At 67.9% G+C, this 56665-nt stretch carries 51 protein-coding genes (1 of these 51 running past the window's edge); 27 read left to right on the forward strand and 24 right to left on the reverse strand.

The features are described from left to right. Positions 1–64, reverse strand: partial view of an EamA family transporter gene (locus AC07NC_RS09290; protein WP_494569359.1) — the 5' end (the start) only. Its footprint begins 848 nt before the window's first position; the window shows 64 of its 912 coding nt (coding positions 1–64); it begins with the start codon at positions 62–64; its stop codon lies off the left edge, out of view. 85 nt (positions 65–149) lie between these two features. On the opposite strand from AC07NC_RS09290, the gene AC07NC_RS09295 reads away from it, so the two are divergent. Then, complete coding sequence (locus tag AC07NC_RS09295; RefSeq protein ID WP_494569360.1) at positions 150–632, forward strand: Lrp/AsnC family transcriptional regulator; 483 nt, start codon at positions 150–152, stop codon at positions 630–632. 4 nt (positions 633–636) lie between these two features. Here the strand turns inward: AC07NC_RS09295 and AC07NC_RS09300 are convergent, their stop codons facing one another. Next, positions 637–1881 carry a carbohydrate porin gene (locus AC07NC_RS09300; protein ID WP_494569361.1) on the reverse strand — a complete coding sequence of 415 codons (1245 nt, stop codon included), beginning with the start codon at positions 1879–1881 and terminating at the stop codon, positions 637–639. A 159-nt stretch (positions 1882–2040) separates the two neighbouring features. Here AC07NC_RS09300 and AC07NC_RS09305 point away from each other — a divergent pair, with 159 nt between their 5' ends. From AC07NC_RS09305 to AC07NC_RS09320, 4 genes are all read left to right on the forward strand, one after another. Then, positions 2041–3972, forward strand: a complete 1932-nt coding sequence (locus tag AC07NC_RS09305; protein WP_494569362.1) for a HAMP domain-containing methyl-accepting chemotaxis protein — start codon at positions 2041–2043, stop codon at positions 3970–3972. Positions 3973–4273: 301 nt separating this feature from the next. Then, the gene (gene cysK, locus AC07NC_RS09310; RefSeq protein ID WP_494569363.1) at positions 4274–5254 is read left to right on the forward strand and encodes a cysteine synthase A; all 981 of its coding nucleotides are present in this window, start codon (positions 4274–4276) and stop codon (positions 5252–5254) included. A gap of 53 nt (positions 5255–5307) precedes the next feature. Continuing rightward, complete coding sequence (locus tag AC07NC_RS09315) at positions 5308–6525, forward strand: DUF2336 domain-containing protein (protein ID WP_035311058.1); 1218 nt, start codon at positions 5308–5310, stop codon at positions 6523–6525. Positions 6526–6675: 150 nt separating this feature from the next. Continuing rightward, positions 6676–7104 (forward strand): Ros/MucR family transcriptional regulator, encoded by a 429-nt coding sequence (locus AC07NC_RS09320; RefSeq protein ID WP_008260928.1) that lies wholly within the window; start codon positions 6676–6678, stop codon positions 7102–7104. Positions 7105–7335: 231 nt separating this feature from the next. On the opposite strand, the gene AC07NC_RS09325 is transcribed toward AC07NC_RS09320, so the two are convergent. The 8 genes from AC07NC_RS09325 to AC07NC_RS09360 all read right to left on the reverse strand — a co-directional run bounded on the left by AC07NC_RS09325 (position 7336) and on the right by AC07NC_RS09360 (position 15945). Further along, entirely contained in the window at positions 7336–8451 is a 1116-nt protein-coding gene (locus AC07NC_RS09325; protein WP_426026600.1) for a DUF2336 domain-containing protein, read from the reverse strand. Continuing rightward, a complete protein-coding gene (locus tag AC07NC_RS09330; RefSeq protein ID WP_494569364.1) occupies positions 8448–9341 on the reverse strand; it encodes a hypothetical protein in 894 nt (297 codons plus the stop codon). The genes AC07NC_RS09325 and AC07NC_RS09330 overlap by 4 nt, the downstream gene beginning before the upstream one ends. A gap of 64 nt (positions 9342–9405) precedes the next feature. Continuing rightward, complete coding sequence (locus tag AC07NC_RS09335) at positions 9406–10161, reverse strand: ABC transporter permease (protein WP_494569365.1); 756 nt, start codon at positions 10159–10161, stop codon at positions 9406–9408. Beyond that, on the reverse strand, positions 10158–10952 hold the full coding sequence (locus AC07NC_RS09340; RefSeq protein WP_494569366.1) for an ABC transporter ATP-binding protein: 795 nt from the start codon (positions 10950–10952) through the stop codon (positions 10158–10160). The genes AC07NC_RS09335 and AC07NC_RS09340 overlap by 4 nt, the downstream gene beginning before the upstream one ends. Continuing rightward, a complete protein-coding gene (locus AC07NC_RS09345) occupies positions 10945–11988 on the reverse strand; it encodes an ABC transporter substrate-binding protein (RefSeq protein ID WP_494569367.1) in 1044 nt (347 codons plus the stop codon). Before AC07NC_RS09345 ends, AC07NC_RS09340 begins: the two co-directional genes overlap by 8 nt. A 44-nt stretch (positions 11989–12032) precedes the next feature. Beyond that, on the reverse strand, positions 12033–13289 hold the full coding sequence (locus AC07NC_RS09350) for an energy transducer TonB (protein WP_494569368.1): 1257 nt from the start codon (positions 13287–13289) through the stop codon (positions 12033–12035). A gap of 609 nt (positions 13290–13898) precedes the next feature. After that, a complete protein-coding gene (locus tag AC07NC_RS09355; RefSeq protein WP_492072814.1) occupies positions 13899–14879 on the reverse strand; it encodes a sensor histidine kinase in 981 nt (326 codons plus the stop codon). Between the two features lie 91 nt (positions 14880–14970). Continuing rightward, positions 14971–15945, reverse strand: coding sequence for an alpha/beta hydrolase (locus tag AC07NC_RS09360; RefSeq protein ID WP_494569369.1), 975 nt, complete (start codon positions 15943–15945; stop codon positions 14971–14973). 124 nt (positions 15946–16069) lie between these two features. Between AC07NC_RS09360 and AC07NC_RS09365 the strand changes: the two genes are divergently transcribed. Next, complete coding sequence (locus AC07NC_RS09365) at positions 16070–16225, forward strand: hypothetical protein (protein WP_494569370.1); 156 nt, start codon at positions 16070–16072, stop codon at positions 16223–16225. Positions 16226–16245: 20 nt separating this feature from the next. Here the strand turns inward: AC07NC_RS09365 and AC07NC_RS09370 are convergent, their stop codons facing one another. Beyond that, the gene (locus AC07NC_RS09370; protein ID WP_494569371.1) at positions 16246–17079 is read right to left on the reverse strand and encodes a hypothetical protein; all 834 of its coding nucleotides are present in this window, start codon (positions 17077–17079) and stop codon (positions 16246–16248) included. Next, complete coding sequence (locus AC07NC_RS09375; RefSeq protein WP_494569372.1) at positions 17076–18893, reverse strand: ABC-F family ATP-binding cassette domain-containing protein; 1818 nt, start codon at positions 18891–18893, stop codon at positions 17076–17078. Before AC07NC_RS09375 ends, AC07NC_RS09370 begins: the two co-directional genes overlap by 4 nt. Before the next feature lie 83 nt (positions 18894–18976). Here AC07NC_RS09375 and AC07NC_RS09380 point away from each other — a divergent pair, with 83 nt between their 5' ends. The 8 genes from AC07NC_RS09380 to AC07NC_RS09415 all read left to right on the forward strand — a co-directional run bounded on the left by AC07NC_RS09380 (position 18977) and on the right by AC07NC_RS09415 (position 26001). Beyond that, on the forward strand, positions 18977–19555 hold the full coding sequence (locus tag AC07NC_RS09380; RefSeq protein ID WP_494569373.1) for a TetR/AcrR family transcriptional regulator: 579 nt from the start codon (positions 18977–18979) through the stop codon (positions 19553–19555). After that, positions 19552–19890 carry a DMT family transporter gene (locus AC07NC_RS09385; protein ID WP_035310086.1) on the forward strand — a complete coding sequence of 113 codons (339 nt, stop codon included), beginning with the start codon at positions 19552–19554 and terminating at the stop codon, positions 19888–19890. Before AC07NC_RS09380 ends, AC07NC_RS09385 begins: the two co-directional genes overlap by 4 nt. A gap of 110 nt (positions 19891–20000) precedes the next feature. Further along, on the forward strand, positions 20001–20474 hold the full coding sequence (locus AC07NC_RS09390) for a YcgN family cysteine cluster protein (RefSeq protein ID WP_494569374.1): 474 nt from the start codon (positions 20001–20003) through the stop codon (positions 20472–20474). Positions 20475–20670: 196 nt separating this feature from the next. Further along, positions 20671–21480, forward strand: coding sequence for a GTA baseplate fiber-binding domain-containing protein (locus AC07NC_RS09395; protein ID WP_494569375.1), 810 nt, complete (start codon positions 20671–20673; stop codon positions 21478–21480). A gap of 89 nt (positions 21481–21569) precedes the next feature. Continuing rightward, entirely contained in the window at positions 21570–22490 is a 921-nt protein-coding gene (locus AC07NC_RS09400; protein ID WP_008264337.1) for a DnaJ C-terminal domain-containing protein, read from the forward strand. A gap of 45 nt (positions 22491–22535) precedes the next feature. Then, a complete protein-coding gene (locus AC07NC_RS09405) occupies positions 22536–23693 on the forward strand; it encodes a phosphoserine transaminase (protein ID WP_494569376.1) in 1158 nt (385 codons plus the stop codon). A 134-nt stretch (positions 23694–23827) separates the two neighbouring features. Next, positions 23828–25123 carry an adenylosuccinate synthase gene (locus tag AC07NC_RS09410; RefSeq protein ID WP_035310453.1) on the forward strand — a complete coding sequence of 432 codons (1296 nt, stop codon included), beginning with the start codon at positions 23828–23830 and terminating at the stop codon, positions 25121–25123. Between the two features lie 74 nt (positions 25124–25197). Next, positions 25198–26001: a response regulator gene (locus AC07NC_RS09415; RefSeq protein WP_494569377.1), complete on the forward strand. Its 804-nt coding sequence runs from the start codon at positions 25198–25200 to the stop codon at positions 25999–26001. 52 nt (positions 26002–26053) lie between these two features. On the opposite strand, the gene rpoH is transcribed toward AC07NC_RS09415, so the two are convergent. From rpoH to AC07NC_RS09435, 4 genes are all read right to left on the reverse strand, one after another. After that, positions 26054–26941, reverse strand: a complete 888-nt coding sequence (rpoH, locus tag AC07NC_RS09420; protein ID WP_081836252.1) for an RNA polymerase sigma factor RpoH — start codon at positions 26939–26941, stop codon at positions 26054–26056. Positions 26942–27546: 605 nt separating this feature from the next. Further along, the gene (locus AC07NC_RS09425; RefSeq protein ID WP_494569378.1) at positions 27547–27885 is read right to left on the reverse strand and encodes a hypothetical protein; all 339 of its coding nucleotides are present in this window, start codon (positions 27883–27885) and stop codon (positions 27547–27549) included. 85 nt (positions 27886–27970) lie between these two features. Then, positions 27971–28276 (reverse strand): GNAT family N-acetyltransferase, encoded by a 306-nt coding sequence (locus tag AC07NC_RS09430; RefSeq protein ID WP_008260449.1) that lies wholly within the window; start codon positions 28274–28276, stop codon positions 27971–27973. Between the two features lie 7 nt (positions 28277–28283). Continuing rightward, complete coding sequence (locus AC07NC_RS09435; protein WP_494569379.1) at positions 28284–29303, reverse strand: RluA family pseudouridine synthase; 1020 nt, start codon at positions 29301–29303, stop codon at positions 28284–28286. Between the two features lie 82 nt (positions 29304–29385). On the opposite strand from AC07NC_RS09435, the gene AC07NC_RS09440 reads away from it, so the two are divergent. Further along, positions 29386–30024: a DUF2799 domain-containing protein gene (locus AC07NC_RS09440; RefSeq protein WP_494569380.1), complete on the forward strand. Its 639-nt coding sequence runs from the start codon at positions 29386–29388 to the stop codon at positions 30022–30024. Positions 30025–30028: 4 nt separating this feature from the next. On the opposite strand, the gene fba is transcribed toward AC07NC_RS09440, so the two are convergent. From fba to gap, 3 genes are all read right to left on the reverse strand, one after another. Next, entirely contained in the window at positions 30029–31114 is a 1086-nt protein-coding gene (fba, locus tag AC07NC_RS09445; protein ID WP_008259251.1) for a class II fructose-bisphosphate aldolase, read from the reverse strand. 144 nt (positions 31115–31258) lie between these two features. Beyond that, positions 31259–32455 (reverse strand): phosphoglycerate kinase, encoded by a 1197-nt coding sequence (locus AC07NC_RS09450; RefSeq protein ID WP_494569381.1) that lies wholly within the window; start codon positions 32453–32455, stop codon positions 31259–31261. A gap of 344 nt (positions 32456–32799) precedes the next feature. Then, positions 32800–33807 (reverse strand): type I glyceraldehyde-3-phosphate dehydrogenase, encoded by a 1008-nt coding sequence (gene gap / locus AC07NC_RS09455; RefSeq protein WP_492026330.1) that lies wholly within the window; start codon positions 33805–33807, stop codon positions 32800–32802. 251 nt (positions 33808–34058) lie between these two features. Here gap and AC07NC_RS09460 point away from each other — a divergent pair, with 251 nt between their 5' ends. The 11 genes from AC07NC_RS09460 (at position 34059) to AC07NC_RS09510 (ending at position 45739) form a co-directional block, all read left to right on the forward strand. Beyond that, a complete protein-coding gene (locus tag AC07NC_RS09460) occupies positions 34059–34211 on the forward strand; it encodes a hypothetical protein (RefSeq protein WP_494569382.1) in 153 nt (50 codons plus the stop codon). A 90-nt stretch (positions 34212–34301) separates the two neighbouring features. Continuing rightward, entirely contained in the window at positions 34302–36041 is a 1740-nt protein-coding gene (gene ilvD / locus AC07NC_RS09465) for a dihydroxy-acid dehydratase (RefSeq protein ID WP_372705235.1), read from the forward strand. A gap of 6 nt (positions 36042–36047) precedes the next feature. Further along, entirely contained in the window at positions 36048–37061 is a 1014-nt protein-coding gene (ilvC, locus tag AC07NC_RS09470; protein ID WP_183196084.1) for a ketol-acid reductoisomerase, read from the forward strand. A gap of 19 nt (positions 37062–37080) precedes the next feature. Continuing rightward, positions 37081–38793, forward strand: a complete 1713-nt coding sequence (ilvG, locus tag AC07NC_RS09475; protein WP_494569383.1) for an acetolactate synthase 2 catalytic subunit — start codon at positions 37081–37083, stop codon at positions 38791–38793. 1 nt (position 38794) lies between these two features. Then, complete coding sequence (locus AC07NC_RS09480) at positions 38795–39046, forward strand: ACT domain-containing protein (protein WP_008261070.1); 252 nt, start codon at positions 38795–38797, stop codon at positions 39044–39046. Further along, positions 39046–40293, forward strand: a complete 1248-nt coding sequence (locus tag AC07NC_RS09485) for a 2-isopropylmalate synthase (RefSeq protein ID WP_494569384.1) — start codon at positions 39046–39048, stop codon at positions 40291–40293. Before AC07NC_RS09480 ends, AC07NC_RS09485 begins: the two co-directional genes overlap by 1 nt. Next, positions 40286–41698 carry a 3-isopropylmalate dehydratase large subunit gene (gene leuC, locus AC07NC_RS09490; RefSeq protein WP_494569385.1) on the forward strand — a complete coding sequence of 471 codons (1413 nt, stop codon included), beginning with the start codon at positions 40286–40288 and terminating at the stop codon, positions 41696–41698. The genes AC07NC_RS09485 and leuC overlap by 8 nt, the downstream gene beginning before the upstream one ends. Beyond that, complete coding sequence (gene leuD / locus AC07NC_RS09495) at positions 41691–42275, forward strand: 3-isopropylmalate dehydratase small subunit (RefSeq protein WP_494569386.1); 585 nt, start codon at positions 41691–41693, stop codon at positions 42273–42275. Before leuC ends, leuD begins: the two co-directional genes overlap by 8 nt. After that, entirely contained in the window at positions 42275–43381 is a 1107-nt protein-coding gene (gene leuB / locus AC07NC_RS09500; RefSeq protein WP_154725848.1) for a 3-isopropylmalate dehydrogenase, read from the forward strand. Before leuD ends, leuB begins: the two co-directional genes overlap by 1 nt. Before the next feature lie 215 nt (positions 43382–43596). Beyond that, positions 43597–44946 (forward strand): ammonium transporter, encoded by a 1350-nt coding sequence (locus tag AC07NC_RS09505; protein WP_292148622.1) that lies wholly within the window; start codon positions 43597–43599, stop codon positions 44944–44946. A 97-nt stretch (positions 44947–45043) separates the two neighbouring features. Beyond that, positions 45044–45739 (forward strand): TorF family putative porin, encoded by a 696-nt coding sequence (locus tag AC07NC_RS09510; RefSeq protein WP_494569387.1) that lies wholly within the window; start codon positions 45044–45046, stop codon positions 45737–45739. A 55-nt stretch (positions 45740–45794) separates the two neighbouring features. Here AC07NC_RS09510 and AC07NC_RS09515 read toward each other — a convergent pair whose 3' ends face one another. From AC07NC_RS09515 to AC07NC_RS09525, 3 genes are all read right to left on the reverse strand, one after another. Continuing rightward, positions 45795–48164 (reverse strand): glucan 1,4-alpha-glucosidase, encoded by a 2370-nt coding sequence (locus AC07NC_RS09515; RefSeq protein WP_494569388.1) that lies wholly within the window; start codon positions 48162–48164, stop codon positions 45795–45797. A 9-nt stretch (positions 48165–48173) separates the two neighbouring features. Continuing rightward, positions 48174–49709, reverse strand: coding sequence for an MFS transporter (locus tag AC07NC_RS09520; RefSeq protein WP_494569389.1), 1536 nt, complete (start codon positions 49707–49709; stop codon positions 48174–48176). A 166-nt stretch (positions 49710–49875) separates the two neighbouring features. Beyond that, positions 49876–51942 carry a glycoside hydrolase family 97 protein gene (locus tag AC07NC_RS09525; protein ID WP_494569390.1) on the reverse strand — a complete coding sequence of 689 codons (2067 nt, stop codon included), beginning with the start codon at positions 51940–51942 and terminating at the stop codon, positions 49876–49878. Positions 51943–52006: 64 nt separating this feature from the next. On the opposite strand from AC07NC_RS09525, the gene AC07NC_RS09530 reads away from it, so the two are divergent. Continuing rightward, the gene (locus AC07NC_RS09530; protein WP_232216275.1) at positions 52007–53059 is read left to right on the forward strand and encodes a LacI family DNA-binding transcriptional regulator; all 1053 of its coding nucleotides are present in this window, start codon (positions 52007–52009) and stop codon (positions 53057–53059) included. Between the two features lie 5 nt (positions 53060–53064). Here the strand turns inward: AC07NC_RS09530 and AC07NC_RS09535 are convergent, their stop codons facing one another. Beyond that, on the reverse strand, positions 53065–54705 hold the full coding sequence (locus tag AC07NC_RS09535; protein WP_494569391.1) for an alpha-amylase family glycosyl hydrolase: 1641 nt from the start codon (positions 54703–54705) through the stop codon (positions 53065–53067). Beyond that, positions 54702–56522: an alpha-amylase family glycosyl hydrolase gene (locus AC07NC_RS09540; RefSeq protein WP_494569392.1), complete on the reverse strand. Its 1821-nt coding sequence runs from the start codon at positions 56520–56522 to the stop codon at positions 54702–54704. The genes AC07NC_RS09535 and AC07NC_RS09540 overlap by 4 nt, the downstream gene beginning before the upstream one ends. Positions 56523–56665: the final 143 nt, after the last annotated feature.

Here is a 56665-nt window from a genome sequence, read left to right on the forward strand (position 1 = left end):
CGTAGGGGATCAGCCGCGCGATCAGCGGGGATTGCAGGCTCGGGCTCAGGCTGGGCGCGGTCATGGGACGAGAGATAGCCCAAAGCCGCTTGCGTATCTCGCCGATTTCCGGCCCTCTTGCGCCGAAAATCGGCGTTAAGGAGCGTGATATGACGAATTTCGTCACCCTGGATGAGTTCGACCGGCGGCTGCTGGCGCGGGCGCGGCGCAACAATCAGGAGCCGGCGCGGGTCACGGCCGCGGCGGTGGGCCTGTCGGAATCGGCGGTGCTGCGGCGGATGCGGCGCCTCCGGGCCGAAGGGGTCATCGTCGCCGACGTCGCCGTGATCGATCCCGCTCGCGTCGAGCCGCGCATCGTCCTCCATGTCCAGGTCGAGATGAACACCCAGGACCGCAAGGTGATGGAGGCCTTCCAGCACGCCATGAGGGCCAGTCCCGAGGTCCTGGGCGCCTGGGACGTCACGGGCGAGACCGACTATCTGCTGACCGTCGCCGTCCGCTCGATGCAGGATTACGAGGCCTTCGGCATCCGCGAACTGATCCCCGAAAAGGGCGTGCGCGGCTTCAAGAGCATGATCGTGATCCGCGAGGTCGTCGGCTTCGATCCCGCCCGCGTGGTGCTGCAACGCTAGAGGTTCAGAACAGCGGCGTGATCACCCGCAGCGACACCACCACCACGTCGTCGGCATCCTTCAGGCCGCCGGGATCGCGGATCAGCTGGATGTCCGGCTGGATCGTGAAACGGCCGATGCGGTCGGCGTAGGTCAGCTCCAGTCCCTCTTCATACCGGTCGGGGGCGGCGCCCGTGTCGGCCAGGTTGGCGCGGGCCTTGGAGGACAGCCAGCCCTGGTGGACGCCGAAGGACAGCTGGCTGTCCGGGCGGGCGGCGAAGACCTGGCGCACCAGAACGCCGGCCTGCCAGCCGCCCTTGAAGTCTGTGGTGTCGCCGTCCGACACGCCCAGGCGGGCGAAGGCGTCGATCTGGGGGCCGTCGGGGGCGGCGGCGCCCCAGACCGGTCCCTCGGCCAGGGCGTAGGCGCCCTGGGCGATGCTGCGGGCCGGGTCGCCATCGGGCGTCAGGTCACGGATGTCGTCCTGACGCTGGTTGTAGCGCCAGACGCCGAAGGCGTAGCGGACGGGGCCGGAGGGGAGTGGGGCGTGGCCGCCGAACTCGGCGATGGCCAGGACGCCGTGGTCCAGGTCCGTGTCCACCCCGCCGTGATCGCCGAAGGTGCGGGCGTCGGCGTTGACGACGGCGAACTGGACATAGGTCTTGTCCGTCTCGCCGACCCGCAGGCGCGCCGCCAGGGACGAGGAGGGGAAGATGGCCGGGCCGTTGGGGCCGGTCGAAGCCAGTTCGGAGCCGATGCCGAACGGCGGCGAGATCAGCAGGCCCGAGGCCTCGGTGGCGTAGAATTCGCTGTTGAGGTCGTACAGGCCGGCCAGAAGCGTGGCCGATCCGCCCAGATCCTGTTCGATCCAGGCCTCGAACAGGCGGGCGCCCTGGGCCCCGACCTCGATATTGTCGACGCCCTGCAGGGTTCCGGCCAGAGCGTTGGGCTCGCCCCCGCCGTTATAGAGGCCGGACATATGCAGTCGCGCGCCGCGCCAGCCCCAGGCCTGTTCCAGGTCGCCGTCCAGTTCGACGCTCAGATTGTCCAGATAACGGCCCGCCCGTTTCGCGCCGCCGGAAACGACGCCCGAGACATCGGCCGTATATTCCGCCGACAGGGTCCAGTCCGGGTCCGCCGCGCGGGCCTGGTCCTGGGCCTGGTCTTGGGCCTGGGCCGGGGCGGCGCCCATTGCGGCGCCCATTGCGGCGCAGGCAGCGGCGACCGCCGCGACGAGGGGTTTGAAAACCGAGGGCTTAGCGTTCTGCATGGCCATACGTCCGTTCTGTTCAAAGAGCGGCGTAATCCCGGCGGAATGAAAATCGTCCTTAAGCGACCACGAGGAAACGACGTAGGCGGCCGAAAATCTTGCATTAACCAGAATTCGTGTACCGCGGTTCGAAGGAATGTCAGGTTGGCGGGAGCGGTCATGATCTGGACGATAGGCAAGAAGGTCACGGCCACGGGGATCATCGTCCTGCTGCTTTCCGTGGGCACGGCGGGCGTCGGTCTGGTGATGAACGCCAAGCTGGCCGGGGCGCTGGAGCGGGCGTCGGTGTCGTCGAGCGTGCTGCGCAACCACATGCAGGCCGACATGATGCATGACGCCCTGCGCTCCGACGTGTTCGGCGCCATGCTGGCCAAGGATCCCGCCAACGGCGTCGATATCGATGCAGTGACGGCCGATCTGGCCGAGCACCGCGAAATCTTCGAACAGGCCATTGCGGAAAACAACGCCCTGGCGACGGACCCGGAGATCCAGGCGGCCCTGAAGGCGGTCGAGGCGCCGCTTCAGGCCTATATCGCGGCGGCGGCCCGGATGGTCGAACTCGCCGCCAACGATCCGGTCGCGGCCCAGGGCGGCATGACCGACTTCCTGACCCAGTTCACGGCCCTGGAGACCGCCATGAGCGCGGCGGCCGACAGGATCGAAGCCGCAGCCGAGAAGAACCGCGCCGCCGCCGAGGCTGAGGCCAGGACGGGACAGATGGTGATGATGGCCGCCGTGCTCGCCAGCCTGCTGATCAGCATCAGCCTGATCCTGGCGGGGTCGCGCGGCCTGGTGGCGCCGATCCGCCGCCTGACCGGGGGCCTGCGCGCCATGGCCCAGGGCCAGACCGAGGTGAAGCTGGGCGAGGCCCGCCGCAAGGACGAGATCGGGGACATCGCCCGCGCCGTCGTCGACATCCAGGCCCTGATCGTCGCCCGCGCCGAGGCCGAGGCGGCCGAGGCCGGCCGGCGCCGGGCGAAGGAGGAAGAGGACCGCGCGGTCGGCGACCAGTCGCGCGAGGCCGCCGCCCGTGAGCAGGCGATCGTCGTCACCGGACTGACCCGCGGGCTGGACTCCCTGGCCCAGGCCGACCTGACGGTGCGCATCACCGACGCCTTCCCGCCCGCCTACGAACAGCTGCGGACTAATTTCAACGCCGCCGTCGAGGGGTTGCAGGAGGCCATCGGCACCATCGCCGCCAATACGGGCGCGATCAACGCCGGCGCCGCCGAGATCGCCAAGGCCGCCGACGACCTGTCGCGCCGCACCGAACAACAGGCGGCCAGTCTGGAAGAGACCGCCGCCGCCCTGGACGAGGTCACAGCGACCGTCAAAGCCACCGCCGCAGGGGCGATCCAGGCCGCCGGCGCGGTCCAGGCGGCGCGCGACGACGCCGACAAGAGCGGCGCGGTGGTGCGCGACGCCGTCGCCGCCATGGGACAGATCGAACGCTCGTCGGCCCAGATCAACCAGATCATCGGCGTCATCGACGAGATCGCCTTCCAGACCAATCTGCTGGCCCTGAACGCCGGGGTCGAGGCGGCGCGGGCGGGCGAAAGCGGCCGGGGCTTCGCCGTGGTGGCGTCGGAAGTGCGGGCCCTGGCCGAACGTTCGGCCGAGGCGGCCAAGGAGATCAAGGGTTTGATCACACAATCGACCGTGCAGGTCGGGTCGGGCGTGAAACTGGTGACCGAAACCGGTCAGGCGCTGGACCGGATCGTGGCCCATGTCGCCCAGATCGAAGGCCTGGTGACGGAGATATCCTCGTCCGCCGCCGAACAGGCGACAGGGCTGCAGCAGGTCAATACGGCGGTCAATCAGATGGACCAGATGACGCAGCAGAATGCGGCCATGGTCGAACAGTCCACCGCCGCCAGCCACTCCCTGTCCCAGGAGGCCGATGGTCTGGCCGCCGCCGTGTCCCGTTTCCGTGTCGGCGCGCGCCCCGCCGCCTCAGCCCCCGCTCCGGCTCCGGCCCGGCCCGCCGCCTCTCCCGCCCGCACCGTGGCCGCCCTGAAGACCGTCGGCCGCGGCGGCGCGGCCCTGGCGCCTGCGTCGGAGCCCGACGCGGACGGGTGGGAGTCCTTCTAGAGACTTCCTCCCGGGCCCGCCGTCGGCGCAGGGTCTGACTGAAGAAGCGGGTGATTTCGCGGTTGAAGCCGACCTGTTCGCCCTCCTGACGACCTGGCGCTCTCGCCGCCGGTGTTTCATTCGTCGGCATCGTCGTCCTGTGCGGCATCGCGATGTTCGGGGTTTCCTTCGGCTAGGCCGGCCGTAAGCGGCGCCGGATCTGATCCTGGCGGACAGAAATCATCGCGCTCGCCCCCTTGCGGATCGATCTCGCCGCCTGTCTGTTACGGACCCTGAACGACCCGACCTTACCGGAGCCCCCATGTCCGACTTCAGCTACGACGCGTCCCGCCATCTGAAGAAGGGGCGGGGCAAGGTCTATGACTCGATCATCGACACCATCGGCGACACCCCCCTGGTGCGGCTGCCGCGCCTGTCGGCAGAATACGGGGCCAAGGCCACCGTGCTGGCCAAGCTGGAGTTCTTCAACCCCATCGCCTCGGTCAAGGACCGGATCGGGGTCGCCATGGTCGAGGCGCTGGAGGATGCGGGCAGGATCAACGCCGACACGGTGCTGATCGAGCCGACCAGCGGCAACACCGGCATCGCCCTGGCCTTCGTCGCCGCCGCCAAGGGGCTGAAGCTGATCCTGTGCATGCCCGAGAGCATGTCGATCGAACGGCGCAAGATGCTGGCCCTGCTGGGCGCCCAGCTGGAGCTGACCCCGGCCGAGAAGGGGATGAAGGGCGCCATCGCCCGCGCCCAGGAACTGCTGGAGACCACCCCCAATGCGGTGATCCCGTCGCAGTTCGAGAACCTGGCCAATCCCGCCATTCACCGCGCGACCACGGCCGAGGAGATCTGGAACGACACCGACGGCGCCGTGGACATGGTGGTGGCCGGCGTCGGCACCGGCGGCACCATCTCGGGCGTCGGCCAGGCGCTGAAGGCCCGCAAGGCCTCGATCCGGATGATCGCGGTCGAGCCCGAGGCTTCGCCGGTCCTGTCGGGCGGCGCGCCCGGCCCGCACAAGATCCAGGGCATAGGCGCGGGCTTCACCCCCGCCATCTATGACGCCTCGGTCGTGGACGGGATCGAACAGGTGTCGAACGACGAGAGTTTCGACATGGCCCGCAAGGCGGCCCGCGTCGAGGGAATCCCGGTCGGCATCAGCTCGGGCGCGGCCCTGACGGCGGCTTTCCGCCTGGCCGCCCGCGACGAGAATGCGGGCAAGACCATCGTGGTCATCATCCCGTCCTTCGCCGAACGCTACCTGTCGACGGCGCTTTTCGAGGGCCTGTAAAGCCGAGCGTCGCTGATACGTCGGGTTAACTCTGAGACCCTAGTCTTGGCGCCATGACCCAGGCGTCGGCCCTGAATGACGAAGAGGCGGCTCCGCCGTCGCTGAAGGCGCGCCATGCGTTGCTGAAGCGGCTGGCCGACGTCGTCTCCCTGCCGGCCAGCCGGATCAACGCTTTCGAACGGGCCGTGACCGGCGACCTGCTGGTCGAGATGCTGCGGCTGGGATCGACGGAGGAGCGTCGGCGCGTGGCGGCGCGGCTGGCGCCCCTGGCCGAACTGCCCAGCAGCGTCGCGCGGCTGCTGCTGCGCGACGAGCCCGAGGTCGCCCGTCTGCTGATCGAACAGTGCGCGTCCCTGAGCGACGCGGATCTGGTCGGGTGTGCGCGGGACGCGGGACCCGAGCATCGGCTGATCATGGCCGAGCGTCGCGGTCTGTCCGAGATCGTCACCGAAACCCTGTTCGGCTTCGGCGAGATGGAGGTGATGGAGGCGGTGCTGCGCAACCCCACCGCCCGCCTGTCCCAGGTCGGGGTCGAGGCCGTGGTCGGCCTGAGCCGGACGCATCCGAAACTGTCCGGCCTGCTGCTGAAACGGCCCGAGCTGAGACCGGCCGGCGCCTATGTGATGTTCTGGTGGTGCGGCCCGGACGACCGGCGCACCATCCTGCAGCGGTTCGCCGTGTCGCGCGAGGTGATGCAGGAGGTGTCCGAGGACGTCTTCGCCATGGCCGCGGCCGAGGGCTGGTCGGACCCCGTCGCGCGCAAGGCCCTGCAGTTCATCGAGCGACGCCAGCGCAACCGCGCGGCCATCGACAAGAGCCCCTTTGACGGGCTGGAACACGCCCTGTCGGTGGCGGCGCAAGACGGCCTGTCGCGCGAGACGGCGTCGGAGATCGCCTTTCTGGCGGGCGTCAAACCTTTGACCGGCGCCAAGATCCTGGGGGATCCGGGCGGCGAGCCCCTGGCGATCCTGTGCAAGGCGACGGGTCTGTCGCGTGCGGACCTGCTGAATCTGTGGCGCTCGATGCGTCGGCCGGAGACGACGGCCGACGGCGGCCTGCATCCTGACCTTGAACGTGTGCAGATCACCTATGAAATGTTGGCCGTGGATCGGGCGCAGACCGTATTGCGTTACTGGAACTGGTCTCTGTCATCGGCCCTGACCCCCAGTCTCCTGCGTGCGATTCGTGAGGGCGAGGATGAGGTGATCGATGAATATTCGGCGCCGGAACGTGCAGCCATGATGGTCCTGACCGAAGACTTGAAACGCTAGGTCAGCATGACCACAAGTGTGGTTATATAGAGCCTTGTCGTTCGCATAACGCCCGGATTGCTTTTGCATTCAAACAACCCTAAGAGCCGGAAGGGTAGGTTCGGCTGGCGTTTCAGTCGAAGCAAATAGATTATGAAAGAGGCGCCGCGAATGGACGAGAAGCCCGAACTGCTGGAAATGACCGCTGACATCGTGTCGGCCTATGTCGGCAACAACACGGTGACGGCGGAAGCCCTGCCGGCGCTGATCGCCAATATTCACGCCGCTCTGTCGGGCGTCTCCAACGGTCCCGTCGAGGTTCCGCCGGAACCCAAGGAACCGGCCGTGCCGATCCGCAAGTCGATCAACGCCGACTTCCTGATCTGTCTGGAGGACGGTCGCAAGTTCAAGTCGCTGAAGCGCCACCTGCGCACCAAGTACGACATGAGCCCCGAAGATTACCGCGCCAAATGGGGTCTGCCGAAAGACTATCCCATGGTCGCCCCGAACTACGCCAAGGCCCGTTCGGAACTGGCCAAGCAGATGGGCCTGGGCCAGGGCGGCCGCAAGCCGGCCCGCGTCGCCCGCGCCAAGAAGTAAGCCCGGTCCTTACCGGTAGAAAGCGCCCGCTTCCGCAAGGAGGCGGGCGTTTTTGTTTTCTCCCTCCCCTTCATGGGGAGGGACGGCGAAGCGAAGCGCAGCCCGGGTGGGGCCGTAAGGACAGCGCTGATCGTCTTTCGGACGTAGAGAACAGGCGTCTCGCTCACGCCCTTTCGGGCCCCACCCCGATCGCTGCGCGATCACCCCTCCCCATGAAGGGGAGGGAGATTGTCAGGCCGCCTGGGCGACGCGGCGCATGCGCCAGAAGCGCAGGGTGCGCTGGGCGGCGTCGCGGGTCAGTTCGCCGTACATCCGGCCATAGGCGGCGGCCCGGCCCATCGGATTGGAATCCCCGCCCAGAAGCGACACGGCGTAGGTCAGGAAGATCGCCCGATCGATGTCGGCCGCCTTGCAGATGATCGACAGGGCGTCCAGGTCGCGGCGATCGACGATGTTGCGGGCGGTGTGGAAATCGACGTCCGAAAGACGCGACAGGGCGACCAGGAAGGCCGTGCGGCCCTTGGAGCGCAGGAAGCGGATCAGCACCTGCGGCGTCAGCTGGTTGGCGGCGTGCAGCTCGTCGACATAGGCCAGGCTTTCGGCGTAGTCGGCCGGCAGGGCGCCGTCGTCGGTGGCGACACGGGCGCGCCCGGCGGCCAGGGCGGCCTCCAGCAGGTCCGGGTCCATCTGGGCGTTCTGTTCCAGGATCTGATGACGCAGCCGGGCCTCGACGACGAAATACATGTCGTTCAGCAGGTCGGCGGGCAGGCTCTTGCGCTCGACCGCCGGGGCGTGGAGGTCGGGGTTGTTCTTGGCGCGCTCGACCGCAGTCTCGGACGCGGCGCGCGACAGCTGGGCGCCGTCGTTGCGCAGCAGGACGCCCAGGGTGTGGTCGTCGCCGCGTTCGACGATGATCTCGGACACGGCCTCGGACACCTCGGTACGGCCGGAGACGGCGCGCATGTGGTCCTGGCCCTGGCGGCTGACCACGTCGATCAGGTCTGCGTCGGTCAGGACGGTCGAGGCGCGCAGGACCGGCCCGGCGACGTCGATCTGATCCTCGGCCAGGCGCCGGATCAGGCTGGCCGGGGCGTTGGGCGCCTCGGCGAAACGGGCGGCCAGTTCCGCGCGGACGGCCGTCTCCATCTCCTCCGACAGGGTTTCGAGGACGGAGCCGTAAAGCTCGGTCTCGGCCACGCTGTGCTCGACGCCGCCCAGGAAGTGGTCGGTCAGTTCGCGCAGCAGCAGCCGGCGCTTCTCGCTGGAGGCCTCGTTGGCCAGGGCGATCAGATCGGGCAGGCGCGAGCCCATGATGATGGCCCGTTCTTCGGCGGAGGGTTCGGTCATGGCAGGTCGTCCCCCGTGGTCTGGGGCATGGCCCGGACCGAGCCGTCGCTGTTGCGCTGCAGGGCGGGCGGACCGTCGGGTTGCGCCAGGTCGGCGGACGACGGGGTCTGGGTCATCTCCACCGGCAGGGCGTCGAGATAGATGGGCTGGACCGGGTTGATCCGGTCCGGCTGATGGCCGGCCTGACGATGGACCGAATAGAAGCGCGCGCCCTGGACCGGGGCGAGGGCCGCCTGGAGCATGGCGGGCGGCGCGGCGGAGGCGGTCTCAGCCCCGGTCTCACCCTTGGTCCCGCCCTGGGCCTGGGCCGCAGTTTCGGGCGCGGTCTGGGCGGTCGTCTGGCGCTGGAGGCGGAAGATCGGCGCGTCGCGTCGCGGGGCCATCGGATCGAAGGCGGGCTCAGGCGCGGCTTCGGCCTGGGCCTGAGTCTGGGTGTGTGGCTGGGCCTGGACCGGCGACTGTGCGGGCGCCGGGTCCTGGGCTGCGACGACGGTTTCGGCCTGAACAGGGGGCGGCGCGGCCTCCACGGGGGCGGGCGCGGCGACATAGGGCTGGGGCGTCGTCGCCATCGTCGGCGTCGTCGGCGCGGGCGCGATCCAGTCGCTGGCCGGCGTCAGACCACGATGCGGCGTGGGCTTCGAGGCCGGCGCCGGGGCCGACAGGCGGGCCGGCGGGATGAAGCTGACGGGCGTATCGACGGCGGCGACGACCGGGGTCGGCTGCGGGATGCGGCGCAGCGTCGGCGCAGCGCCCTGCGCCACCGGCGGCTTGCCCGGCCAGGACAGGTAGCGCAGGCCGTCTGCGCCGCTCGCCGAAGATTGAGCCATGGCGGCGCCCGACGCCGCGCAGGCGGCGATCAGGGCGGTCGACAGGATCAGGGCGTGTCGCAAGGGGCGGGTCTCGCACGAACAAAAAGACAACCCCCAGCCTAGGCGGATATCGCTTAACCCGTCGCTAACGGCGCAACAGGAATCGTCCGATCACCCCGACAGCGGCGTTCAGCACCAGGCCCAGCAGGGTCAGGCACAGGACCCCGGCCAGCATTTCCGCCGTGCGCAGGCGGTTGCCCGCCTCCAGCAGCCGCCAGGCCAGACCCTGGGTCGCGCCCGAGCCCGAGACGAATTCGGCCACCACGGCGCCGATGACCGCAAGGCCCGCCGCGACCCGCAGACCCTCCAGCGCAAACGGCAGCGCCGAGGGCAGGCGCAGCCGCCACAGTCTTTGCAGGGGCGTGGCGCCATACAGGTCGAACAGCCGCTCCAGGTCGGGATCGGCCGACTTCAGCCCGGTCAGAATTCCCGAGAACAGCGGGAAGAAGGCGACGACGGCCGCCAGGGCCACCACGGCCCGGTCGGCGTGGTCCAGCCCGGCCCAGATCAGCACCAGGGGGGCGACGGCCACGACCGGCGTGACCTGAAGCGCCACGGCCAGGGGCCGCACGGCCCGCTCGGCCGCCGGGTGCAGCGACACCGCCAGGGCGAGCCCCCCGCCGACCAGCCCGGCCAGGACCAGGGCCTGAACCGCCATGCCGAAGGTGATCCAGGCCGAGGCGGCCAGGCGCGGCCCCGCCTCGACCAGGGCCACGGCCACCGCGCTTGGCGGCGGCAGGAAATAGACGGGCAGGTCCAGCAGGCGACAGGCCGCCTCCCACCCCGCCAGCAGCAGGACGGCCAGGACCAGCGGCGGGGCCAGATCAGTCAGGCGTCTCATGCCGTCGTCTCGGCTTTGGGAGCCATGGCGGCTTCCAGGGCGTCGGCGACCGCCTCGACCGTCTGGCGATAGGCGGGATCGGCGCGCCAGCGCTCGGGGCGGGGCGGGGCGCCGGGCGTCGGCAGGTCGGCGATCGCGCGGCCGGTGGCGGCGTCCAGCACCACGACCCTCTGAGCCAGATAGACGGCCTCCTCGACGTCGTGGGTGACGAAGATCACGGCCGGGCGCGGATCAGATCCGGACCACAGGGCGTGCAGATCCTCGATCAGCTTGCGGCGGGTCACGCTGTCCAGGGCGGCGAAGGGTTCGTCCAGCAGCAGCAGGTCGGGCGCCGTGACCAGGGCGCGGGCCAGGGCGGCACGCATGGCCATGCCGCCCGACAGATGGCGTGGCCGGGCGCTCAGCCGTTCACCCAGGCCCACGGCGGTTAGGGCGGCGGCGGCCCGCTCGCGCGCTTGGATCTTGGATACGCCCGCCAGCTCCAGCGGCAGGGCGACATTGGTCAGGGCGTCGGCCCAGGGCATCAGGGTAGGGCTCTGGAAGACGAAGCCGGTCGTCGCATTCGGCGTGCGTGCAATCGCGCCGCAATGTGCTTTCTCAAGTCCAGCCAGTAGTCGCAGGATAGTGGACTTACCTGCACCCGAAGCGCCTAGAATGGCCAGGATTGCACCACGCTCGACGCAGATGTCGAGCGGGCCGAGGGGAGGCCGTCCTGCGTAAGTGACGGTGACCCCAGAAAGATAGGCGGCGTATTCTGGCCCGGCGTCGTGCGCGCCGTAACGTCTAGCCACGGCCCGGCAGATAGTTGTCGGTGAAGGCCTCGCGCCAGTTCAGGCCGGGGTCGAACACCCCCGCCTGGCTGACCACCTCGAAGAAGGCCTGCCAGCGGTCGGCCGTCATGGCGCCCAGGCCGTACAGGGCGGCGTCGCCCCCGTCGACGATGGCGTTGTCGCGCAGCTTCTGCCGGGCCTGGTCCAGGATGGCCTGGGTCATTTCCGGATTGTCCTTGCGGATCAGGGCGTCGCCCGGCGCCGCATCGCCCCGCAGATAGTCGCGCCAGCCCTCGGCCGAGGCGGCGATGAAGCTGCGCAGGGCCGTGGCGTTGTCCCGCGCGAAGGCGTTGGGGGCCAGGACCATGGCCGCGTAGGAGGGATAGCCTTCGTCGGCCAGCAGGAAGACCTTGGGCTCGAACCCGGCCTCCTGTTCGATGGTGTAGGGTTCGCTGGTCAGATAGCCCTGCTGCACCGCCCGCTTGTCGGCCAGGAAGGGCGCCAGGTTGAAGGTGTATTTGCGCACCTGGTCGTCGGTGAAGCCGTATTTGGCCTTCAGCCAGACCCAGAAGGCGTTGATCGAGGCGTCGGCCAGCAGGAAGGGCCGGCCCTTCAGATCGGCGATGGTCTCCAGCGCGGGGTCCGGGTGGGCGATCAGGACCTGGGGGTCCTTCTGGAAGAAGGCGGCGACGGCCTTAACGGGGGCGCCGGCCGCGACCAGATTCATCGGGATGAAGCTGTTGGACCCCATGCCCAGTTCGACGGCGCCCGAGGCCAGCAGTTGCGGCACGTTGACGCCCGGCCCGCCCTGAACGATCTGGACGTTCAGGCCGCGCTTCTCATAGGCGCCGGTCGCCAGGGCCTGATAGAAGCCGCCCTGTTCGGCCTGAGCCCGCCAGTCGGTAGCGAAACGCAGCCGCACCCGGCCCTGTTCATCCACCGGCGCCTCTGATCGGTCGCAGGCGCGCAGGCCCAGCGCCGCCCCCCCGACCACGGCCGCGCCGCCCGCGAGCAGGGCGCGGCGACGGGTCAGCAGGCGATTCCCAAGCTGGATCATGGCCCTGCTTTACGAGGGGATGCAGGCCTTGGGAAGGCGGGGGTTCAGTCCAGCACGATGTCGGCGTCTGGGGCGCTGTCTGGGGCGCTGTCTGGTCCGCTGTTGGATGCGACGCTTTCCGGCATCCGGTAGCGGACCGGCACGACGCAACGCACGCCGGCGGTGAAGCCCGGATCGGCGCGGCCGGATTGAACTGTGCGGCGCCCGGCCTCGCCGAAGGCTTCGGCCGGCTGGGCGTCTATGACGGCGACATTGCCGATCTGGCCCCAGGTGGCGGTGTCGAACCGCACCAGGGCCCAGCCCTCGATGGCGCGGTCGGCGAAGGCGCGCGGATAGGTGCGCGGCAGGCCCTGGGCGTGGAACCGGTCCTCGACCTCGGGGGGGCAGACCTGCAAGGGATCGTCCGCAGACGGCGGCAGGTCGGGCGCGAGCAGGGCGGGGCCGATGCGGTAGAAGTTGTAGACGCAGCCCTTCTGCGGCGGGCCGGGCTGGACGACGGTCTCGGACACGGCGCGGCGGGTTTCGGCGTCGAAGTCGGCGTCGCCGGACGAGCCCAGGGTCTCGACCTCTGTCGCCCGGCCTTCGGCGTTGGTGTTCCAGCGCAGCACGGTCCACGACCGGCCGCCGGGCGGGGGGCGGCGCCCGATCTTGCTGTCGGGGTAGCTGACGGTGCGCGGAGACCGACCGCCGCGCCGCTCGGGGCCGCCGCAGTCCGCCTCGGGTCCGGCCAGTTTGGACGCCACCGCGCGGCGCAGGGGCCCGTTGGTCCGGGTGACGGCGAAATAGCGCAGCAGATCGTCCTGGGTCGCCTCGGCAAAGGGCGTGGCGCGGTAGCGGATGGTCAGGCGGCAGTCGCTGCGGGCGCCGGCGGGAAAACGCCAGGCGGACAGGGCGGCCTGATGCTGGTCGGCGACGGTCGCTCCCGACACCATGACGGCGTCCTGAACCGACGGCGCCAGTCGGCGGATGTCGCGGGTGCGCCCGTCTCCGGCGATTGAGAAGCCCAGCACCGCGTCGGGGCGTCCTGCGTCGCGGTCGAAGGTGTTCTCGACCGGCAGGTCGTCGGCGTAGAGGGGCTGAACCGCGAGGCCTTCGCACGTCGCTTCGGCCTGTGGCAGCTGCAGGATGGTGTTCTCGACCGATGGGGCCGGCCCGATCAGGACGCCGGGCCTGACGCTGATGGGCGAGGGCGTCGGTGGGGGCGGCCCCGCGTCCTGCAGCCGTGGGTCGGCCTTCGCCGAACCGGCCGTCGTTACGGCGCCGGCGGCCAGGATGCACAGGGCGGTCTGTAATGCGCGCATGACGATCTCCAACTGCACGGCATGGGTGCAGATGGGGCGGCGTCTGTCTAGCGTAAGTCTGTGAATTCGGCCCCAATTGAGCGAGGGGACGAAGCGTTCGGGGGGAACCCGTGCTCTTCGTCCCCTCGCCAAGTCCGGGTTGGACTTGGCCGGCTGGGTCTGGACCTTGGCGTCAGCGCCGTTTCGAGCGAACCCGAAAGGGCGGTCGGCTGTATCCTGTTGCGCTCCGGGTCTCTGGCGTTCCACGGCCTTGCGGCCGCGTCGTCCGTCGATCCCGATCCGGTTCCCCGCCTTTCGTCGATCCTGAGACCGTCGAAGACCGGGGCCGTGGATCCCGCCTGGCGCACGTTACGATCCGAAGATCGCCCGATCGCGCCGGGTCGGAGAGCCGGGCCGGTTCGCTTGAGGCCGGGGTCTCCCCCGATTTCCGCGCCGCCGTGTCCCTCGGCCCGTTGACGTTCTCGCGAAACCCGGTATGAGGCAAGCGCCCGAACTCGCCCCGATGTGCACGATTGGCCCGGCGGCGGTGGACAAGTCTGTGAACATCGGTGGACGGATCAAATTCGCCGTGGCGTATCAGCGGTTTGTGTTGTCCACAGAAACGCGACGTCAGTGCGCGGCGGGCTTTGGGTAGCTGAGAACGCACAGGGCGCCGGGGGCGGCGTCGACGATGCTGAAGCGGCCGTGAAGCTGATCCGTCAGGCCGAGGACGATGCGCAGGCCCAGGCTGCGTCCCTTGGCGGGATCGAAGCCCGGCGGCGGTCCGGCGCCGTCGTCGCGCACCTCCAGGCGGCGTTCCGCCCCCTGCTCATACAGGCGGACGTGGATGCGGCCGGGGCGGTCGGGGAAGGCGTGTTCCAGGGCGTTGTTGACGCATTCCAGCAGGATCAGGACGACCGGCGTGGCCTCGTCCGCCGTCAGGGCGTGCCGGGCTTCCTCGACCACGACGGCCACGTCGGTGCGGCCGGCGGCGTTCAGGGCGTCGCAGACCAGCCGGCGCGCCAGGTCGTCGAAGGGCGCCGCCGCGCCGTCGGCGTCGAGCAGGCTGCGCTGCACATTGGCGATCATGGCGGTGCGCGCCGAGGCGTCGGAGAGGGCGCGACGGGCGGCGGGATCCTTCGACATCCCGGCCTCAAGCCGCAGCAGTGCGCTGACCACCTGGATATTGTTGGAGACGCGGTGCTGGACCTCTTTCAGCAGCAGGTCGCGGCTCTCGGCCAGGGCGGCGTTGCGCGCCACCTCGCGCCGCAGATTGTCGGTCGCGGAGTTCATGCCGATGATGAAGAAGATGTCGACGGCGATGACGAAGACGTAAAAAGCCAGGGCCATCCCCGTCGCCAAGCTCAAGTCGAAACCGGGCGCGCCGATCCAGAACCACCAGGCGCTGAGACCTGACAGGACGGCAGTCAGGATCGCGGGCCACAGTCCGGCGAAATAGGCCACGACCACCACGGCCGGGAAGAAGGTCAGATAGGGGAAGCCGGGCGGGAACCAGTCGGCCAGGGCCATGCGGATCCCGAGCGCCGTCAGCCAGATGCAGATCGCCAGACCATAGCCAAAGGGGGGGCGACGAAACAGGTCCGGGTTCAAAGGCTTACTTCTCCCCCAATGCCCGCATCACGCGGCGCTCAAGTCTCTGGAGGTAGGTGAAATCCCTCAGTCCTACAATCGGGAATTTTCCTTATGACTTCAGGCGTCCGTTGAGCCAGGCGCGGACGGCCCCCCGCGCCCCCCGCGCGGCCGGGCCGCCGAAATGCAGGAAGCCGTGGGGGACTTCCGGCACGCGGATCAGGTCGGCCTCGGACGCCTCGCCCCAGCGGGTCGCCATCAACAGGCTGTCCTCGAACAGCGGGTCGTATTCGCCGGCCAGGAACAAGGCGGGCGGCAGGCCGGTCAGGTCGGCGTACAGGGGCGAGACGTCGGAACGGCGCAGGCCCGCCTCGTCGCGCTCGGGCGCCAGGCGGGCCAGGTCGGCCTGCATCGTGGGACCGTTGAACAGCAGGGTGTCGGGGTCGGCCGAGCGGACGCTTTCCGTGCCCGACAGGTCGAAGACGCCGTAGGTGAAGACGCAGCCCTTGACCAGGTCGATCAGCCCCTGGTCGCGCAGGGCCACGGCGGTCAGGGCCGCCAGATGGGCGCCGGCGGACTCGCCGGTCAGGAAGACGGTCACCGCGCCCAGCCGGTCCACATTGGTCACGGTCCAGTGGGCGGCGGCCAGACAGTCGGATATGGCGGCCTCGATATAGATTCCGCGCCGCTCGGACAGCAGGCGATAGTCCACCGAGACGACGCAGAAGCCGTGGCGGGCCAGATGGGCGTTCAGCCGGTCGTTCAGCCCGGCGCTGCCCAGCACCCAGCCGCCGCCGTGGATGTCCAGGATGACGGCGCGAGGCGGACCTTCGGGCCGCAGGATGCGCAAGGGGACGGGCTGGTCGCCGTCGGTCTGGACGATCTCGACCGTGACGCCGCGCTTGCGCAGGCGCGGCACGGTGATCGCCCCGGCCGCCGCGTCCAGCCACAGCGACAGCCGCTGCCCGGCGTCGATCCGCCAGGCGTCGGTGCGCAGGCGCGGCGCCCGGGCCAGGACAGCGTTGATCCGCCGAACGGCCGCCTGCTGGGCGGGGGCGAAATCGACGACATGGGTGCGCAGGGTCATGTCAGTGGAGTGGGTGACGGCGGGTTTGGTTTCAAGGGGCCGACCCGGTCTCGGACATTGCCGGAAGTTAAGTTGTGCGGATCGTGGCGTGAATCTTTGCTCTCTCAAACCGGAGAGACCATCCATGCCGATGATCGCGCTTGCCCTGACCTTGTCGCTGACCGGGGCGCCTTTCGGAATGTGGGCCTTTCTGGACTTCGTCGAGGCGACGACGGGCGATCATGCCGCCGATCAAGCGTTCAAGGCCTGGGCCGACGCCAAGACGGCTTCGACGACCTGATCACCCCGCCAGCGCCGTGATCAAGGACGTCCGCGGCGGCCCAGGGTGGCGGCTGGAACCACGAGGATCGTAAAGCTGGGCGAGGCCTCGTCCTGGGCGGGTGAGACCGCGATGGCGCGGCCGTCTTTCAGCATGACGCCGTGAGCGTTTTCGCTATAGCCGCGCGCTTCAGCGTCCTGGAGAACGGCGCGCGCCGCCGCCTCAGCCTGAGGCCCGGACAACAGGATTTCACAGTTGCCGCCATCCATCGGTCGAAGCTGGAGGGCCCCCTGGGACGGGTCTGCGGCGAGGCGTCGCGATTGCAGTTCCGGCTCTTCCTTGACCACGGCGACGCGGGCCTCTTCATTGCCGAGGTCCAGGGCAGGGCAGACAACGGCGACGGCCTTGCGAGCGACCTCGATCAGCGGGCGTCGGGCGCGGGCTGCCGCTTCCAGCATCTGGCGTCCCCATTTCCCTTCCAACGGCACGCTGACGATGGATGCGCCGGGAACGCCATCCTCGTCGAATTGCTGAATGGAGATCATCCGCGAGGGAGAGCGCCAAAGACCCGCGCTTTCAGCCGACCAGTCAGGATCGGCACCTAGCCGATCCGTCAGAGCCTTGACCGCAACAACGACATTGGACTGGACGAAAACCTGACATGCCCGATCAGCTTGGACAGTGGCGAAGCTGATTTCCAGCCCGTCGGATGTGGCGACGTCTTCAGAAACATCGGTTTGGCCATCCGCGACGGCGGCGTCGCAACGGGCGAACAGAAGGTCCTGAACGGATTGCGCGGTCGCCTGCTGCGCGTGGCTGGGTTCCGCCCACAGGGCGAGGGCGGTCAGGGATAGAAAGAGCGCGCGCAGGGTCATGTCGCCAGACTAGCCTTCTTCTCTTCCAGCTCCAGCCATTCCAGTTCGGCGGATTCCAGGTCGGCGCGGGCCTTGTCGGCGGCCTTCATGGCGGCGTCGAAGGCCTTGGGATCGCGGGCGTAGAGGCCGGGGTCGGCCAGCGTCGCGTCGTGTTTGGCGATCTGGCCGGGCAGGGCGTCGATCAGGGCCTCCAGCTCCTTCAGGCGGTGGGCGTCCTTGAAGGTCAGCTTGCCGACCTTCTTGGCGGCGACGGCGGGGGGCGGGGCCTCGGCGGCGCGCTGGGCGGCGGCCTTGTCCTGAGGGCGGGGATTGGCGCCGGGGCGCAGGAAGCCGGGGTTCTGGCGGATGAAGTCGGTCCAGCCGCCGGGGGTCTCGACGATGTCGCCGCGCCCGTTGAGGGCCAGGGTCGAGGTGGACAGCCGGTCGATGAAGTCGCGGTCGTGGCTGACCAGGATCAGGGTGCCGTCATAGTTCTCGAGCAGCTCTTCCAGCTTGTCGAGCGTGTCCATGTCCAGGTCGTTGGTCGGTTCGTCGAGGATCAGCAGATTGGCCGGCTTGGCCAGCGCGCGGGCCAGCAGCAGGCGGTTGCGCTCGCCGCCCGACAGGGTCGAGATCGGCTGGCGCAGCTGGGCCTTTGAAAACAGGAAGTCCTTGGCGTAGGCGGCGACGTGTTTGGACACGCCGCGCACCAGGATGCTGTCGCCGCCGCCCGGCGTCAGGGCGTCCCACAGGGTCATGTCCGACTTCAGCCCCTCGCGCGACTGGTCCAGATAGACGGATTCCAGATTGGAGCCCATGCGGACGGTGCCCTCGTCCGGGGCCAGTTCGCCCAGCAGGGTCTTGACCAGGGTGGTCTTGCCCGCGCCGTTGGGGCCGACGACGCCCAGGCGGTCGCCGCGCATGATGCGGGTGGTCAGGTCCTTGAACAGGGTGCGGCCGGCGAACCCCTTGGACACGCCCTTGATCTCGGCGACCAGCTTGCCCGACGTGCCGCCGGAATCGACGCCCAGATACAGTTCGCGCGGGGCGTCCTTCATCTTTTCGGCGCGTTCGGCGCGCAGGGCGTCCAGCGAGCGGGCGCGGCCCTCGTTGCGGCTGCGGCGGGCGGTGATGGAGCTGTAGAAGGTGACGGTCTCGCGCTCGATGGTCTTGGTTAGGCGGCGCAGGGCCTCGGCTTCCTCCTCCTGCACCTTGGTCGACCATTCGTCGAACTCGACGAAGCCCTTGTTCAGGGTGCGGACGCGGCGGTTCTCCAGCCAGTGGACCGTGTTGGTGACGCGGTTCAGGAAGGCGCGGTCGTGGCTGACGACCAGCAGGGCGAACCGGGCCTGGATCAGCTCGTTCTCCAGCAGTTCGATGGCCAGGATGTCGAGGTGGTTGGTCGGCTCGTCCAGCAGCAGCAGGTCGGGCTCTTCGGCGAAGGCCTTGGCCAGGGCGGCGCGTCGGGTCTCGCCGCCGGACAGGCCTTGCGTGGATTTCTCGGGATCCAGGCCGAAGGTGGCCAGCCAACTCTCGGCCGTCCAGGTCTCGGCCTCGCCGGACGAGGCGTAGTCCAGAAGGGTTTCGCCGGTGATGTCCGGTTCCTGCGGCACATAGGCGAAACGGACGGCGGACTGGACCGAACGGTCGCCGCTGTCGGGCTCGATCAGGCCCATGACCACCTTCATCAGGGTGGACTTGCCGGCGCCGTTGCGGCCGACGAGGGCCGCGCGGCTGCGCGGTTCGACCGCGAGGTCGACGCCGTCGAAGAGGGGGCGCTGGCCGTCCTGAAGGCGGACGTCCTTGAGTGCGACGAGGGGGGGTCTGGCTGCCATTGGCGGCCATATAGAGGAGGGACGGTCGATCCGCCACGGCCTTTGGGATTTGACAGATACCGTCCAGACGGTATGTAGCGATCATGGACACCACGACACGCCGCCGCGCCCCCGACGACACCCGGGCCGAAATCATCGAAAAGGCGCTGGAAGTCGCCGCCGAACTGGGGGCGTCGGGCTTCACCCTGGATGCGGTGGCGGCGCGGACGACGGTCAGCAAGGGGGCCTTGCTGCACCATTTCCCCAGCAAGATCGCCTTGCTGGAGGGGATGATCGACCATCTGGGGGAAATGCAAACAGACGGCATCCTGGCTGAGGCGGCGCGCGATCCCGAACCCTATGGCCGCAACGCCAGGGCCTATCTGCGGGCGGCGGTGCTCGATCCGGTGACGCCGCAGAACATCAGCATCGGACGGGTGGTCATGGCCGCCTGCGCCATCGAACCGACCCTTGCGCAGCGTTGGCGGACCTGGATCGACCGGGTGAGGATGGATGATCCCAGCGATCCGGTCGGAGCGGACGACGCCTTGATGTTGCGGCTGCTGGCTGACGGATTGTCGATCTCGGACATCTTCGGCCTCCATGACGTGTCCCCTGAACAGCGGCAGGCCCTGCTGTCGCTGCTGACGCCCGGCCATCTGATCACGGCCAACGAGGCGTGAGCCCCATAACCTGGGCGGCCCTGCTGGGGGCCATCGGGCTGGAGGTCGTGGGCACGACCCTGTTGCAGCAGAGCCAGCAGTTCACGAAGGTCTGGCCGACGGCGGGGATGGCGGTCTGCTACGGCCTGGCCTTCTATCTGCTGTCGGTCGCGCTGAAACAGATGCCGGTGGGGATCGCCTATGCGATCTGGAGCGGTCTGGGGGTGGTGGCGATCTCGGTGATCGGGGCGGTCGCGTTCCGCCAGAGGCTGGATTGGCCGGCGATCGCGGGCCTGGCGATGATCATCGGCGGGGTGGTGGTGATCAACCTGTTCTCAAAGACCGTCGGTCACTGAGTCGAGGCCGTGGGCGAACGGAGAGACCTGTCGAAACAGGGATGCTATGGGCCGGTCCAAGTCGCGGCCGCCATCTGATCGCCGCATCCACCGATTAGGCGCGCCGTCCCATGATCCCCGTTCCGTCCCCGCTTCAGCCCTATTGGGAAACCAAGACCCTGGTCGAGATGTCCACGGCCGAGTGGGAGGGACTGTGCGACGGGTGCGGCCTGTGCTGCGTGATCCGGTTCGAGGACGAGGATTCGGGCGCGGTGATCCCGACGCGGGTCCACTGCAAACTGTTCGATTCCGCCGCCTGTACCTGCGCCGACTATGCGAACCGCAAGGCCCAGGTGCCGGACTGCATCAAGCTGACGCCGCACAATATCCAGAGCCTGGCGTGGATGCCCAAGTCGTGCGCCTATCGCCGGCTGCACGAGGGACGGCCGCTGGCGGCCTGGCATCCGCTGGTCTCGGGCGATCCGGAGACGGTGCATACGGCCGGAGTGTCGGTGCGGGGGCAGACCATCTCGGAGCTGTCGCTGGCCGAGCCGGAGGACGCGCTGGATTTCGAGGCGCCGGAATGGGCGGTCGAACGCGGGTAGAGGCTTTTTGTTGGCCTATCGCGCTTCGCGCTGCTTGAGGCCGCGTTTCTGGGCCTATCGCGCTTTGCGCTGCTTGAGGCCGGCTATGTCGGGCTTCCGGCGTCAACTGTTACAATGACGCTGGTCCAAATCGCTTAAATACAAACGCTTATGCTTTTCTCGGGGCGAGTTTCCAGCCTGAGGACGCTGGTGCGTTATGGTTTGGGCATGGCGGGAAAAGGCGAAGAGATCTGAAACGGGCGCGGCGACGGTCGGGGTTCTGGTCCAGCCGCTGGGGCCGGGGGTTCGCCATCGCTGGGACGAGGTTCAGGCGCTGACGGTGCGGGTCGAGGGGGCGGCGCCGCAGAGCGCCTCGGCGCTGGCGGTGCTGGGCGGGGCCAACGCCCTGGCGGTCGAGACGGCGGCGGGATGGGAGGTGGTGCAATATCGGTCGGCGACCCTGGTCGGGGCGGAGACCTGGCGGCTGACGGGCTTGCTGCGCGGACAGCAGGGCACCGAGGTCGAGATGCAGGCCGGGGCGGCGGCGGGATCGGTGGCGGTGTTTCTGGACGAGCGGCTGGCGCGGGCCGAAATCGGGCGCAATGAACGGGGACTGCCGCTGATCTGTCGCGTCGGACCGGCGGGGGCGGCGCCGGGCGGGGCGGGGTTCCGCGAGGCCGGCTTCACCTTGCAGGGCCTGTACGCCCGGCCGTGGTCGCCGGCGGGGCTGATTGTGGAGGCCGGTGCGGAAGGATGGACGGTGCGGTGGACGCCGCGCGTGCGCCTGTATGGGGACGGATGGGACGGGGAGCCTGCGGGGGTAGACCCGATGCGGTTCCGGGTGCGGGTGATGGACGCCGGGGCGGTGCGACGGACGATGGAGGTCGAGGGGACGGCGGTTCTGTATTCAGCCGCCGAGCGGGCGGCGGACTTTCCGAGCGGCGTGACGCCGACGGTGCGGATCGGCGTGGTGCAGTGGGGCGAGGGGTTCGGCTGGGGCGTGGAGGCGGAAATCGGCCTGATCTGAGCAAATATGCCGGGTCCGGCCCTTTGCGGGGGCGGGAGCATGGCTTAACTGACGGCCTCTTGGTGTTTTCAGTTGGAGCGGCAACGCACGTGGCAGGCGATCCCTACAAGGAACTGGGCGTTTCGAAGGGCGCGAGCGCGGACGAGATCAAGAAGGCGTTCCGCAAGCTGGCCAAGGAGCTGCACCCCGACAAGAACCCCGGCGACAAGATCACCGAGGACAAGTTCAAGCGGGTGACAGCGGCCTTCGACATCCTGGGCGACGCCGAGAAACGCGCCAAGTACGACGCCGGCCAGTTGGATAACGACGGCAACGAGCAATATCGCGGCTTCAGCGGCGGGGCGCGGCCGGGCGGCAGCCCGTTCGGAGGCGCGGGCGGCGGGTTCGGCGGCGGGCCGGGCGGCCGGGCCAATTTCGAAGGCGTCGATCTGGACGAACTATTCGGCATGTTCGGGGGCGGCGGGCGCCAGCGCGGCGCGCGGGACTTCACCGCGCGCGGCCAGGACGTCAAGGCGACGCTGGACATCAGTCTGGAAGACGCCATCGCCGGGGCGACGAAGCGGATCCAGTTCTCGGACGGCCGGACCCTGGACGTGACCATTCCCAAGGGGGCGGCGGACGGTCAGACCATCCGGCTGCGCGGGCAGGGCGCGCCGGGACGCGGGGCCGAGAACGGCGACGCCCTGATTGAGCTGAAGATCGAGCCGCATCCGATCTACAAACGCGACGGGGCGGACCTGACCATGGACCTGCCGGTGTCGGTGCCCGATGCGGTGCTGGGCGCCAAGGTGCGTGTGCCGACGCCCGAGGGCGCGGTGCAGATGACGATTCCGGCCGGCTCCAACTCGGGCAAGCTGCTGCGGCTGAAAGGGCGCGGGGCCTTCGCCCAGGGGCGGCGCGGGGATCTGCTGGCGCGGCTGGTCGTGACCCTGCCGGACGAGCCGGACGCGGCCCTGGTCAAATTCGCCGAAGACTGGCGCGCCAAGCGGCCGTATACGCCGGGGCGTTGAGCCGCGCCCAAGCCGCATGAAGCGCGGTCGCGCAAGGGGAGAGCCATGATCGCAAAGCCTGATGTGAAGCCGGCGCGGCCGTGGTTTTCGGCCGGGCCGACGGCCAAACGGCCCGGCTACAGTCTGGCGGGCCTGCCGCAGAATCTGCTGGGGCGCGGGATTCGCGCGCCCGAGGTGGTGGAGCGGTTCGCCCATGGCCTGCGGCTGACGCGGGCGGTGCTGGAAGTCCCGGAGAGCCATGTGCTGGTCTATACGCCCGGGTCCGACACCGGGGCGGTCGAGGCGGCCCTGTGGGGCATGCTGGGGGCGCGGCCGGTGCAGGTGGTGGCGTTCGAGAATTTCGGCCTGACCTGGCTGGCGGACGTGAGGGATCATCTAGGGCTGGAACCCGAGGCGCTGACGGCGCCCTGGGGCGAACTGCCGGATCTGAGCCGGGCCGACTGGTCCAAGGACGTAGTGTTTCCGTGGAACGGCACGACCTCGGGCGTGCGCGTGCCGGACGCCGACTGGATCGCCGACGACCGCGAGGGGCTGGCCATCTGCGACGCCACCTCGGCCGCCTTCGCCATGGCCTTGCCGTGGGAGAAGCTGGATGTCGTGACCTTCAGCTTCCAGAAGGCGCTGGGCGGGGAGGCGGGCATCGGCGTGATGGCCCTGTCGCCGCGCGCGGTGGCGCGGCTGGACACGTATCGGCCGGATCGGGCCATTCCCAAGCTGTTGCGGCTGACGGACGGCAAGGGGTTCGACCGGGCCCTGGGGCAGGGGGTGGCCATCAACACCTTCTCGATCCTGACCATTGAGGACTGGATCGACGCCCTGGAGTGGGCGCAAGGGATCGGGGGCTTGAGCGAGCTGATCCGGCGGACGGACGCCAACTACGCCGCCCTGGCCGAATGGGTGGCGCGGACCGCCTGGATCGATTTCCTGCCCGACCGGCCCGAGATCCGTTCGACCACCTCGGTCTGTCTGAAGTTCACCGACCCGCGCATCGCGGCCCTCGACGCCAAGGCGCAGAAGGCCTTCGTCGTGCGGTTCAAGGCCTTGCTGGAAGGCGAGGCGGCCGTGTTCGACATGGAGCCCCACCGCAACGCGCCGCCGGGACTGAGGCTGTGGTGCGGTTGCACGGTCGAGGTCGCCGACGTGGTCGATGCGACGCCGTGGCTGGAATGGGCGTTCGAGACGGCCGTGGGAGAACTGTCGTAAAATACGACGGTTCGGGACGACATCGGATGATTCCCTCGCTATAGGCTGCGCCCGCATTCAGACCGTCGCGTTGCCGCGGCGCCTGCTGGTTTTGACGTGTTCTCCGAGGGGAACGCTAAGGCGGAGTACGGACTTTGGCGAACGTAGCGGTGGTCGGCGCCCAGTGGGGCGACGAGGGCAAGGGTAAGATCGTGGACTGGCTGTCCAACCGCGCCGACATGGTCGTGCGGTTCCAGGGCGGTCACAATGCGGGCCATACGCTGGTCGTGGACGGCAAGGTCTACAAGCTGGCTCTGCTGCCCAGCGGCGTGGTGCAGGGCAAGCCGTCGATCATCGGCAACGGCGTGGTCGTGGATCCCTGGCACCTGGTCGGCGAAATCGAGAAGATCGAGGCCCAGGGCGTGGCCATCAGCCCCGATATCCTGACCATCGCCGACAACGCCTGTCTGATCCTGCCGATCCATCCCGCGCTGGACGTGGCGCGCGAGGCGGCGGCCAGTGCGCCGGGGGCCAAGATCGGCACGACCGGGCGCGGCATCGGCCCGGCCTATGAGGACAAGGTCGGTCGGCGCGCCATCCGGGTGTGCGACCTGGCCAATGAAGACGACCTGAAGGTCAAGATCGAGCGTCTGCGCTCGCACCATGACCCGCTGCGCGCGGGCCTGGGCCTCGAGCCGATCGACCCGGAGGCGCTGCTGGCCTCGCTGCTGGAGATCGCGCCCAAGATCCTGCCCTATGTGAAGCCGGCGTGGCGGGTGCTGGACCAGGCGCAGAAGGACGGCAAGCGGGTGCTGTTCGAGGGGGCCCAAGGCGCCTTCCTGGACGTCGATCACGGCACCTACCCCTATGTGACCAGCTCCAACACCGTGGCCGGACAGGCGGCGGCGGGGTCGGGCGTCGGGCCGCGCGGCGTCGGCTATGTGCTGGGCATCGTGAAGGCCTATACGACCCGCGTCGGCGAAGGCCCGTTCGCCTGCGAACTGGACGACGAGGTCGGACAGCATCTGGCGACCGTGGGCCGCGAGGTGGGGGTGAATACGGGACGGGCGCGGCGCTGCGGCTGGTTCGACGCCGTGCTGGTGCGCCAGTCGGTGGCGATCAACGGCATCGACGGCATCGCCCTGACCAAGCTGGACGTGCTGGACGGATTGAAGACGCTGAAGATCTGCGTCGGTTACAAGGTCGACGGCGAAGTTCTGGATTATCTGCCGTCCAGCCTGAAGGCCCAGGCCGCCGCCGAGCCGGTGTTCGAGGAACTGGAAGGCTGGAGCGAAAGCACCGCCGGGGTCCGCAGCTTCAAGGACATCAACGCCAACGCCATCAAATATGTGCGTCGGATCGAGGAACTGATCGGCGCGCCGGTGGCCCTGCTGTCGACCAGCCCGGAACGGGACGACACAATCCTGATGCGAGATCCCTTCCAGGGCTGAGGGCAAACGACCCCCGATTCAACGGGCCTTAACCAGCAACCGGTAAGCCTGCGGGTGAAACCGGAGCAGAAGCCTTGTTCACCGCCGACGCCAGAACCCTGAGCCGTCTCGAACCCGCTGTGCGGCGGATCGTGATCGTCGAGCCGAACGCGGCGTCGGCGCGGTTGCTGTCCGACATCATGAAGGGGCTGGGTGCGCGCGAGGTCTATACCGAGAGCGATGAAGAACGGGCGTTGGAGCTGCTGCGCGACGTCGAGCCGGGCGTCATCTTCACCGAACGTTCGGGCGAGGCCTTGAATGGGGAAACCCTGACGCGGCGCGTACGTCGGTCGTCGATGATCTGCCGTATGGCGCCGGTCATCATGGTGACGGGCGAGGCGACCGCCGCCGCCATCAAGGGCGCGCGCGACGCCGGGGTGCATGAGTTTCTGCGCAAACCCTATACGACCGGCGATCTGTTCAAACGGGTCGAGAACGTCGCATTGAAGTCACGGCCCTGGGTCGAGGCGGTCGGCTATGTCGGGCCGGATCGGCGCCGGTTCAACTCGGGCGAATATTCAGGCGCACGCAAGCGCCGGGCCGACGGATCGACAGACGGGCCTGTCGACGTCAAGGATCAGGCGTTGCGCATCCTGGTGGCGGCGATGAGCCAGTTTGATCAGGACCCGGCTCAGGCCATGCGCGCCATTCGTCAACAGGCCCAGACGCTGAAGACCGTGGCGGTCAAGACCGGCGACGCCAAGCTGGCGATCGCAGCGGGCGGGCTGGAAGCCTTTATGGGCGCCGACGCCGTCACAAAGGGCGGTCTGGCCCAGCCCATCGGCGCGATCATGGCCCTGGTTCAGCCGGCGCCGGCGCAGATGGCGCGAGCGTCCTGAGAGATCCTATCGCGCCACCCGCCGCTTGAGCGGGAGGCGCGACTGCCGTGTGTCAGGCGTCGACCAGGTTCCGTTCCTCGGCGGCGGCGCGCATGGCTTTCTGCAGTTTCTCGAAAGCGCGGACCTCAATCTGACGGACGCGCTCGCGTGAAACGCCGTACTGACCAGCCAGTTCTTCCAATGTTACAGGATCGTCCTTGAGGCGGCGTTCCGTGAGGATGTGTTTCTCACGGTCCGTCAGCTCTTCCATGGCCTCTTGCAGGAGGCTCATGCGGATGCCCTTTTCCTCGTCGTCGGCCAGCTGGGTCTCCTGGGAGACGGCCGTGTCGTCCGCCAGCCAGTCCTGCCATTCGCTTTCGCCGTCGGCGCGCAGCGGCGCATTCAGCGAGGCGTCGCCGCCGAGGCGGCGGTTCATATTGGTGACCTCTTCCTCGCTGACGCCCAGTTTGGTGGCGATGGCGGCGAGGTGTTCGGGGTGCAGGTCGCCTTCCTCGAAGGCCGAGATCTGGCTCTTGGCCTTGCGCAGGTTGAAGAACAGCTTCTTCTGGGCGGCGGTGGTGCCCATCTTCACCAGCGACCAGCTGCGCAGGATGTATTCCTGGATCGAGGCGCGGATCCACCACATGGCGTAGGTGGCCAGGCGGAAGCCCTTGTCGGGATCGAATTTCTTGACGGCCTGCATCAGGCCGACATTGCCCTCGGAAATCACTTCGCCGATCGGCAGGCCGTAGCCGCGATACCCCATGGCGATCTTGGCCACGAGACGAAGGTGCGAGGTCACGAGACGGTGGGCGGCTTCGGGATCCTGGTGTTCCGACCAACGCTTGGCGAGCATGAACTCCTCGTCCTTGGTCAGCATCGGGAATTTGCGGATTTCCGTCAGATAACGCGACAGGCCTTGTTCAGGCGACATCACCGCGAGCGTACTATTGGCAGCCATATGGTCCCTCCGACCGTCAAAACGAGCGGGCGCTTCGACACCGGCCACCCATGTGCGCCGACGTCTCACCCCTCAACCGATGAAGTAGCGATGGGTTGCCGCCGTTTTTAGGGGCGGGCGGTCACACGAAAGCGTGACCGTGGCCCGGGCGCCACTCGTGCCGGCCAGAGCTCGATATAGAAACGTGTCAGTTGCTATTCAAGACGCTCCTGCGGGGCGGCGTCACGTCCCATTCAAAGTCGTGGTCTGTTGCCGACGAAGCTGGTCTGCGGCGAGCGCGCGCTCTTCCGGAGTCAGATCTGCAGGCCGGCAACGCCGAACCGGAAAGCGCGATCCGACGACGGGCTCGTTCCGGCAGACCAGAGGCCGTCCGGCACGGCGTTCTTCCGCCGCCGTGCCGTTGGGGCGGGTTGTTGTCGTGGCTTCGGCCGCCTGAACCGGAACAGCGGACGAGCCGGACGGAAGCGGCAGGGTCGCCGCCTGACCGGAGAGCGCGAGCGCCAGAGCGAAAATGATCAAGCCTGAAATTTCCTTGTATACTTGCGGTATGTCAACCTGACCTTGTCTGACAACCCGTGCACGCAAGAGGGCTTCATCCTCGTCGGTTAGAACGAAGTTCCGTCCGCTCTCATATTCAGGACTTGCTGACGGCGAAGCTGGTCGGCGGCAAGCGCACGCTCTTCCGGCGTCAGATCGGCAGGCCTGCAGCGTCGGACAGGGAAGCGCGATCCAAGGACGGTCTCGTTCCGGCAGACCAGAGGTCGTCCGGCGCGACGTTCCTCCGCCGTCGTTCCGTTCGTGCGGGCGGCGGTCGTGGTGGCTTGGTCAGCTTCCTGCGCCATGGCTTCGCCAGCTTCCTGAATCGAAACAGGCGCCGATCCGGTGGGAAGCGGCAGAGTCGTAGCTTGATCGGAGAGCGCGAGGAGGGAAGCGAGAATAATCATTGTGTGAAATCCCCTTGTATACTGACGGTATGTCGAAATGGCCCGGTTTGACAACCCATGGACGCAGGAAGAGGCTTTGGCCTCATCAAATTCCCAGCAAGCCTCGATAGGTTGGATGGACGACGTCCGCGTATTCGGGATGCTTCTGAAGATAGGCGGAGAAGAAGGGGCAGACCGGCAGGATCAGCAGGTCGCGGGCCCTGGCGTCGGCGAGGACGTGTTTCGCCAGGCGGCTAGCGATGCCCTGGCCCTCAAGACGTTCGGGGACCAGGGTCTCCGTGATCATCAGGTTCGGCGGAGACAGGTTGTAGGTGACGACCGCCACCTCGCCATCGACGGGCAGTTCGTAACGGTTGAGCTCGGCGTTGTCGCGGATGTCCGGGTCGAGCATGGGGGCCTCAGAGGTCGGAGAGCAGGGCTTCGAGCCGCACCATGTCGGCGGGCGGGGGGGTCTCGAAGCGGAGGGTTTCGCCGGTGACCGGATGAACGAAGCCCAGGACAGCCGCGTGCAGGGCCTGGCGGGCCAGGCCGGCCTCGGCGACCACAGCCCGGACGGCGGAGGCGGGGCTGCCCGAGCCATAGGTCGCGTCTCCAAGTATGGGGGAACCCTTGGACGACAGGTGGACGCGGATCTGGTGCGTGCGGCCGGTGTGCAGGGTGCAGGCGACGCGGGCGGCGAGGGGCGCGCCGCTCGCTTTGGCAGGCTCGCCGAAGATCGCCTGGACGACATAGTCGGTGATCGCCTCGCGTCCTCCAGCCTTCAGCACGGCCATCTTCTTGCGGTCGCCGGTCGAGCGTCCGATGCGGGTTTCGATCCGGCCTCTGGACGGTGACGGGGCGCCGCGCGTCAGGGCGATATAGGTGCGTTCGATGTCGTGGGTCGCGAACAGGGCGGACAGGCCCTGATGGGCGCGGTCGGTCTTGGCGGCGACCATGACGCCGGACGTGTCCTTGTCCAGGCGATGGACGATGCCGGGGCGGGCGACGCCGCCGATGCCCGACAGGCTGTCGCCGCAGTGGGCCAAGAGGGCGTTGACCAGGGTGCCTGTCTCGCAGCCCGGCGCCGGGTGGGCGGCCATGCCGGCGGGCTTGTCGATGACGATCAGGTCGGCGTCTTCGTAGAGGACGGTCAGGGGGATGGCTTCGGGCTGAGGCGTGGCCGGGGCGACGGGCGGCAGGGCGACGACATAGAGGCCGGCCTGGGCCTTGGCGGAGCCGGCGGTCAGGACCAGGCCGTCGCGACGGACGGCGCCTTCCGCGAGCAGGGCCTGGAGCCGGGCGCGCGACAGGGTCGGGAAGGCCTCGGCCAGGGCCTTGTCCAGGCGAACCCCGGGCGCATCGAGGCGGGCCTCCAGCACCTCGGCGGGGGCGAGGGGCGGTGACAGGTCTTCTTCGTCGATCAGATCAGGGTCGGACACCGGGGCTCCCTAGCACGGCGCGCGGCTTGCGCGAGGCCCCGTCGTCGGTCGATAGTGAAGCTTGGGGGCGTAGGGGAATCCGATGAAGCGTTTTCTGATCACGGGCGGCGGGATCGCCGCAGCGGCGCTGCTGGGCAGTTGCTCGACCATGAGCAAGGACGAATGTCTGGCGGGCGCCTGGGGTGAAAAGGGCTATGCCGACGGGGCGGCAGGCTATCCGATGAGCCGGCTGGACGATCATGCCAAGGCCTGCGAAAAATATCAGGTGGGGCCCAATCTCGTGGCCTATGGATCGGCGCGCGAGGACGGGCTCAGGACCTATTGCACCTTCCAGCGGGGCTGGACCGAGGGGCGGGCGGGCAACACCTATTACGGCGTCTGCCGACCCGAGGAGGAGGCGGAGTTTCTGCCTGCCTACAATGACGGGCGCAGGCTGCACGAGGTCGAGGCGGCGGTTGCAAGCGCCGAAAGCGCGCTGAGCAGCGCCGAGGCTCGCATCGAGGACCGGGAGGACAAGTTGGACGCCAAGCAGCGCGAACTCCGGTCGGACGGCCTGACGGATGACGAGAAACAGCGAATTCGCGACCGGATCGACGAGGTGCGCGGGGAAATCCGCAGCGCGCGCCGCAACGCCCGTGAGGCGCGCGACGCGCTGGATCGCGCAGAGTGGGACCTGCGCCAGGTGCGCGGCGAACTGAGCGGCCGCTACCCGGTCTTCTGATCGATCAGGCGGCCTTGACGGCGGCGCCGCGGAAGGACGGGTCAAGGTCGCCCGAGGCGTAGCGGCGGGCCATCTGGGCGGTGGACAGGGGGCGGATCCGAGAGGCCTGGCCCTCGCAGCCGAACTGCTGGTAGCGCTCCATGCAGAGCTTCTTCATGGCCGCCTTGGCGGGTTTCAGATAGGCGCGGGGATCGAACTCCCGGGGGTTCTCCATCAGGGCCTTACGGATGGCGCCGGTGATGGCCATGCGGTTGTCCGTGTCGATATTGACCTTGCGCACGCCGTGCTTGATGCCGCGCTGGATCTCCTCGACCGGCACGCCCCAGGTCTGGGGCATTTCGCCGCCGTACTGGTTGATGATGTCCTGCAGATCCTGCGGCACGGACGAACTGCCGTGCATCACCAAGTGGGTGTTGGGCAGGCGGCGGTGGATGTCCTCGATCACGTTCATGGCCAGGATGTCGCCGTCCGGCTTCTTGCTGAACTTATAGGCGCCGTGGCTGGTGCCCATGGCGATGGCCAGGGCGTCGACCTTGGTGGCGGCGACGAAATCGACGGCCTGGTCGGGATCGGTCAGCAGTTGCGAATGGTCCAGCTTGCCCTCGAAGCCGTGGCCGTCCTCGGCCTCGCCCATGCCGGTCTCCAGCGAGCCCAGCACGCCCAGCTCGCCCTCGACCGAGACGCCGCAGGCATGGGCCATTTCGGTGACGCGGCGCGTGACCTCGACATTGTATTCGTAGGAGGCGGGGGTCTTGGCGTCCTCCTCCAGCGATCCGTCCATCATCACCGAGGTGAAGCCGTACTGGATGGCGGTGGCGCAGGTGGCGGGGCCGTTGCCGTGGTCCTGGTGCATGCAGACCGGGATGTCGGGATAGAGTTCGGCCAGGGCGTCGATCAGCTTGGCCAGAACCACGTCGTTGGCGTAGTTCCGGGCGCCGCGCGAGGCCTGGATGATGACGGGGGCGTTGACCTCGTGGGCCGCCTCCATGATCGCCAGACCCTGTTCCATATTGTTGATGTTGTAGGCCGGCAGGCCGTAGTCGTTCTCTGCCGCGTGGTCGAGCAGCTGTCGCAGCGTGATGCGCGCCATGGATAGTCTCCTGAGCCGAATAGTCTTTTTTGATTGGGCAAGAGACTAGCGGCGAGGCGTGACGAAGTCACGCCGCGTTACAGCCGTTTCAGCGCGAATTCAGAAAGCCGCAGTGCAGGCGTGATCCGCCTGCACCGCCGCCGATCAGACGCGCAGGGCTTCGACGCCGGGCAGGGGCTTGCCCTCCATCCATTCCAGGAAGGCGCCGCCGGCGGTGGAGACGAAGGTCATGTCGTCCGATACGCCGGCGTGGTTCAGGGCCGAGACCGTGTCGCCGCCGCCGCCGACGGCGACCAGCAGCCCGGCCTTGGCCAGGGCCGCCGCATGACGGGCGACGGTCACGGTGGCGGCGTCGAAGGGCGGCACCTCGAACACGCCCAGAGGGCCGTTCCAGATCAGTGTCTTCGAAGCGGTCAGGGCCTCCAGCAGCCGCGCGACCGTGGCCGGGCCGGCGTCCAGGATCTTGTCGTCGGCCGACAGGGCGGCGCCGGCGATGACGGGGCGGGATGCGGCGCCGGGCTTGACCTCGGCCGCCACCACGAAATCGACGGGCAGCAGCAGTTTGCAGCCCTTCGCCTCGGCCTCCGCCATGATCTCGCGCGCCGTATCGGCCATGTCGCGTTCGGCCAGAGAGCCGCCGATGTCGATCCTCTGGGCGAACAGGAAGGTGTTGGCCATGCCGCCGCCGATGGCCAGCCGATCCAGCTTGCCGACCAGGTTCTTCAGCAGGTCCAGCTTGGTCGAGACCTTGGCGCCGCCGACGATGCCCAGAACCGGCTTCTGCGGATTGCCCAGAGCGGCGTCCAGGGCGTCCAGCTCGCGGCGCATGGATTCGCCGGCATAGGCGGGCAGGTGGTGGGCGATGCCTTCTGTCGAGGCGTGGGCGCGGTGGGCGGCCGAGAAGGCGTCGTTGACATAGAGGTCGCCCAGATCGGCCAGCTTCTGGGCGAAGACCGGGTCATTGGCCTCTTCCGCCGCGTGGAAGCGGACGTTCTCCAGCAGGACCACGCCGCCGGCGTCCAGGTCTCGGATGGCGTCCACGGCGTCCGGACCGATGCAGTCGTCGGCGAAGCGGACGGGGGCGCCGAGCAGGTTCTCCAGATCGTCCACGACCGGTTTCAGGCTCATCGACGGGACGCGCTGGCCCTTGGGCCGGTCGAAGTGGGCCAGCAGGGCGACCTTGGCGCCGGCGTCGCGCAGGCGCTGGATCGTTGGCAGGGCGACCCGCAGACGGGTGTCGTCCGTGACCTTGCCGTCCTCCATCGGGACGTTGAAGTCCACGCGGACCAGGGCCGTCTTGCCGGCGAGGTCGTGAGCGTCGTCGAGGGTGCGGAAGGTCATGATCGGCCTTTAGAAGGGGGGAGAGGAGATGTTGGCCCACGCGGCCAATGAAAACGAGGCCGCCATCAAAACGAGGGGCATGACAAACGCCAGCCTACTCCCTAGCTGCCGCCGCAGCCGATAGGCGAGCGCACCACAGGCCAGTGTGGCCAGCAAGCCTGCCCCGCAAAGCACGACCAAAACTTCAGGCGACGCGGCTACTGGATGGATGACGAATATGCTGCCGACACGCTCACCAGATTTTGGAAGTCGGGCCGACCAAAAAAGAGCGCCAACTGCGATCGCGTCGAGGCAGCCCGCGACCACTGCTGACATAGCCAGTGTAGTGGTCGCAGGCCATCTCATCAGAGGAACTTCGCCATCACCAGGGCGGTGTCGGCCATGCGGGTCGCGAAGCCCCATTCGTTGTCGTACCAGCTGAGCACGCGGGCCAGCTTGCCGTCGACGACCTGCGTCTGGGGCAGGGCGGCGGTGGAGGAGGCGGCGATGTGGTTCAGGTCGCTGGAGACCAGCGGATCGGTCGTCGTGAACAGGACGCCCTTCATCGGGCCGTCGGCGGCGGCCTGAAGCGCGGCGTTGATCTCGTCGGCCGAGGTGTCGCGACCGGAGACGACCTTCAGGTCGACGACCGAGACGTTCGGGGTGGGGACGCGGATCGACGAGCCGTCCAGCTTGCCCTTCAGTTCCGGCAGGACCAGACCCAGGGCCTTGGCGGCGCCGGTCGAAGTCGGGATCATCGACAGGGCGGCGGCGCGGGCGCGGTACAGATCCTTGTGCATCGTATCCAGCGTCGGCTGGTCGCCGGTGTAGGAGTGGATGGTGGTCATATAGCCGCGCTCGATGCCGAACAGGTCGTTCAGCACCTTGGCCACCGGGGCCAGGGCGTTGGTGGTGCACGAGCCGTTCGAGACGACGATGTCGTCGGCGGTCAGGGTCTCGTGGTTGACCTTATAGACGATGGTCTTGTCGGCGCCCTCGGCGGGAGCCGAGACCAGGACGCGCTTGGCGCCGGCCTTCAGGTGGGCGCTGGCCTTGTCCTTGGCGGTGAAGATGCCGGTGCACTCGAAGGCGATATCCACCTTCAGTTCGGCGTGCGGCAGGTTTGCCGGATCGCGCTCGGCTGTGACCTTGATCTTGCCCGTGCCGACGTCGATCCAGTCTTCGCCCGAGGTCACCGTGCCGGGGAAGCGGCCGTGCACCGAGTCATAGCGGAACAGGTGGGCGTTGGTCTCGACCGGACCCAGATCGTTGATCGCCACCACTTCGATGTCCGTGCGGCCGTGCTCGATGATCGAGCGAAGGACGAGACGGCCGATGCGGCCGAAACCATTGATGGCGACGCGAACGGTCATGGGGAGGCTCCTCTGAACGATTATGTTGTTGGCGTCTCAATGGAACTGTCGCGCCCCGGTTTCAACCCCGCCGCCGCGCCTTAGCCCTAACATGGCGTGAGCAAGCGTTACGGTTAGAGGGGGTGGCGGCGTGTCCGGCAAGAAACACCTCTGCCGAAGGCGGTTTTCGGTTCGTTGAGCAAAATTTTTGCGACAGGGGTTGTGCGGTCCCGGTCCATATGGTTTCTTGGCGTCAGAACAGGGAGCCACCCGTGGCCACGATGACGCGCGACATGATGAAGGGATGCACCGCTCAGGCGGCAGCGACCGTTCGTGCGCCGTTTGGCCTGGAAAGCCCCGTATTCCTCATTCTCCTCGTACTTCTCGGCCTGCTTACGCAAGCGGCGTGGATGCACGCGACCTGACCTAGACACACTCAGGATCGCCTCGCACCACCCCGCTCCCGAAAGGAAGCGGGGTTTTTCGTGCTTGGCGGTTCAAAAAGAACCGGACCGATGACGCAAGATTCTACCTCAGAACCCAACAAGCCCAATGCGCGCAGCGCGGCGGTGACGCATGGCCCGAACCGGGCCGCCGCCCGCTCGTATCTGCGCGCCGCCGGCATGCAGGACGCCGACTTCGACAAGCCGATGATCGGCATCGTCAACACCTGGTCGACGGTCACGCCGTGCAACATGCACCTGGACCGCTTGGCCAAGGATGTGCGCGCCGGCATCGTCGCAGCGGGCGGCTATCCGGTCGATTTCAACACCATCGTCGTCACCGACGGCATCTCGATGGGCACGGCGGGCATGAAGGCCTCGCTGATCAGCCGCGAGGTCGTCGCCGACTCCATCGAACTGGCCATCGAGGGCCATCAGCTGGACGGCGTGGTCTGCATCGTCGGCTGCGACAAGACGATTCCGGCGGCGGCCATGGCCCTGGCCCGGATGGATATCCCCGGCCTGGTCTATTACGGCGGCACGATCATGCCCGGCGTGATCGGGGCCAGGGAGGTCTCGGTCCAGGAGGTGTTCGAGGCCATCGGCGCCCATTCGGCCGGGACGCTGGACGACGCGGGGCTGAAGGCGGTCGAGAGCGCAGTCTGCCCCGGCGCCGGCGCCTGCGGCGGCCAGTTCACGGCCAACACAATGGCCATGGCCCTGTCGGTCATGGGCATCTCGCCCATGGGCGCCAATGACGTGCCGGCGGTCGATCCGGGCAAGGCGGCCCAGGGCGAGCGCTGCGGTCGCCTGATCGTCGAGCGGGTGTTCGCCGGCGACACCGCCCGCAAATACATCACCCGCGCCAGTCTGAAGAACGCCGCCGTCGCCGTTTCCGCCTCGGGCGGTTCGACCAACGCCGTCATGCACCTGACGGCCATCGCGGCGGAGGCCGGGGTCGATTTCGGCGTCGAGGACTGCCACCAGGCCTGTGTCGAGGCGCCGGTCATCTGCGACCTGAAGCCGGGCGGCCGCTTCCTGGCCTCGCACCTGTTCGCCGCCGGCGGCACCCGTCTGGTCACGCAGCGTATGGCCGAGGCCGGCAAGATCGTGAACACCCCCACCGTCAGCGGCCGCAGCCTGTTCGCCGAAGCCGCAGAGGCCGAGGAGACCCCCGGCCAGGTGGTGGTGACGACCTTCGACGCGCCGGTCATGGAGCGCGGCAGCTTCGCCGTCATCTATGGCGACGTCGCCCCGGAAGGCGCGGTCATCAAGCTGACGGGCCACAAGGTCGACAGATTCGAAGGTCCGGCCTGCGTCTTCGACAGCGAGGAAGACGCCTTCCACGCCGTTCAGGACGGCTCGGTCGGCGAGGGCGACGTCATCATCATCCGCTACGAAGGGCCCAAGGGCGGCCCGGGCATGCGCGAGATGCTGCAGGTCACCGCCGCCTTGAAGGGGCGCAAGATCGACAATGTCGCCCTGCTGACCGATGGCCGCTTCTCAGGCGCCAGCTACGGCTTCGTCGCCGGCCACATCTCGCCGGAAGCCGCCGTCGGCGGCCCGATCGCTCTCATTCGCGATGGTGACCGCATCACCATCGACGTCACCAACCGCCGCATCGACGTCGACGTCGATCTGGCGACGCGCCGGGCGGGCTTTACGCCCCACGTGGTCCGTCCGGCGCGAGGTGTCTTCGCCAAATACCGCGCCTCGGTCGCCTCGGCGGCCCAGGGCGCGGTCACCATTCCCAACCCGCCGCCGGCTCAAGTTCCGGCGTCTCACAAATCCGCTGCTGCTCAGGACGCCTGATCCACCATGGCCATCACCATCTACACCAACGAAGACATCAAGCCGGGCGCCATCGCCGGCCAGCGCATCGCCATCATCGGCTATGGCTCGCAGGGGCGCGCCCATGCGCAGAACCTGAAGGACAGCGGCCATGACGTCGTCGCCGGCGTCCGTCACGGCGGCACGGGCTGGAAACACGCCACCGAGGACGGCGTCCCGACCGCCGAGCCGGCCGAGGCCGTCAAGGGCGCCGACATCATCGCCATCCTGACCCCCGACATGGTCCAGGGCGACGTCTATCGCGACATCATCGAACCGAACGCCAAGGAAGGCTCGGCCCTGCTGTTCGCCCACGGCTTCTCGATCATCTACGAGCGCATCACCCCGCGCCCCGACATGGACGTCATCCTGGTTGCGCCCAAGGGACCGGGCGATCTGGTCCGTCGCGAGTTCCAGCGCGGCCGCGGCGTGCCTTCGCTGTTCGCCATCGAGAAGGACGTCACCGGCAAAGCCCGCGACCGGGCCATGGGCTATGCAAAGGGCAACGGCGGCGCGACCGGCGGTCTGCTGGAGACCACCTTCCGCGAAGAGACCGAGACCGATCTGTTCGGCGAACAGGCCGTCCTGTGCGGCGGCGCCAAGGAACTGGTCATGCAAGGGTTCAACACCCTGGTCGAGGCCGGCTACCAGCCCGAGATCGCCTATTTCGAATGCCTGCACGAGCTGAAGCTGATCGTGGACCTGTTCTACGAAGGCGGCATCTCGAAGATGCACCACTTCATCTCGGAAACCGCCAAGTACGGCGCGGTCGCCAGCGGCCCGCGCGTCGTCAATGAAGAGACCAAGGCCCGCATGAAGACCATCCTGGACGAGATCCAGGACGGCACCTTTGCGCGCAACTGGATCGCCGAGAACGAGGCCGGCAAGCCGCAGTACGAAGCCTGGCTGAAGGCGGACCGCGAAAGCCAGATCGAACAGGTCGGCGCCCGTCTGCGCGAGCGCATGGCCTGGCTGAACACCCCCAAGTCCGAAGCGGCCTGAGCCGTAAGCGATAGACCGGATGACCCTGATGACCGCCGCCGCCTTCAAATCCTCAGCCGAGGCCGTCCCCCAATCGGGGGCGCGCCTGCTGGTCTCCACCCTGGAGCGGCTGGGCGTGGAGGTGGTGTTCGGTTATCCGGGCGGCGCCATCATGCCGGTCTATGACGCCCTGGCCGGATCCAAGCTGAAACACATCCTGGTCCGCCACGAGCAGGGCGCGGCCTTCGCCGCCGACGCCTATGCGAGGAAGAGCGGCAAGGTCGGGGTGTGCATGGCCACCTCCGGCCCGGGCGCCACCAATCTGATCACCGGCATCGCCAATGCGATGATGGATTCGGTGCCGATGGTCTGCATCACCGGCAATGTCGCCCAGGGCCTGATGGGTACTGACGCCTTCCAGGAGATCGACATCCTGGGCGTCACCCTGCCGATCGTGAAACACTCGATCCTGGTCCGCGACGCGGCCGAGGTGCCGGCCGCCATCGAGGAGGCCTTCCACATCGCCGCCTCGGGCCGCCCCGGTCCGGTCCTGGTCGATCTGCCCAAGGACGTGCAGTTCGCCACGACCAGCGACGATTACGGCTTCCATATTCCCAACGAGACGCCGCGCATCGATCACGACGCCATCGCCGCCGCCGAGGCCGCGATCCGGGCCGCGAAGAAGCCGCTGGTCTATATCGGCGGCGGGGTGAAGATCGGCCGCGCGACCGAGGCCCTGCGCGCCTTCGTCGCCGCGACCGGCATCCCCCAGGTCTCGACCCTGAACGCCCTGGGCACCATCCCGACCGATGCGCCGGGCATGCTGGGCATGCTGGGCATGCACGGCGCCCGCGCCGCCAATCATGCGGTGCAGGACAGCGACCTGCTGATCGTCGTCGGCGCCCGGTTCGACGACCGCGCCACGGGCAAGCTGGCCGAGTTCGCGCCCAACGCCCGGATCGTCCATTTCGACATCGACGCCTCGGAAGTCGGTAAGCTGCGGGCGGCCAATGTCGCCGTCGTCGGCGAGCTGAAGGACGGGGTCGAGGCCCTGACGGCGCGCATGGCCGGCGGCCCGGCCCTGGACATCCAGCCGTGGGCCGTTGAATGCGCCCAGGCCGCCGCGACCCACGCCTATCGCTATGACGCGCCGGGCGAGGGGGTCTATGCCCCCGCCCTGCTGAAGGAAGTGTCGGAAGCGGCCGGCGATGACTTCGTCGCCGCCTGCGACGTGGGTCAGCACCAGATGTGGGCGGCCATGCACTGCCGCTTCTCGCGGCCCGAAGCCCACATCACCTCGGGCGGCCTGGGCGCCATGGGCTTCGGCCTGCCCGCCGGCATCGGCGCCAAGCTCGCCGATCCGTCGGCTACGGTCGTCACCATCGCCGGCGACGGCGGCTTCATGATGAACATCCAGGAGCTGGCGACGCTGAAGCGTTACGGCATCCCGCTGAAGATCGTGCTGATCGACAATTCCTCGCTGGGCCTGGTGCGCCAGTGGCAGGAGCTGTTCTTCGCCGAGAACTATTCCGAGATCGACCTGTCCGACAATCCGGACTTCGTGAAGGTGGCCGAGGCCTTTGGCATCGAGGCCTTCCGTATCGATCGCCGCGATCAGGTGTCGGACGGCATCCAGCGCCTGCTGGCCGCCGAAGGCCCCTGCCTGGCCCATGTGGTCATCGATCCCCGAGACAATGTCTGGCCGCTGGTTCCGCCAGGCAAGAGCAACGCCGAAATGATGGAGGGCTCCTGAGATGAGCGACACGATCCACATCCAGATCGACCGTGCGGACGGTTCGCTTCAGCGTCTCATCGGCCTTGTGGAGCGCCGCGGCTTCCACATCGACGGCATGAACATGGCCGACGAGGGAGCCTTCCGCCGCATCTCCCTGACCGTGCGCGGCCGTGACGCCGGGCGTTGCATGGAGAATCTGGGCCGCCAGATCGACCGCCTGTTCGGCGTGCGCCGCATCGGCAACGACATTATTCAATCCGAGGCCGCGTAATGACCGCCGAGAAAGTACGAGTATCCGGCGTATCCCGAACTGAGGAGATCGCCGCCGACCCCAACCGCGTCATCGTCTTCGACACGACGATGCGGGACGGGGAACAGGCCCCCGGCTTCTCCATGAGCGCCCAAGCCAAGGTGAAGATGGCCCAGGTCCTGAAGGACCTGGGCGTCGACGTTATCGAGGCCGGCTTTGCCGCCGCCTCGCCCGGCGACGAAGACTGCATCCGCCGGGTCGCCGGCGAGGTCGAGGGGCCGATCTTCTGCTCCCTGTCGCGCGCCAACGAAAAGGACATCGACGCCACCTTCCGCGCGCTGCAGCCGGCGCCCAAGTCGCATCGCCGCTGCCACACCTTCATCGGCACCAGCCCGATCCACCGCACCGCCAAGCTGAAGATGTCGACCAACGAGGTGCTGTCGACGGCCGTGCGCTCGGTCGAATACGCCGCCAGCCTGTTCGACGACGTTGAGTTTTCGGCCGAAGACGCCTTCCGCACCGAGCCCGAGTTCCTGGCCGATGTGCTGGAGGCCGCCGCCGACGCCGGCGCCCGGACGCTGAACGTGCCCGACACAGTCGGCTATGCGACCCCGGAAGAAGTGCGTGAGACCTTCCGCGCCCTGGCCGCGCGGATCCACAAGCGCCATCCGCATGTGATCTTCTCGGCCCACTGCCACGACGACCTGGGCATGGCGGTCGCCAACTCCCTGGCCGCCGTCGAGGGCGGTGCGCGTCAGGTCGAGGGCGCGATCAACGGCATCGGCGAACGGGCCGGCAACGCCTCGATCGAAGAGGTCGTCATGGCCCTGAAGGTCCGCGAGGACCGTTACGGCGTCACGACCGGCTCCGACAGCCGCCATCTGGTGCGCGCCTCCAAGATCCTGTGCGAGATCACCGAGACGGTCATCGCCCGCAACAAGTCGGTGGTCGGCATCAACGCCTTCGCCCACGAGGCGGGCATCCACCAGCACGGCATGCTGGCCGACAGCCGCACCTATGAGATCATGCGGCCCCAGGACGTGGGCTTCGAGGGCAGCTGGTTCGTGCTGGGCAAGCATTCGGGCCGTCACGCCATCGCCAAACGCGCCGAGACCATCGGCCGTCCCATTGAGGGCGAGCGTCTGGTCGCGGTGGTCGCCGGCTTCAAGCAGCGCGCCGACCAGATCGGCGAGATCAACGACGCGGAGCTGATCGCCATCATCGACGCCGTGGACGGCGTGTCGGAGACGGTGGCCCAGTATGCCTGATCCAAAAACCCTGTTCGACAAGGTCTGGGACGCCCACGTCGTGCGGAACGAGACGGTCGACACGCCCGGGGTTCTGTATATTGACCTGCACCTGGTCCACGAGGTCACCAGTCCGCAGGCCTTCAGCGAGATTGAGGCGCGCGGCCTGAAGGTGCGCCGTCCTGATCGGACCTACGCCACCCTGGACCATTCGACCCCGACCCTGCCGGCGGGACTGAACGGGCTGAAACCCTATGTCACCGCCCAGGCCGAGGCCCAGGTGCATCGGCTGGAGAAGAACTGCGCCGCTCATGGGGTGCCGCTGGCGGGCTGGGGCTCCGAAGACCGGGGCGTGGTCCATGTCATGGGGCCGGAGCTGGGCCTGACCCAGCCGGGCATGACCGTGGTCTGCGGCGACAGCCATACCGCCACACACGGCGCCTTCGGGGCTTTGGCCTTCGGCATCGGCACGTCCGAAGTCGGCCATGTGCTGGCGACCCAGTGCCTGTTGCAGCGCAAGGCCAAGGCCATGCGGGTGACGGTGACCGGCCAACTGCAGCCCGGCGTCTCGGGCAAGGATGTCGCCCTGGCCGTCATCGCCGCCATCGGATTCGGCGGCGGCACCGGATATGTCATTGAATACGCTGGCGAGGCGGTACGGTCGCTGGACATGGAAGGGCGTATGACCCTGTGCAACATGTCCATCGAGGCCGGCGCCCGCGCGGGCATGATCGCCCCGGACCAGACCACCATCGACTGGCTGCGCGGCCGCAAACACGTTCCCGCCGACTATGAGGCCGCGACGGCCGAATGGCTGAAACTGTCCAGCGATCCGGGCGCGGTCTTTGACAAGGAAGTCGTCATCGACGGCGCCGCCATTCGCCCGATGGCGACCTGGGGCACGACGCCGGACGCCGGCGCGCCGATCGGCACGCCCGTGCCCCAGCCCCAGTCGGACAGCGACCGCAAGGCCATCGCCTATATGGGCTTCACCGCCGGCGAGGCGACGACCAGCCAGCCGGTGGACGTGGTCTTCATCGGCTCCTGCACCAACGGCCGTCTGCCCGACCTGCGCGCCGCCGCCGAGGTGCTGCGCGGGCGCAAGGTCAAGCCCGGTCTGCGGATGCTGGTGGTGCCGGGTTCCGAGGCCGTGCGGCGCGACGCCGAGGCGGAGGGCCTGCACGAGGTCTTCATCGCCGCCGGCGCCGAATGGCGGATTCCCGGCTGTTCGATGTGTATCGCCATGAACGGTGATTTCGTCGCGCCCGGCCAGTTGGCGGTCTCGACCTCCAACCGCAATTTCGAAGGCCGCCAGGGCAAGGACGCCCGTACCATCCTGGCCAGTCCAGCGACGGCGGCGGCGACGGCTGTGGCCGGGGTGCTGACCGATCCCCGCGTCTATCTGAATGAGGTGGAGCATGTCTGAGCCCTTTCAGGTCCTGACCTCCCGCACGGTGACGCTCAGCCAGGCCAATATCGACACCGACCAGATCATCCCCGCGCGCTTCCTGACGACGACGTCGCGCGAGGGGCTGGGCAAGGCGGCCTTTTATGACTGGCGCTATGAGACGGACGGATCGGAGAAGCCCGAGGCCATCCTGAACCGGATCGATCCGGCCGAACATCGCATCCTGCTCGCGGGCAAGAATTTCGCCTGCGGCTCGTCGCGCGAACACGCCCCCTGGGCCCTGTACGACTATGGCTTCCGGGCGGTGATCTCGACCGAGATCGCTGACATTTTTACATCTAACGCGTTGAAAAACGGCCTGCTGCCCATCGTCGTAAGCCAGGACGTCTGGGACGATCTGGCGTCGCAACCGGACCAACCGGTCACGATCGACCTTCAGGCCAACCAGATCCGGCGCGGCAATGCTCAGCCCGTGTCGTTTACGGTCGAATCCTTCGCGCGCGAATGCCTGCTGAACGGGGTGGACACCCTGGGCTGGCTGCAATCAAACCTGCCTGAGATCGAAGCCTATGAGCGTTCGAGAGAGACCGTCTGATGCCCCACACCGCCCCCAAGACCTATAATATCGTCCTGCTGCCCGGCGACGGCGTCGGGCCGGAGGTGACGCGCGCCGCGCGCGACGTCCTGGCGGTGATCGGCGACTTCTATGGCCACAGCTTCAACTTCTCCGAACATCTGATCGGCGGCGCCGCCATCGACGAGACGGGCGAGCCCCTGCCAGAGGCGACCCGCGCCGCCTGCGTCGCCGCCGACGCGGTCCTGCTGGGCGCCGTCGGCGGTCCCAAATGGGACGGCGGCAAGCGCCGGCCCGAGGAAGGCCTGTTGGCGATCCGCAAGGCCATGGGCCTGTTCGCCAATCTGCGGCCGCTGCAGGTCTCGCCAGTGATGGCGCACCGTTCGCCGCTGAAGAAGGAGATCGTCGAGGGCGTCGATCTGATCGTCTTCCGCGAACTGACCGGCGGCGTCTATTTCGGCGAGAAGACCCGCACCGCCGACCGCGCCACCGACCTGTGCGAATATACGGTGCCGGAGATCGAGCGCGTCACCCGCGCCGCCTTCCAGACCGCTCGCCAGCGGCGCGGCAAGGTGACCTCGGTCGACAAGGCCAATGTCATGGAGACCAGCCGCCTGTGGCGCGAGGTGGTGACCCGCATCCACGCCGAGGAATTCCCCGAGATCGCGCTGGAGCACGCCCTGGTCGATTCCATGGCCATGCACCTGATCCGCAAGCCGCGCGAATACGACGTCATCCTGACCGAGAACATGTTCGGCGACATCCTGTCGGACGAGATCTCGGTGCTGGGCGGTTCGATCGGCCTGTTGCCGTCGGCCTCGCTGGGGACCGAAGGGCCGGGCCTGTTCGAGCCGATCCACGGCTCGGCGCCGGATATCGCCGGACAGGACCTGGCCAACCCGGTCGGAACCATCCTGTCGGCGGCCCTTCTACTGCGCCACAGCCTGAAGCTGGAGGACGAGGCCGATTCCATCGAGGCCGCCGTCGCCGCGGTTCTGGCGGCCGGCGCCGTCACCGCCGACCTGGGCGGCGCCCTGGGCACGCGCGCGGCGACCGAGGCCGTGATCGACGCCATCCGCGCCATCCACTGGGCGGCGGCGCATCGGGTGCAGATGCACTGGGCCTGACCTGATCGGGCTGCGAAATTCGTACCGCGAACATCGTTACCGAAAACACGATTTTGATATTTTAGCCCCGCATGACGCATCGATCATGCGGGGCTTAACTTTTGTTCAATGACCGTTGCAAGAAAGTTGCACCGTTTACGGTCAAGCCCCTTGCGTAAGACGCGATTGCAGTAAAACCTTCGCATCTGCGAGATTGCTAAGGGGGATTTTTGCTCATGTCGCGTGTCTGGAATCGACTTCCGGGAGCCGTCGCGCTCCTGTGTCTGACCATTGGTCTCTTCTATGCGGGCGGGGCCTTCGCCCAGACGCCCGAGGCGGCGCCGGCCCTGCTGGCGCACCAGTCGGTGCTGGAACTGGACGGCGCCGGCACGGCCTGGCTGGGCACCTCGACCGCTCTGGTCCTGTTGATGACCCTGCCGGGTCTGGCCCTGTTCTACGGCGGCATGGTGCGCCGCAAGAACGTCATCGCCACCATCACCCAGTCGGTCGGCGTCTTCGCCGTCGTCTCGCTGGTCTGGTTCATCGCCGGCTACAGCATCGCCTTCGGCGCCAACCCTGACGCCGCGCTTCAGCCCTATGTGGGCGGCCTGGACATGCTGTTCCTGAACGGCGTGACCCTGGGCACGGCGAACACCCTGCTGACCGGCATTCCCGAATATCTGTTCATCGCCTTCCAGATGACCTTCGCCATCATCACCCCGGCCCTGGTCACCGGCGCCTTCGCCGAACGGATGAAATATTCGGGTCTGCTGCTGTTCACGGCCCTGTGGTCGCTGCTGGTCTATTCTCCCATCTGCCACTGGGTCTGGGGCGGCGGCTTCCTGGGCGCCGCCGGCGTGCTGGACTTCGCGGGCGGCGCGGTCGTTCACGTCAACTCGGGCGTCGCCGGTCTGGTCTGCGCGATCTTCCTGGGCCGTCGTAAGGGCTATGGCGCCGAGCCGATCATCGCCCACAACCCGGTGCTGACCATGATCGGCGCCTCGCTGCTGCTGGTCGGCTGGATCGGCTTCAACGCCGGCTCGGCGGGCGCGGCGAACGAACTGATGGGCGTCGCCCTGCTGAACACCGTCCTGGCCGCCGCCGCCGCCGCCCTGACCTGGAAGATCATCGAACTGATCGAGAAGAAGAAGGTCTCGCTGATCGGCATGCTGTCGGGCGTGGTCGCCGGTCTGGTGGCCATCACCCCGGCCGCCGGTTTCGTCGATCCCAAGGGCGCAGTCATCATCGGCCTGATCGCCGGACCGGTCTGCTACATCTCCTCGGTCTGGATCAAGAAACTGCTGCGCTACGACGACTCCCTGGACGCCTTCGGCATCCATGGCGCCGGCGGTCTGATCGGCGCCCTGCTGACCGGCGTGTTCGCGACCACCGCGATCAACAGCCTGTCGGAAGGCGCTACTGTCGGCGCCCAGGCCTTGGGCCTGGCTTGGACCATCGCCTACAGCGCGGTCGGCACCTTCGTCATCCTCATCATCTGCAAGTTCACCACGGGCCTGCGCGTGAGCGAGGCGGAAGAAGCCGCCGGTCTGGACACCTCGCTGCATGGCGAGAGTCTGGACCACTGACTAACGCTCTCGGGCGCGGCCCGCCGGCCGCGTCCGAGGTCTCCGGCATTCGTGTCGGTTCTTGAAACCAAATCTATAAAAACAAGGGGATAGCGTAATGAATGTCAGGTTTTTGAGTTCGGTCGCGGCCGTAGCCGTGTCTTTGGGTCTGATCGGCGTGGCCGCTCCCGCCTCGGCCCAGGCCGACACTGCGGTCGATGTCGCGTTCAACGTCGGCGTCTTCAGCGACTATGTTTACCGCGGGTACAGCCAGACCAATGAGGATCCTGCCATCCAGGGCGGCATGGACCTGACGGCAGGCAATTTCTATGCGGGCGTCTGGGCCTCGAATGTAGACTTCGGCGACGACACCGATGCTGAAGTCGATTTCTACGCCGGCTACCGTACCGAGGTGCAGGGCTTCGCTGTCGATGGCGGCGTGATCGCCTACAGCTATGTGAACGCCCCCAGCTTCACCGACTATAACTACACCGAGTTCAAGCTCGCCGCATCGCGGGCGGTCGGCCCGGCCACGGTTGGCGCGGCGGTCTTCTACTCGCCCAGCTATCTCAACGAACAGACGCTGTACTATGAGATCAACGGCAGCTTCTCGCCGATGAACAAGCTGACCCTGTCCGGCGCGGTCGGCCTGCAGACTTACGAAGACAGCGACGAGTACACGACCTGGAACCTCGGTGCGACCTACGCCCTGACGGACAATCTGGGAGTCGATGTCCGCTATCATGACACCGACGTGGACAACGTTCAGAACGCCGAGGATCGCGTTGTCGCCAGTCTTAAAGTGATGTTCTGATCCTTCGGAACTGAACTGAGGAGGCCCCGGAGAGTGATCTCCGGGGCCTTTTTCTTTAGCGGGCGTAGCGGCTTTCGACCGGATCGTACTGGTCCCAGACCTTGCCGTCGGCCAGCGACCGCAGCAGCTTCAGATATTCGGCGTGGGTCCAGGCCAGGGGGGTGGCGGAATCCGTGTTCTGACCCAGGGCGTAGTCGTGGGCCGTGGGGTCGCCGACCCCGTCCCACACCTGTTCGGCCAGCATCAGGCCGTCGTTGGCGAACCGCTCCATGCCGCGCACATAGGTCTGGCGGATGGCGGCCATTTCGGCTGCGGAGGGGGCGCCGTTCAGGCTGACGCGGGCCAGTTCATAATGGCCGCGCTCGCCCGTGAAGAAGGGCCAGACCCGACCGCGCTGACCCGGGCTCATCTGGCCGCCCACGCCGTAGTTGGCTCCGGTCAGGTGATCCTCGCCGTAACCGTCGACGCCGTAGCGGCGCCAGCCCGGCGTCCTGTCGCCCTCGGGGCCGAAGTCGTAGCGGACGCGGTACAGGTCATTCAGGCCCTGGTCGTCATAGACCGGCAGGGTGGAGACGATATGCGGATCGTCGGCCTTGCGCACCCCGTAGCGCACCAGTTCCAGGAAGCCGCCGTCCACGACCCGATCCTCGGCCGGGGCGATCTGACCGTTGGCGGCGCCGATCGGGGCCTTGTCGTTCGGGTTCTCGTTCTGGGTGATGCGGATATAGTAGCGGCCGTTCCCGAAGTCGCCGTTGGTGGTGAACATCCGCTCTTCGATCTTGGACGCATAGCTGTCGGCGGCGGACTGGTAGCGGGTCGCGCCCGCCGCGTCGCCCGAGGCGCGGGCCATTTCGGCGGCGACCGTCAGGCCGGCGACCACGGCGGCGGTGCTGGACGGGGAATAGCCCTGCTGCTCTTCCCAGCGTTCCTGCTGGGTGAAGGGCGGCTTGATCTCGGCCTCGTTCCACAACAGGCCGACCTTGCCGCCGTCGACCAGGAAGTCGGCCGCCGGCTTCAGCATGGACCGATAGTGGTCGGCCATTTCCGCATCGGACAGCCAGCCCATCTTCCACAGGCGGTAGCCGAGCATGATCGGCATGGCCGTCTGGTCCAGTTGAACCGCGACCCACTCCAGTTCGCCATCGACGTGGGTCTTCTGCAGGAACCAGCCGCCGACGCCGGTGTTGCCAGGCGTGTTCGCGCCCACCTGCACCTGCGGCAGATAGTTGAAGGCCGCCAGCGGCGTCTCCTTGTCGCCCAGGGCCGCCAAGGCCATGGCCACCTGATAGAAGTCGCGCGGCCAGACCGCCTTGTAGCCGGTCGAGGATTTCGACGCGTCCACCGTGTCGCCCCACGGGTTGGAAAGCGACGCGATCAGGGCGCCCGCATGGGTGCGGTCCTCCTGCACCTTCAGCATCAGGGCCGACGCATAGGCCAGCTTGCCCCCGTCGGTCGCCTGTTCGGCGATGCGTGGCAGTTCGGTCAGCGAGGCGACATAGTCCTCCCAACCGGCGCGCTCGCCCTCGCCGTTGAAGCGGGCCAGCACCTCGTCCAGGCCGGTCGCGAAGGCGCCGTCCGCCGCCGCTTCGGCCGCCGCCTCGCTGTCGCCGAAGCCGATGACGAAGTCGCGGCTGAGGCTCTGGCCCATGCGCAGGGTCGGCAGGGCGCCGGTCATCATCGTGTTGCCGGCGGTCTCGCCGGTCGAGGCGTAGGTCCAGTCCAGCTTGCCGTCCTTCAGATCGGTCAGGCCGTCGGAGGCGCCGACGAAGCCAACGCTGGCGGCGGCGAAGGCATCGCTGGGCTTCAGCAACAGGTGCGTGTCGCCTTCCCAGGCGTGGAAGCCCTGGGCCGTGACGGCGCCGCGATCCTCGACGCCGGTGTTGGCGATGTGCGGTTCCAGCAGCAGATAGGGCGTGGCCTCGCCGCTCAGGGCGGTGATCTGAACCCGCAGCACCAGGGCGTTGCGGTCGGGGTCGGTGAAGATGCGCTTCTCGATCTCGAAACGGCCGGCCTTGTCGCGGGTCGTGACCTTGTAGGCGGGGGACAGCGGGCGCCCCTCGGCGTCCACGTGCAGGTATTCGGTCTTGGCCGTGGTGTCGTCGCCTTCCAGCGCCAGACCATCCGGTGTGACGACGGCGAAGCGTAGGGCCTTGATCTGGGCCTCGTGGATCAGGCCGTACATGGTCTCGGTCAGGACGCCGTCGGCGATCGAGAACCAGACCTTGGACACCGCCCCGGTCGGGCCGCCGTCCCGATACTGGCCGCCGACATAGGCTTCATAGGACGCGCCGGCGCCGGTCTTGGCGGCGCTGGACCAGGTCGGCAGATCGCCCGGCGCACCGGGTGCGACCGACTGTGCGGACGCGGCTGAGGCGACGGCGAAACCGGCGGCGCCGGCCAGGCAAAGGGTTTTGAACTTACGCATGGAGAAGCCTCACGGGTTGGGCGTGGGGGAGGGGGAATGTTCGCGCACCAGCAGGGCGCTGATCGCCGCCAGCACGAAGGAGACCGCGCCCAGCACCAGGGCCCAGATGGCCTGGCCGTCGAACAGGGTCTTCAGGATCAGGCCCAGGACGGTGGCGGCCAGCAGCTGCGGCACGACGATGAAGATGTTGAAGACGCCCATATAGACGCCCATCTTCCGGTCCGGCACCGCCGCCGACAGGATGGCGTAGGGCATGGAGACGATCGAGGCCCAGGCGAAGCCGACGCCGATCATCGGCAGCCACAGCAGGCCCGGATCGCGGATGACGAAGACCCCGAACAGGCCCGCCGCGCCCAGCAGCAGCATCAGGGCGTGGGTCGCCTTGCGGCCGATGCGCCTGGCCAGGACCGGCAGGGTGAAGGCCGCCAGGGCCGCCACGCCATTATAGACCCCGAACAACACCCCGACCCAGTCCGCTCCGACGGCATAGGCGGCCGAGGTGGTGTCGGTCGTGCCGTAGTGAACGCTGGTCACGGCGGCGGTGGTGTAGATCCACAGGGAGAACAGGGCGAACCAGCTGAAGAACTGGACCACCGCCAGACCCCGCATCGTCTCGGGCATGCGGAAGATGTCGTTCAGGATCTCGGTCGCCGCGTTGACGATGCGGCGGCGCTGCATCATCCCGACCGCGATCTGCAGCAACCCAAAACCGGCGAAGAAGCCGGCCAGAACCAGCAGCTCCTTCTCCAGGTCCAGCGCGCCGATCAGCACGAAACCCAGGCCCCCCAGCACGGCGCAGACCAGGCCCGACGTCATCCAACCCTGAACACTGCGCGCCGGCGCCTCGGGCCCGTCGTCAGCCGACGCGCCCAGGGCCGCCTGTTTGGCGCGTTCGAAGGCGGCGATCTGTTCGGGGCTGTATTCCTTGGTGCTCAGCACGGTCCACAGCACGGCCGAGAACAGGCCGGCGGCCCCGACATAGAAGGCGATCTTGACCGACAGGGGCACGACGCCCGCCTCGGCCGTCGAGACCACGCCGAACACGTTCGATAACAGCCAAGGTAGGACCGAGGCGAAGACGGCCCCGGCGCCGATGAAGAAGCTCTGCATCGCATAGCCGGCGGTGCGCTGCTCCTCCGGCAGATTGTCGCCGACGAAGGCGCGGAACGGCTCCATGGTGATATTGATCGAGGCGTCCATGATCCAAAGCATGGCCGCGGCGAACCACAGGCCAGGGCTGTTGGGCATGGCGATCAGGGCCAGGGTGGTGGCGATGGCGCCGACCAGGAAATAGGGACGGCGACGCCCGAACCGGGTCCAGGTCCGGTCGCTGAAATGGCCGATGATCGGCTGGACCAGGAGGCCGGTCAGCGGCGCGGCGATCCACAGGATGGCCAGGCTGTCGACCTCGGCGCCCAGGGTCTGGAAGATCCGACTGGTGTTGGCGTTCTGCAGGCCGAAGCCGATCTGGATGCCGAAGAAGCCGACGCACATGTTCCAGATCGCCAGGCCGGACAGGCGCGGACGGTGGGCGAGGATTGTCATGACCTTCCCCCGCTTGCGGGGGAAGTGTCAGGCCGTGGCGCGAAGCGACACGCCTGACGATGGGGGAAGTGTCCTCTTTCATCAGAAGACTTCCCTCTCCGACCCTGGATCGCTTCGCGATCGACGGGCCACCTCTCCCGCAAGCGGGAGAGGGTCTGAATGCCGCTCATCGACGACGGCTCCGGCCCAGCGGCACGAAGCGGATCGCCTGCCCGCCGCCGGGCGCGAGCGCCAGGGTCAGGACGTCGGCCGACGTCACCTCGCGCTGCTCGATGACGACGTCCTCGCGCTTGCCGCGATAATCGGCGTCCGGGCCGTCGCGGTAGATCTCGGCCCGGTAGCGCCGCCCGTCGTCCAGGAAGTCGAGGTGCGCGGTCAGGACGCGCGGATGCTCGTCGGTGATGGCGCCCAGGGCCCAGACGTCCGACGCCCGGTCCTTGCGCGCAATGGCGACGTAGTCGCCGATCTCTGCCGCCAGCACGCGGGTCTCGGCCCAGTCGCAGGGCACGTCCTTGATGAACTGGAACGGCGCCGGATTGGCCTCGTAGTTGATCAGCAGGTCGGCCGCCATCTGGATCGGGCTGTAGATGACGACATAGAGGGCCAGCTGTTTGGCCCAGGTCGTCTGCACCCCGCCGGGGCTGCGTGTCTCCATGCCGAAGATGCCGGGGGTATAGTCCATCGGTCCGGCCAGCAGGCGGGTGAAGACCAGGTTCGGCTCATGCTCGGGCGGATTGCCCGGATTGCCCCAGGCCGAATATTCCATGCCGCGCTGGCCTTCGCGGCTGATGATGTTCGGATAGGTGCGGCGCAGGCCGGTGTCCTTGAACGGCTCGTGGGCGTTGATCGCCACTTTGTGACGCGCGCCCGCCTCGACGACCTTCATATGGTGCTGAGCCATCGCCTGGCTCTCGTGCCAGGCCATCACCATCTGGCCGTTGGGTCCGGCGACGCGCGCGCCTTGCGCGTCCGCCACATAGCCCGTCTTCACCGAATGGACGCCGAGGCGTTCATACAGGGCCATCGCCGGTTCGAGCTGCTGCTCATAGTGGAAGGCGTTGCCGCCCGTCTCGTGGTGGCCGATCAGTTGCACGCCCTTGGACCGGGCGTGGGCGCAGACCGCCTCGATGTCGAAATCGGGATAGGCCTCGGTGAAGCTGAAGTCCGAACCATTGGCGAACCACTGGCCGTCCCAGCCCTTGTTCCAACCCTCGACCAGAACCCCGCCGAAGCCGTGCTTGGCCGCGAAGTCGATGTGCTTGATCGCGTTCTCGGTGGTGGCGCCGTGCTTGGGACCGGAGTTCCAGCTCTTCAGCTCCAGGTGCATCTCCCACCAGACGCCGACGTATTTCATCGGCTTGAACCACGACACGTCGCCCAGTTTGTTGGGCTCGTTCAGGTTCAGGATCAGGCTGGATTCGATCAGGCCGGCGGCGGTGTCCGACACCTGCAACGTCCGCCACGGCGTATGGAACGGCGCCTGACGCACCACGGCGGCGTTGGTCAGGCCGGGCGTCAGCTGGGCGCGGAACATCGTGCCTTCCGACCGGCGCAGGTTCATCCCGGCGTAGTCGATGCAGGCCGCCTCGTGGATCGAGACGTGCAGGCCCGATTGACCCTTTACCGTCATCGGGGTCTGGGCGCTGCCGACCGCGTCGATGGGGGTGCGGCTGTAGAGGTATTCCTCGCGGTTCCATTCCCAGGCCGGGCACCACAGGGCCTCGCCGTTTTCGGCCAGGTTGAACTCGGTGATCTCCGAACCGATGCGGACCGTCTTCAGCGCGGCCTGGTCCGGGAATTCGTAGCGGAAGCCCAGGCCGTCGTCATACAGGCGGAACACCACGTCGACGCGGCGTTGCAGGCCGGCGGTCTCGGCGTAGCTGACGCGCCATTCGTTGTAATGGTTGCGGATGAAGCGGCGCTCGCCCCACGGCTGCTCCCAGGTCTCGTCCACCGTCACGGGCTGACCCGCGGTGATCGCCAAGCCGCGCTCCAGCGCCGGGGCGTCGGTCAGCAGGAAGCCCAACTTCGACGGGGCGACGACCATCCGGCCCTGACGCAGGACCGCGTACATCGGCCGGCCGTCGTTGTCGGTGAAGGCCTCGACGGTCAGGACGCCGCCGGGCGAGCTGGCGCGGGCGTGGGTCGGCGTGGTCTGGGCGCGAACGCCGGTGGCGCCGAAGGCCAGAATCGAGGCGCCGCCGAGGGCCAGGAAGGATCTGCGCTGCATCATGTGAACTCCGTTACGCCGCCTCTTGCCAACCGCTGCGAACGGTGGCTGAAATGTTTGCAGAAAAATTTGCAGTCAGAACAGGCTGTGCTGGGGACCCGCGACCTTGAGCCGCAAGACCACTCGACTTGAAGACATCGCGCGCCTGGCCGGCGTGTCGGTCGCCACCACCTCCCGGGCGCTGAACGATAGCCCCGCCGTCAATGACCGCACCAAACAACTGATCTGGAAGCTGGCGAAGGAGCACGACTATCCGTTCCGCCGCTACATGCCCGCCGGCCCGATCGGGGCCCAGGGTACGATCGCCCTGGTGACGCCGCGACCCCAGGGACGGGAAGGCCGGATCTCCGACCCCTTCTTTCTGGAGCTGCTGGCCGGGGTGGGCGAGGCGGCGCGCGAACGCGGCTGCGACCTGCTGATGAGCCATATTTCGCCCGCCACCTATGACGAGCTGGCGGCTGCGATGAACACCAGCCGCGCCGACGGGGTGATCTTCCTGGGCCAGTCCAGCCTGCACGGCGCCTTCAACCGGCTGGCGGCGGGCGACCATAGGTTCGTGGTCTGGGGCGCCGACCTGCCGGAACAGGACTATTGCTCCATCGGCTCCGACAACTTCTCGGGCGGTCGCCGGGCGACCGCGCATCTGGCGCGGCTGGGGCGCACGCGGATCGTGTTCCTGGGCGACCTCGATCCGCCGGAGGCTATGCAGCGGCACCGGGGCTATCTGGAGGCGCTGGAGACGGCGGGCTTGTCGGTGGACGCCGAACTGATCGTGCCCGCCCATTTCGAGGTCGAGTCCGCCGAGGCGGCCGTGGACGCCCTGGTTCGCCGGGGCGTGCGGTTCGACGGCGTGGTGGCGGCCTCCGACCAGATCGCCCTGGGCGCCGTGCGCGCGCTGGAGCATGCCGGGCTGACGGTGCCGGGCGACGTCTCGGTGATCGGTTTCGACAATGTGCCCTTCAGCCGCTACTCGCGCCCGGCCCTGTCCACCATCGCCCAGGACACGATGAAGGCCGGCCGGCTGATGGTGTCCAAACTGCTGGACCACGGGGGCGCGACCGCCGGTCGGTCGGAACGCGTTCCCACCGATCTGATCGTGCGCGAGACCTGTGGCGGCTGACCGGCTCATGCCAGTCTGAAGACCAGGCCGGCGAGCGGGGGCAGGGTGGAGCCGTCGGCCTCGGTCCAGTTGATCGCCTCGATCCGCGTCGCGTCGACGGGCGGGCGCCATTCGACCGGATCGCGGCCCAGGTTGAAGACGCACAAAAGCCGCTCTCCACTCCCGCCGCGCTCCTGTCGTTCGAACACCAGCAGGTGCGAAGTCTCGATCGGCGCCATCCCGCCGTAGCGCAAGGCCGGATGCTGATGACGCAGCCGGATCATCCGGCGGGCGACATGCAGGGTCGAGGCCGGATCGGCCTCCTGCGCATCCACCGCCAGCGGCAGATGGCGCGCATCGACCGGCAGCCAGGGTTCGACGGTGGAGAAGCCGGCGTTGGCTTGGTCCGCATGCCAGGGCATGGGGGTGCGGGCGCCGTCGCGGCCCAGGGTCTCGGGCCAGTTGGCGATGGCCTCGGGATCGACCAGCCGCTCGAACGGCACCTCGGCCTGGGGCAGGCCCAGTTCCTCGCCCTGATAGACGAAGACGTTCCCGCGCAGGCAGACCAGAAGCAGCAGGGCCATCTCGGCGAAGGCCTTGCGGTCCCGGCCCTGGGCCCAGCGCGACACGGCGCGCGGCGCGTCATGGTTCGAGAAGGTCCAGGACGGCCAGCCTTCGCCCTGCCGATCCGGCCACATGGTCTCGCCCTGGGCGACCAGTTCGCTCTTCAGCGTGTCGGCGTAGAGATACAGGAAGCCATAGGCCGAGTGCAGGCGGTCGGTCCCGGCGGTGTATTCCTTCATCTCGCGGTCGGCGTGGTCGCCGCCCACTTCGGCGACGGTGAACCGGCCCTCGTAGCTGTCGGTCAGGGCGCGGATTCGGTTCAGGAAGCCGATGATCTCCGGCTGGCTCTGGTTGTTGATCTTGTCCTGGAAGTCGAACGGCCGGGTGCGTTTCTTGCCGTCGTTGATCGGCGGATTGTCGGTCAGCTTCAGATCGTGGATGGAGAAGTTGATGGCGTCCAGCCGGAAGCCGTCCACCCCCCGATCCAGCCAGAAGCGCGCGGCCTCGATCAGGGCGTCCTGAACCGCCGGATTGCGCACGTTCAGCTGCGGCTGGGAGGCCAGGAAGTTGTGCATGTAATACTGGCCGCGCCGGGCGTTCCAGGTCCAGGCCGGCCCCCCGAACACCGACTGCCAGTTCGACGGCGGCGATCCGTCCGGCTTGGCGTCGGCCCAGACGTACCAGTCGGCGTGCGGGCCGGAGCGCGACGCGCGGCTGTCCAGGAACCAGGGGTGTTCGTCGGAGGTGTGCGAGAAGACCTGGTCGATCACCACCTTCAGACCCAACGCGTGGGCCCGCGCCACCAGGGCGTCGAAATCGGCCAGGGTTCCGAAGATCGGATCGACGTCGCAATAGTCGGCGACGTCATAGCCGAAGTCCTTCATCGGCGAGGTGAAGAAGGGCGACAGCCAGATCCCGTCCACGCCCAGCGAGGCGACATGGTCCAGATGCTGGGTGATCCCCTTCAGGTCGCCCACCCCGTCGTCGTTCGCATCGGCGAAACTGCGCGGATAGATCTGGTACAGCACCGCACCCCGCCACCATTCAGTGTGGGCGGTCGCCGGTCGGGCGGCGGTCGCGAGATCGAGGGTGTGGGCGTTCACTGGGGCGTGCTCTTGCAGATCAGATAGTCGAGAGGGGCGATGCGGACGGCGTAGCTGGCCGGGGCCGAAGCCTCGGCCGCGCAGTCGCCGCGAACAGCTTGCCACCGCCGCGAGCCGGGCTCCACCTCGACCTGGGCCGTGACTTCGGCGGTCGATGTGTTGAACAGGACGAGGGTTTCGCCGCCGGCCTCGTCAATGCGGGACATGGCGAACAGGCCCGGCGTGTCGCCGGCGACGCGGACGACCTGACGGCCGTGGCGCAGGGCCGGTTCGGCGGCGCGGATCCGGGCCATCTCGGCGATGGCCGTATAGAGGGGCGCTTCGGTCGAATAGGCCGGCTGGCGACCGCCGATGGGCCGCTCCGCCGCATAGACGGCCGTCTGGCTGGCGAACATGTCCTGGCGTGAGTTTCCGTAACCGCCGGCGCCGGCGAAGCCCTGCTCGTCGCCGTAATAGAGGGTCGGCACGCCGCGGCTGAACATCATCAGGGCGTGGGCCAGTTTCACCCGCGCCAGGATCTCGGCGTCGTCGGCGGTCGGGTTGGCCTGTTTCACGAAAAAGCCGACCCGGCCCATGTCGTGGTTGCCCAGGAAGGTCGGCAGGATGGCGGCCGTCTCCGCCCCCTTGGCGTAGATGGCGTCGGCGGCGAACAACTTGGCCAGGGCGTCGGTCCCCGACTTGCCCGAGGCGACGTCGACCGCGGTCTTCTGGAACGGGAAATCCAGCACGGCCGGATAGGCGTCCACCCGCGTGAACCGCGCCGTGACCGCCGGGTCAGGGTCATAGACCTCGCCGAAGATGTGGAAGTTCGGGATGCCCTTGGCCCGCGCCCGCTCCAGCATGGCGGGGATGAAGGCCTGCCAGAACTCGGGGTTCACGTGGCGGGCGGTGTCGATGCGGTAGCCGTCGATCCCGTACTTGTCGATCCAGCCGCCGAAGATGTCGATCATGCCCTGGACCACGACCGGATCCTCGGTCAGCAGGTCGTCCAGACCGGCGAAATCCCCGTCCAGCGAGCTTTCGCCGGCGAAGGTGCTGTCGCCCCGGTTATGATAGTGGATCGGGTCGTTCAGCCAGGCCGGAACCTTGGCCGTCTCCTCGCCCGCCGGGACATAGGGGCTGTAGGCGTAGTCGGGCCGGGTCAGGCGCGAGAAGTCCCGCCCGTCGAAGCCCTCGTTGATCGCCGCCCCGTCCAGCCCGCCGCGGCGGGTGTAGGGATAGTCGGCCCGGCTGCGGTATTCGCAGGGCCGGTCGGGGCATTCGCGATAGCGGATCACGTCGGCCGTGTGATTGGCGACGATGTCCAGATAGACCTTCATGCCCCGCGCATGGGCCGCATCGACCAGGGCGCGCATCGCCGCCTCGTCGCCGAAATGCGGATCGACGGCCGTGAAGTCGGTGATCCAGTAACCGTGATGCGCCGCGCCCGTGTAGTTCCCGTGGGTCTGGACCGGCTTGTTCTTGAAGACGGGCGCCAGCCACACGGCGGTGGCGCCCAGGCCCTGGATATAGTCCAGCCGCTGGGTCACGCCGGCCAGATCGCCGCCGTGATAGAAGTCGGTGTCGGACGGGTCGAAGCCGCTCTTCAGCCGCTCGGGCGCATAGCCGCCGTGGTCGTTCGAGGGATCGCCGTTGGCGAACCGGTCGGGCAGCAGGAAATAGATGACCTCGTCCTGGGGCGGGCGCTGGCGCAGGGCGGTCAGGACGTCCGGCGCGGCCGACTGGGCCTGGACGGGCAGGGGGGGAGTCGAGGCGAACAGCGCCGCCGCCGCGATTATGGCGCGCGCCGGGGTCTTCCATTGTCGGGCGAGGATCATCCTGTCGTTCTCCCTGTCCAGAAAGTGCAAAGCCTTCCAGATCGATTTGCAAGATTTTGCAGTCCGGGCGGCCCCTGTCAACGCGGATTAGAATGCTGCATTGCAGCAAGTAATCGGCATGACTCTCCCGAAACGCTAAGGTT

It is taken from the genome of Brevundimonas sp. GW821-FHT10A07 (assembly GCF_059415785.1).

Excerpts from the sequence above, each read along its gene's own strand:
- AC07NC_RS09300 (WP_494569361.1), bottom strand. The coding sequence starts at position 1,881 with ATGCAGAACGCTAAGCCCTCGGTTTTCAAACCCCTCGTCGCGGCGGTC.
- AC07NC_RS09440 (WP_494569380.1), top strand. The coding sequence starts at position 29,386 with ATGAAGCGTTTTCTGATCACGGGCGGCGGGATCGCCGCAGCGGCGCTG.
- AC07NC_RS09405 (WP_494569376.1), top strand. The coding sequence starts at position 22,536 with ATGATCGCAAAGCCTGATGTGAAGCCGGCGCGGCCGTGGTTTTCGGCC.
- AC07NC_RS09315 (WP_035311058.1), top strand. The coding sequence starts at position 5,308 with ATGACCCAGGCGTCGGCCCTGAATGACGAAGAGGCGGCTCCGCCGTCG.
- AC07NC_RS09395 (WP_494569375.1), top strand. The coding sequence starts at position 20,671 with ATGGTTTGGGCATGGCGGGAAAAGGCGAAGAGATCTGAAACGGGCGCG.
- AC07NC_RS09335 (WP_494569365.1), bottom strand. The coding sequence starts at position 10,161 with ATGAGACGCCTGACTGATCTGGCCCCGCCGCTGGTCCTGGCCGTCCTG.
- AC07NC_RS09360 (WP_494569369.1), bottom strand. The coding sequence starts at position 15,945 with ATGACCCTGCGCACCCATGTCGTCGATTTCGCCCCCGCCCAGCAGGCG.
- AC07NC_RS09320 (WP_008260928.1), top strand. The coding sequence starts at position 6,676 with ATGGACGAGAAGCCCGAACTGCTGGAAATGACCGCTGACATCGTGTCG.
- AC07NC_RS09380 (WP_494569373.1), top strand. The coding sequence starts at position 18,977 with ATGGACACCACGACACGCCGCCGCGCCCCCGACGACACCCGGGCCGAA.
- fba (WP_008259251.1), bottom strand. The coding sequence starts at position 31,114 with ATGGCGCGCATCACGCTGCGACAGCTGCTCGACCACGCGGCAGAGAAC.
- ilvC (WP_183196084.1), top strand. The coding sequence starts at position 36,048 with ATGGCCATCACCATCTACACCAACGAAGACATCAAGCCGGGCGCCATC.
- AC07NC_RS09485 (WP_494569384.1), top strand. The coding sequence starts at position 39,046 with ATGACCGCCGAGAAAGTACGAGTATCCGGCGTATCCCGAACTGAGGAG.
- AC07NC_RS09480 (WP_008261070.1), top strand. The coding sequence starts at position 38,795 with ATGAGCGACACGATCCACATCCAGATCGACCGTGCGGACGGTTCGCTT.
- leuB (WP_154725848.1), top strand. The coding sequence starts at position 42,275 with ATGCCCCACACCGCCCCCAAGACCTATAATATCGTCCTGCTGCCCGGC.
- AC07NC_RS09425 (WP_494569378.1), bottom strand. The coding sequence starts at position 27,885 with ATGATTATTCTCGCTTCCCTCCTCGCGCTCTCCGATCAAGCTACGACT.
- AC07NC_RS09305 (WP_494569362.1), top strand. The coding sequence starts at position 2,041 with ATGATCTGGACGATAGGCAAGAAGGTCACGGCCACGGGGATCATCGTC.
- AC07NC_RS09510 (WP_494569387.1), top strand. The coding sequence starts at position 45,044 with ATGAATGTCAGGTTTTTGAGTTCGGTCGCGGCCGTAGCCGTGTCTTTG.
- AC07NC_RS09370 (WP_494569371.1), bottom strand. The coding sequence starts at position 17,079 with ATGACCCTGCGCGCGCTCTTTCTATCCCTGACCGCCCTCGCCCTGTGG.
- AC07NC_RS09295 (WP_494569360.1), top strand. The coding sequence starts at position 150 with ATGACGAATTTCGTCACCCTGGATGAGTTCGACCGGCGGCTGCTGGCG.
- leuC (WP_494569385.1), top strand. The coding sequence starts at position 40,286 with ATGCCTGATCCAAAAACCCTGTTCGACAAGGTCTGGGACGCCCACGTC.
- cysK (WP_494569363.1), top strand. The coding sequence starts at position 4,274 with ATGTCCGACTTCAGCTACGACGCGTCCCGCCATCTGAAGAAGGGGCGG.
- AC07NC_RS09515 (WP_494569388.1), bottom strand. The coding sequence starts at position 48,164 with ATGCGTAAGTTCAAAACCCTTTGCCTGGCCGGCGCCGCCGGTTTCGCC.
- AC07NC_RS09520 (WP_494569389.1), bottom strand. The coding sequence starts at position 49,709 with ATGACAATCCTCGCCCACCGTCCGCGCCTGTCCGGCCTGGCGATCTGG.
- ilvD (WP_372705235.1), top strand. The coding sequence starts at position 34,302 with ATGACGCAAGATTCTACCTCAGAACCCAACAAGCCCAATGCGCGCAGC.
- AC07NC_RS09325 (WP_426026600.1), bottom strand. The coding sequence starts at position 8,451 with ATGACCGAACCCTCCGCCGAAGAACGGGCCATCATCATGGGCTCGCGC.
- AC07NC_RS09430 (WP_008260449.1), bottom strand. The coding sequence starts at position 28,276 with ATGCTCGACCCGGACATCCGCGACAACGCCGAGCTCAACCGTTACGAA.
- AC07NC_RS09365 (WP_494569370.1), top strand. The coding sequence starts at position 16,070 with ATGCCGATGATCGCGCTTGCCCTGACCTTGTCGCTGACCGGGGCGCCT.
- AC07NC_RS09390 (WP_494569374.1), top strand. The coding sequence starts at position 20,001 with ATGATCCCCGTTCCGTCCCCGCTTCAGCCCTATTGGGAAACCAAGACC.
- AC07NC_RS09375 (WP_494569372.1), bottom strand. The coding sequence starts at position 18,893 with ATGGCAGCCAGACCCCCCCTCGTCGCACTCAAGGACGTCCGCCTTCAG.
- AC07NC_RS09345 (WP_494569367.1), bottom strand. The coding sequence starts at position 11,988 with ATGATCCAGCTTGGGAATCGCCTGCTGACCCGTCGCCGCGCCCTGCTC.
- leuD (WP_494569386.1), top strand. The coding sequence starts at position 41,691 with ATGTCTGAGCCCTTTCAGGTCCTGACCTCCCGCACGGTGACGCTCAGC.
- AC07NC_RS09525 (WP_494569390.1), bottom strand. The coding sequence starts at position 51,942 with ATGATGCAGCGCAGATCCTTCCTGGCCCTCGGCGGCGCCTCGATTCTG.
- gap (WP_492026330.1), bottom strand. The coding sequence starts at position 33,807 with ATGACCGTTCGCGTCGCCATCAATGGTTTCGGCCGCATCGGCCGTCTC.
- AC07NC_RS09505 (WP_292148622.1), top strand. The coding sequence starts at position 43,597 with ATGTCGCGTGTCTGGAATCGACTTCCGGGAGCCGTCGCGCTCCTGTGT.
- rpoH (WP_081836252.1), bottom strand. The coding sequence starts at position 26,941 with ATGGCTGCCAATAGTACGCTCGCGGTGATGTCGCCTGAACAAGGCCTG.
- AC07NC_RS09350 (WP_494569368.1), bottom strand. The coding sequence starts at position 13,289 with ATGCGCGCATTACAGACCGCCCTGTGCATCCTGGCCGCCGGCGCCGTA.
- AC07NC_RS09540 (WP_494569392.1), bottom strand. The coding sequence starts at position 56,522 with ATGATCCTCGCCCGACAATGGAAGACCCCGGCGCGCGCCATAATCGCG.
- ilvG (WP_494569383.1), top strand. The coding sequence starts at position 37,081 with ATGACCCTGATGACCGCCGCCGCCTTCAAATCCTCAGCCGAGGCCGTC.
- AC07NC_RS09450 (WP_494569381.1), bottom strand. The coding sequence starts at position 32,455 with ATGACCTTCCGCACCCTCGACGACGCTCACGACCTCGCCGGCAAGACG.